Source organism: Leifsonia sp. 10L418, assembly GCF_056395445.1.
This window is the reverse complement of the sequence record NZ_JBFTJN010000004.1, coordinates 1-56,629: the sequence shown is the minus strand read 5'-3', so window position 1 is coordinate 56,629 and position 56,629 is coordinate 1. Positions and strand designations below refer to the sequence as shown.

Genomic DNA, 56,629 nt, shown 5'->3' with positions numbered 1-56,629 from the left:
AGCCGTGGCATCCGGAATCATCAGACCAAGCAGGATGCCTGTGAACCAGGCGATGCAGATCATCGCGACAGTCGAAGGCCGGGTGTTGCGCCCCAGTCGGGCCGTGCGGCTGATGGCGCGCCCGGCGAAGAAGTGAAGTGTCGCGACCAGGAATCCGATCGTGACGACGTAGATCGGGGTCAGTGAGCCGCCGATGCCGAAGAGGAATCGGCCGAAACAGATCCAAAGGGCGAGAACAAACCCGCCGAGGGTGACGACGTAGCCGAACGTCGCAGCGCGTGGCGTGAGCGGGGAAGCCGTCGATGTGTCCGGCAACGTGCCGTTGGCGTGTGTCATTGTGGCGTGCCCTCGCGTGAAGTTTGCTCGGCCGTGCTGCCGAGTCAGGCCGGCTCGCCGTGCGAACGAGGCCGATTCCAGGCTAGCGGAGCTCGAGGGACCGAAGAAAAACGCGAGGAGTCTGAGGGTCTACGGCGGGGTCGACTGCCGCTGGGCCAGCGGGATCGGCAGCGTCGACGGCTGCCGGAGCTGCAGCCTCGCGGAACGCGGTCCGCAGCACGCTGAAGCAGCCAAGCACTCCGAACAGCAACGCAAGCCCGAAGTCGGGCAGGTAACTACCGAGCACGTCCGGTTCCCCCAACACCGCGAAGAAGTCGCTCCAGAACAGTGGATTGGTGACGAGCGCCATCTGGGTTTCCCCGCTCGCCGCGCTGTATCCCTGAAGTGCGTCGAGCACGATCCCCGCGAAGAATGCGAGAGCGAGAGTCAGAATCGTGAGTACGGCAACTCGGATCGCACCTCCGCGCGTGACCTGACCCCCTGAGCCCATCCGATAGAGGAACACGGCGCCGAGCGCGACACCGAATCCGACGATCGACGCGATGAAACCGAAGTTCCAGAGTATGCACCAGGCGATGACTCCGAGGGGAACGATCGCGAGCGCGAAGATCGTGCCTCGAGTCTCGTCTACTGCGGGCGGTCTCGAACTCTGAGAGTTGTAGGTCATGACGGATGCCTCCCTCCAGGCTGGAGCCACACTATCGGTGCCGGCCGTTGAGCGGCGCTCCCCCAATCGGGGCGGATCGCGCGGTGCGGCCTCGCGGCGCGCGAGTCGTGACTCGACCTGGGCGTGGGGAATCCCCGCTGGCGTGCGCCATCTCGCACGCCCAGCGGGATTCCCCATGCCCAAGTTGTGGAGCGCGGCGCGCTAGTTTTCGGGCGACACAAATCCGACGACCACCCGCAGGCCACCGCTCGATCGCGGCTCCAACGTGAGCGTGCCGTGCAGTCGTTCGACGATCGCCGCCACAATCGACAGCCCGAGCCCGTGACCGCGGTTCGATGAGGTGGATGCCCGCCCCACGGCACGAGTGAACGGCTCAGTCCAGGCCGCAACCGTGCTCGCATCGAGCAGCGCCCCGCTATTGCTGACCTCGAGGGCGGCGCCACCGCCATCCGTTGATTTCGTGGTCACTGCGACGAAGCCGCTGTCTGTCACGTTGTGCCGGACGGCATTCTGCACGAGGTTGGTGAGCAGTTGGCGTACGAGAACCGGCTCAGCCTCGATCATCGCCGGTTCGAGAGCGAGGTCGATGCGCACATTCCGCTCCGCTGCTTCCCCCGCACAGGACTCCACGACCTCGGCCGCGGCTGTCGCCAGGTCGATCGGCTCCGGCTGAGCGGTCGACGACTGAATCTTCGCCAGATCGAGCAGCGCCTCGACCGTGTCGATGCTGCGTTCGTTCATCATGCGGAGCCGGTCGAACACGACCCGGTCTTCCGGCGCATCGGTTTGCGCCAGCGCCACGTCGAGCATCGCTCGCGTCGTAGCGAGCGGGGTGCGCAGCTCATGGGACGCGTTCAACGCGAACCGTTTCGACGTGGCGAACGACCTCTCCAGCTGGGCGAGCATGTCATCGAAGTTCGCGGCGAGTTCAGAGATCTCATCGCGCGGCCCGGCCAAGCGGATGCGCTGGCTCAGGTCGCCATGCGCGGCCCGGCGGGCAGCAGTGTTGATGTACTGCAACGGCTTCAGCATCCGTCCGGCGACCGCCCAGCCGACGGCGATACCGGCGATAGCCAGCACGACGAGCACCACGAGGGAAATGACGAGCAGCAGGTTGAGCATCTGATCAGTCGAGCTGATGGTCAGTTCGCTGGCCGGAGTCGTGAGCGCGGCGGGAGCGGGGGTGGAGAACACGTCAGGGGTTGGTTCGATCGACGAGGGCGACGCGCCGGGCGCCGTCGCCTCAGCAGGGACCGAAGCCACAAGGTCGTAGGTGGGCACAAACCGCATGACGACGTAGACGAGCGTGAGCATCACGACCCCGGCGCCCGTCAGCAGGGCCGAGTAGGTCAGCGCGAGCCGGGTGCGCACGGTCGCGCGATAGCGCCGAAACTCGGGCTGCACCGCGTCAGGTTCAGTTGTCGTCGCTGATGGCATAGCCGACTCCCGGGACGGTGGTGATGATGGTGGGATCGCCGAGCTTGCGGCGCAGCGTGCTGATCGTGACCTTGACCGTATGGCTGAACGGGTTGGCGTTCTCGTCCCAGGCCTTTTCCAGGATGGTCTCGGCGCTCAGGGTGCCGCCGTCGGCTTGCATCAGCAGTTCGAGCACGGCGAACTCCTTACGCGTGAGCGTCACAAATCGCCCGTTGCAGACGACTTCGCGTCGGAACGGATCGAGCCGCATCCCGCGGCGTTCGAGAACGGGCGGATGCGAAATGAACCGACGACGGTTCAGCGCACGCAGCCGGGCGATCAGCTCGGGAAACTCAAAAGGTTTGGCCAGGTAGTCGTCGGCACCAAGTTCCAGGCCGCCGACGCGGTCTTCGAGCTGCCCCGCGGCAGTCAGCATCAGGATCGCCGGGCTCTCCGGGTCGGCGGCGAGTGTGCGGCAGACGTCATCGCCGTGGGTGCCGGGAATGTCGCGATCGAGCAGCACGACGTCGTAGTCGTTGATTTCCACGGCCTCCAACGCCGCGTCGCCGTCGCCGACCACGTCGGCCGCGATCGCATCCATCGCCAGGCGTGTGCGAATGGCGTCGGCGAGAAACTCCTCGTCTTCAACGATCAGCACTCTCACGCGTTCACCTCTCGGGCGGTTCTTTGTCTTCATCTCGAAGTCAGGCAGACCTGAAGTCAACCAGACGCGTGGTTATCAAAAGGTAAGCCAGCCACTTTACGTTCTCGAAACCTCCCTCTTGCTGAACTGGTATCTGCCCAGTCACCCGACCAGGCATCTGACGAAAGACAAGGCCATGCACCCAACTCTCCCCACCCGCACCATCCGTCGTACTGTCGCCGGCTCCCTTGCGGCTGCGGCCGGCGCACTCCTCTTGCTCGGCCTGACCGCCTGCTCGCCCAGTGCCGACAAGGGCCAGGACTTGAAGACCGACGACTACGAAACCTCAATCGTCGACTGGCGCCAGCAGATGGACGACTGCATGAAGGAGGCCGGCTTTGACCTGACCGGCGGAGATAGCGGAGAGGGTGGATCGACGGGCTCGGTCGACACCTCACAGTTCGATATGGACGCCTTGGACAAGGCCTCCGCCGCGTGCACAGGGAAGATCGGCGAGCCTCCGGTCGACCCGAACCAGCCGACCGAAGACGAAATGTTCGACACGCAGCTCGCCTTCGCGAAATGCATGCGCGAGTCCGGCTACGACTACCCCGACCCGGTGAAGGGTTCCGGCGGCATGAGCGCGGCGTTCGGGTCCGACGTCGACCCGAATACCGTCGACGCCTGCTCGGCCAAGGCGGAGAAAGAAACCACCAAATGAGCGCCACCACTGACCCCACCGACGTCGCCGCCGGCAGCGACAGACCGGGCACCGTCGCCAAGCCGCGCCGCACCAAGCGCGCCCTGCTCCTCAGCGTCATCGGCCTCCTCGTGGTCGCGGCGGTCGCCGCAGCCATCGTGCTCGTTCAACCCCCGAACAAGGCCAGCTCCGACCCGAAGCCCGTGAACGTCGAGACGCTGAAGATCAGCCGCGGCGACCTCACCGAGCTGGTGCGCGCGTCGGGCACGCTGGGTTATTCGGCCCCCCGTGACCTCGGCACCTCGCTGTCCGGCATCGTCACCGGCTTCCCGCCCGCCGGCACCGTCGTCACAACCGGCCAGGAGCTTTTTCGTGTCGACAACATGCCCGTCATCCTGATGCACGGCGACCTGCCGGTCTGGCGGGCTTTCAGCACCGGTATGACGGATGGCGCCGACGTGCTGCAACTCGAGAAGAATCTGGCCACGCTCGGCTTCTTCACGCGGGAGCCCGACGAAGAATTCGCCGGGAGCACGGCCACCGCCATCGAAAAGTGGCAGAAGTCCCTGGGTCTTGAGCAGACGGGCACGATCGAAACCGGCCGGGTCATCTTCTCCCCCGCCGACGTGCGAATCCAAGCGCCGAAAGCCACAATCGGCGATGCGGCCGGGGCCGCGGTGATCTCGGTCACCGGTGCGAACAAAGAGGTGCAAACCTTCATCGATACTTCACAGCAGTCGCTCGCTCCTGTCGGCGCACAGGTGAAGATCGCGCTGCCCGGCGGCGCGGAGACCACCGGCACCGTGGTCGCCATCGGCACCCCCGTCGAAAAGGACGGCACCAACGGCAAGACCATGAAGATTCCGGTGACCCTCACCCTCGACGACGCGGCGGCCGCCGAGTCCCTCGACAACGTGTCGGTCAGCATCGTGCTCACGCAGACCAAGCAAGAAGACGCATTGCTTCTTCCGGTTGCCGCCCTGCTTGCCCAGCCCGGCCGCGGATTCGCCGTGGAGGTCACGCTGAAGGAACCCTCGACGTCCGGCAAGACCACGAAGCTGGTTCCGGTCGAGCTGGGCGCTTTCGCCGACGGATTCGTCGCGGTCACCGGAGGCAAGCTCGCCGAGGGCGACACCGTCGTGGTGGCGAAATGAGTCCCGCCATCGTCGAGCTCCACGGCGTGACTCGCAGCTACGGCTCGCCGCCCACTGTGGCACTGAATGGCGTCGATCTGACGATCGACGAGGGTGAGATGCTCGCAATCGTCGGCCCGAGCGGGTCGGGAAAGTCGACCATGCTCAACATCATCGGTTCACTCGACCGGGCCAGCTCCGGCGAGACGAAGATTGCCGGCAACGACGTGACCCGAATGACCGACGCTGAGTTGTCGGCGCTCCGCGCCTACACGATCGGCTTCATCTTTCAGCAGTTCCACCTCTCCGACGGTGTCACGGCTCTCGACAACGTGGCGACTGGCCTGCTCTACACCGGGATGCCGCCGCGCGAACGTCGCCGCCTCGCCGCCATCGCTCTCGAGCGCGTCGGCCTGGGCGACCGCCTCACGCACCACCCGCGCCAGCTCTCCGGCGGTGAACGCCAACGCGTCGCCATCGCGCGGGCCGTTGTCGGCGAACCGCGACTGCTTCTCGCCGATGAACCGACCGGAAGCCTCGACACCAAGTCAGGTGCAGGCGTGATGGAGATCTTGAACGAGTTGAACCGTTCGGGCACCACCGTCGTCGTGATCACCCACGACCAGGATCTGGCCGATCGGATGCCGCGCCAGGTGCGCATCCGCGACGGCGAGATCGTGGCGGATGCGCACGCGAGCGCGGGGGTTGCAGCATGAGCCGTCGCACGAGCGCCAGCACAACGCATTCCCTCCGCTCCCGGCTGCGTGCGGGCGACCTCTTTTCGCTCGGCTTTCACGGTCTGCGCGCCCGCCCGATGCGCGCGATCCTCTCCTCGCTCGGCATCGCCATCGGCATCGCCGCGATGATCTCGGTGATCGGCATCTCGACATCCAGTCAGGCGCTCATTAAAGAGAAGCTGGCCGACCTCGGCACCAATTTGCTCACGGTCAGTGGCGGAACCGATCTCCTTGGCCAGAACACCCCGCTCTCTCCCGAGGCGACCGCGCTCATCCGTCGAATTCCCGGCGTGCAGCACGCCAGTTCGATTGGCACCCTCGAGAAGATCTTCGTCTTCCGGAATGCCCAGATCGAGCCCTCTCGCACGGGCGGGTTGACCGTTGCCGCGGCCGATCTCGACCTGCTGGAAGCGACGGGATCGACCATCTTGACCGGCGCCTGGTTGAACGAGGCGACCGCGCAGTTCCCGACCGTCGTGCTGGGACGCACGGCGGCAGAGCGGCTCGGTGTCCAAAACGCCGGCGGACTGGTCTGGCTCGGCAACCACCAGTTCACGGTGGTCGGCATTCTTGACTCCTCTCCGCTCGTGCCGGAGCTTGACTCGACCGCGTTGATCGGCGAATCGATCGCCCAACAGCTTTTCGGTTACGCCGGCAGCCCCACCACGATCTACGAGCGCTCCGACGAGGCCCGTGTGATGGAGGTCAGAAAATTGCTGCCACCGACCGTCAACCCCGTTTCGCCGAGCGCGGTGAAGGTCAGCCGGCCGTCCGACGCTTTGGCTGCACAGAACACCGTCGACCAGGCATTCACCGGGTTGCTCGTCGGAGTCGGTTCGATCGCGCTGCTCGTCGGCGGCATCGGCGTGGCCAACACCATGGTGATCTCGGTGCTCGAACGGCGACGTGAGATCGGCCTGCGCCGGTCGCTCGGAGCCACGCGGAAGCACATCCGGGTGCAGTTCCTCTTCGAGGCCATGCTTCTCTCCGCCTACGGCGGACTCGCCGGTACCGCGCTCGGCTGGATCATCACCGCGGTAGCCGCCAAGACCAACGGGTGGGTCGTGGCCATCCCGCCCGAAGTGCTCGTCGCCGGTATCGCCGTGACGATCGCCGTCGGCGCCATCGCGGGAGTGCTGCCTGCCGTGCGGGCCGCGCGCACCTCGCCGACGGCGGCGCTGAGCGCCTAACGCAGCAACACCCCTCCCATTCGACGGAGATGTGCACGATTTGGACCGTTTCCCGCCACATCTGGCCGGATTCGCGACTTATCTCCGTCGAATGGGGGAAAGCGGCTCCCGTCTGAATCAGGGGAGCGGATGCCGGCACGTGAGCGCGACTCGACCCCGCTGCCAGGGCCTCCCCAGGTCGACTTCCGTACCGTTGTCGTGTCGCGAGTTTTGCTCAACATCCGCGATCACCTTGCGTCGATTGTTGAACAATCGTATGCTTTTCCAGCATCAGTGGCCATCGGCGCTGACGATGCCCCCAAGGAAGTGAGCACGATGTCCACGACGATTACCACCCCCACGACGCCTCCGAAGAAGCTCAAGAACAAACACCGCGGCGCCCTCGTCGGCGCGATGTTCCTCATGGCCACCAGCGCCGTCGGACCCGGCTTCATCGTGCAGACCACGAACTTCACGGTTCAGCTCGGTGCGGCATTCGCCTTCGCGATCGTCGTCTCGATCCTCGTTGACATCGCCGTTCAGCTGAACGTCTGGCGTGTCATCGGCGTCACCGGCAAGCGTGCCCAGGAACTCGCCAACACGGTGTTCCCCGGTGCCGGCTGGTTTCTCGCCGCACTCATCTGCCTCGGCGGACTCGTCTTCAACATCGGCAACATCGCCGGAGCCGGGCTGGGCGTCAACGCCATGCTCGGCATCGACCCGAAGATCGGCGGCGCGGTATCGGCTCTGATCGCCATCGGGATCTTCTTGAGCAAACGGGCCGGGGTCGCCCTCGACAAGATTGTCGTCGTGCTCGGCGCCCTGATGATCCTGCTCATCGGCTACGTCGCGATCGTGTCGCGCCCGCCGCTCGGTGAGGCACTGCGCAATGCGGTCATCCCCGACAACATCGATTTTCTCGTCATCACCACCTTGATCGGCGGCACGATCGGCGGGTACATCACCTACGCCGGCGCGCACCGGATGATTGACGCCGGCGTGTCCGGCAAGGAGAACGTCGGCGAGATCACACGCAGCTCGATTTTCGGAATCATCATCACCGGAGTCATCCGCGTGCTGCTGTTCCTGGCAATTCTCGGCGTCGTTGCCGGCGGCGTGACGCTCACCGGCGACAACCTCGCCGCCTCGGCGTTCCAGGCCGCGGCCGGAGACATCGGCCTGGTCCTGTTCGGTGTCATCCTCTGGGCGGCTTCGATCACCTCGGTGATCGGCGCGGCGTACACCTCGATCTCCTTCGTGACGAGCGCGAAGACGAAACCGCGCACCCGCAGCATTGCGACCTGCGTTTTCATCGCCGTGTCGACCGTGGTCTACCTGCTCCTCGGCCAGGCCCCCTCGACCCTGTTGATCATGGCCGGTGCCGTCAACGGCCTCATCCTGCCCGTCGGCTTCACCGTCATCCTCTGGGTCGCTTGGCGTCGCCGCGACCTGCTCGGCGGCTACGTCTACCCGAAGTGGCTGCTGCTGCTCGGTGTCGCCGCGTGGCTGCTCACGCTCTTCCTCGGCTACCAGTCGCTCGGCGGCCTCGCCAAGCTGTGGGTGTAGCCAGCGCATGAGTGCAACGTCCTCCCTCACTCCCGCCGCCGCCCGGGCGTTGTTCCGCGGCGGCCTGGTGGCTCCCACGGCCGGTTGGTCGCGAGGGTTCACCCAGGCGAACCTCATCATCGTGCCGCGGGAGCAGGCGGCGGACGTGGCGCTGTTCGCCGAGCGCAATCCGCAGGCCTGCCCCGTGCTCGGGGTGCTTGAGGCGGGCGAAACGAGCGGGCCGCTGCTCGCCGGGGGCGACATCCGCACCGATCTGGCCCGGTACACGGTCTACGAGCACGGCGTGCTCGTCGACTCGCCGACCGACCTCTCGGCCTGGTGGCGCTCCGACCTCGTGACGTTCATCGTGGGCTGCAGTTTCACCTTCGAGACGGCGTTGCAGGATGCCGGGGTGCCGATCGCGCACATCGACCAGGGCAAGAACGTGCCGATGTACCGCACGAACCGGCGCTGCGTGCCCGCTGGAACCCTCAGCGGGCCGCTCGTCGTCTCGATGCGCCCAATTCCGGCCGACCGGGTGGATGACGCGGTGCGGATCACCGGACGTTACCCCGCGGTGCATGGCGCGCCGGTGCATGTGGGCGACCCCGCCGAACTCGGAATCATTGATCTCGGCTCGCCCGACTTCGGTGACGCGGTCGAGTTGCACCCCGGGGACGTTCCGGTCTTCTGGGCCTGCGGGGTCACCCCGCAGGCGGCCGTGATGGAGTCGCGCCCGCCTCTGGCGATCGGGCACGCGCCGGGTCACATGCTGATCACGGATGCCCGAGACTCGGACTACCTGGTGGAGTAGCGTCGGTGGGCGTCGCCGCCCAACCCGGTGGTCGAGCTTGTCGAGACTTCCGCCGGCCGATCCTTGAGCCTCGGGTGCGTCCGAGGGGTCGGCTTACCGGGTCTCGACAAGCTCGACCAACGAAATGGTCCTAGACCGACTCGGCCACCATCGCATCGAGCAGCTGCGCCTCCGCGCGGCGCAGGTAGTCCCCCATCAGTTCCGCGGCCTGGGAGCGTTCCCCGGCGTCAACGAGTTCGGCGATGCGGGCATTCTCTTCGATGTACGGCTCGTGGAAGCCCGGGTCGGCCACCATCGAGTGGAAGACCAGCCGCATCTCGGCCAAGACCTGTTCCATCTGAATGTTCAGCCGTTCGCTTCCGGCGAGGGCGACGACCGCCTCATGGAAGCTCTGGTTCGCCCCCGCCATCTCTGACACCGAACTGCTCGCACGGGCCAGACGCGCACGGGCAACGGCTGCATGCATCGGCTGAGTGTTGCCGTGCGGAGCCCAGAGCAGCGCGGCCGGCTCCAGAAACCGGCGCACTCGGTAGATCTCGCGGATGTCGTCGGCGGTCGGCTGCGCGACGAAAACACCGCGGTTGGGAATCCGTGTCACCACATGCTCGGCGGCGAGGGTCGAGAACGCCTCCCGCAGGGTATTGCGGGAGACCCCGAGCACTTCGCCGAGCGCCTCCTCGGCCAGCTTCGCGCCCGGCGCAAGCTGCCCGGCCGCGATGCGTTCGCGCAGCACTGACGCCACCCAGGTTCCGGTCTCCGCATGGCGCACCTCGGCGCTCTGCTGTCGCAGATCGGTCAGGATGTCTTCGAGAGTCATACGCCCACGATAGGGGTGAGTCAGCCGACGATTGATGCGACAGCGGAGTTCACGCTCACCGTGTCCCCCGTCTGTACCAGCTGGTCCTGCAGAATGCCGGGCCGGTGGGCTCGAATGGTCGACTCCATTTTCATCGCCTCAATCACGAGAACTGGCTCACCGGCGGCGACGGATGCCCCCACCGGAACGAGCCATTTCACGACGGTTCCGCCCATCGCGGAGTGCAGTGTCTCCGGATCGGCGGCTGTCGCCGTTGCCGCAGCGAGAGCGGCGTTAGCGCCGATCGGAGCGCCTGCCTCCAGGCTTGCGAGCAGCGCGGCGGGCAGGCCGACCGCCATCCGTCGCCCGTCCAGCTCGATGCTGATCGTGCGGCGCGCGGCCTCGGGCGGCACCACACCGAGCGCCGGGTCTGGCAGGAGCTGCTCGGTGAACTCGGTTTCGATCCAGCCGGTGTACACCCCGAGCCGGTCGGGTGCGGTGAAGGCCGGCGACTCGACGACCGCCCGGTGGAAGGGAAGCACGGTCGCGAGACCCTGGATGTCGATCTCGGCGAGGGCCCGGCGCGCGCGGCGGAGTGCCTGCTGGCGATCGGCGCCGGTGACGATGAGTTTGGCGAAGAGCGAGTCGAACTGCCCGGGTACGAGACCGCCGGAGCGCAGCCCGGTGTCCACCCGGATTCCGGGCCCGGTCGGCGGAGCGAAGGCGGTCACCGTGCCGGGGGACGGCAGGAAGCCGCGCGCCGGGTCTTCGGCGTTCAGCCGGAACTCGAAGGAGTGCCCCCGCGCCTCGGGATCGCACTCGACTGGCAGGGCGCCGCCGGCCGCGATGGCGAGCTGCGCCTGCACAAGGTCGATTCCCGAGGTTTCTTCGGTGATCGGGTGCTCCACCTGCAGGCGCGTGTTGACCTCGAGAAACGAGATGGTGCCGTCTTGGGCGAGCAGGTACTCGACTGTGCCAGCGCCGCTGTAGCCGGCCTCCCGGCAGATGGCCTTCGCCGAGGTGTAGATCAAGTCGCGCTGGGCCGGGGTCAAGAAGGGGGCCGGCGCTTCTTCGACGAGTTTCTGATTGCGGCGCTGCAGCGAGCAGTCGCGGGTGCCGACGACGATGACGTTGCCCCGGCCGTCGGCGAGAATCTGGGCCTCGACGTGCCGCGGCTGGTGCAGAAAGCGTTCGACGAAGCACTCGCCGCGACCGAAGGCCGCCTGGGACTCACGCACGGCCGAGTCGAAGGACTCCTCGATCGCATCCATCTCCCAGACCACTTTGAGGCCGCGCCCGCCGCCGCCGAACGCCGCCTTGATCGCGATGGGGAGGCCGTGCTTCTCGGCGAAGGAGCGTACCTCTGCGGCGGTCTCGACGGTTCCTTCGCTGCCGGCGACAAGGGGCGCCCCGACGCGAATTGCGATCTCTCGCGCAGAGACCTTGTTACCGAGCAAGCGAATCGCTTCGGGGCTCGGGCCCACCCAGATCAGACCGGCGTCGCCGACGGCCTGCGCGAAGTCAGCGTTCTCCGAGAGAAAACCGTAACCGGGGTGCACGGCGTCGGCTCCGGAACGCTTCGCAATGGCAAGCAGCTTGTCGACGTTGAGGTAGGTGTCGGCCGGCGCATCCCCGCCGAGGGCGAAGGCTTCGGTCGCCACGCTCACATGCAAGGCGTCGGCGTCGACGTCGGCATAGACGGCAACGGACTCGAGCCCGGCATCGTCGCAGCCGCGGGCGATGCGCACGGCGATTTCACCGCGGTTGGCAATCAGTACTTTTCGCATGGGGAGCTCTTTCACTGCGGGGACAACACGGATGCAGCACGAGGGACTGCAAGGAAACGGATGTGGGCTCCGGTCGGCAATTGAGCCGCCCGGTCGAGGTCGCACTCAAGCACAACGCCGAGCACGGGGTAGCCGCCGGTCACCGGATGGTCGGCGAGAAACAAGACGGGGAGGCCGGAGGCCGGCAGCTGGATGGCTCCGCTGACGGTGCCCTCGCTGGCGAGCTCGCCTGTCTTCTCCCGACGCAGCGCCTCGCCGGCCAGTCGCAAACCGATGCGGTTCGACTGCGCGGTGACCGTCCAGCTCTGTCGGCTGAACTCGGCGAGGGTCTCGGCGCTGAACCAGTCGGCGCGGGGGCCGGGAACGTAGCGGAGTTCGGTGACGGTTTCCGCTGACGCCGGATCGGGCGCGCAGGCGGAGCCGGTCCCGGGGAGCGATGCCGAGCCGGTCTCCGGGGAACCGACGACACTCGTCGGGGGTGCCGGCAGCACCGCCAGGGCGCTCCCGGCCACCAGCACCGCCGGGCCGATACCCGACATCGTGTCGGTGGCCCGGCTTCCGAGCAACACCGGGGTGTCGAAACCGCCGCGCACGGCGACGTAGCTGCGCACACCGCTGGTCGGAGTTCCGATGGTGAGCGTCTCGCCCGCGAGCAGCGCGAACGGCGCGAATCCGGAGACCGAGCGCACGCATCCGTCGCCGTCGGTGACCTCGAGCGAAACCGTTGCTCCCGTCACCGCGAGCACTTCGTCTGACACAGCATGCAGCACCAGGCCGCCGAGCGCATTCTCGAGAACTGCCGCGGTGGCGGCGTTGCCGGCGAGCCGGTTCGCCTGGCGCACGGCGCCCCGGTCGAGGGCGCCGGAACCGGCGACACCGAGGCTCGCATAGCCCGGCCGGCCGAGGTCTTGCACGGTGGTCTGCAGTCCCGGATTGCGCACGATCAGGCCGGCGCTCGGCCGGACATCACGCTTTTCGGCGGGATCGAGAGAGAGCGGCGTTGCGGGGGCAGCAGGGGCAGCAGCAGTCAGCAGGCTCGCCCGCACCGCCCGAAACTGCACGCGGTTGCCCGGGCGCACGAGCGCCGGTTGCGGTCGGTCGAGGTCCCACATCGTGGCCGTCGTGTGTCCGATGAGCTGCCAGCCGCCCGGCGAGACCCGGGGATAGACGGCGGAATAGGTGTCGGCGAGTGCGACCGAACCAGCGGGAACACTTGGCCGGGGTGTGCTGCGGCGCGGCACCGCCAGAGCGCTGTTCTCCCCCACCAAGTAGGCGAAGCCGGGCGCGAAACCGCCGAACGCGGCGGTCCAGGTCTGGTCGCCGTGCGCGGCGATGACCGCCTCACGGCTCAATCCGGTGAGACCGGCGACGTCGTCGAGGTCGAGGCCGTCGTAGATCGTGTCAATCGTCACGAGCGTGTCGTCGGCGACGACCGCCTCGGTCAAGTCGAGGTGGCGGAGAGCCTCCGCGTAGCCGCGCGCCGCGCGAGCCGAGTCGGCGGTCACGAGAACCGTCGTGGCGGCCGCGACGACATCGACCTGGCCGGCGAGCGGATGCTGCTCCAGGTGCGCCTGCAGACTGAGGACTTCGGCGAGGGTGCCGAGTTCAACAAGTACCGCCCGGTCGCCCACGGGGCGCAGGATCGACACCGGCTTGGTCGCCGCCACGCTAAACGAAGCTCCGGATGCTCACGCCGCCACCGAGCAGGGCCGTGCGAATCGCACCGGCCAGGCTCACTGCCTCTGGAGTATCGCCGTGCAGGCACAGGCTGTCGACCGACACCTCGATCAGCGTACCGTCGATGGCACGCACCTGGCGGTCGATCGCGATGCGCAGCACCTGCTCGATCACGGCATCCACCGAGTGCAGCACGGCGCCCGGCAGAGTGCGGGAAACGAGGGAACCGTCGGCGTTGTAGGCGCGATCGGCGAAGGCCTCTGTGACAACCCGGAGGCCGGCGTCCGACGCCACCCGGGCGATCTCGGAGTTCGGCAGCACCATGAGCGGCAGGCTGGGGTCGATGGCCAGAATCGCCTCGGTCACCGCTCGCGCCTGCTCCGGATGCCGGGCGATGGTGTTGTAGAGGGCGCCGTGCGGTTTCACGTAGCGCACGGCAGTGCCGGCCGCGGCGGCGAGCGCCTGCACCGCACCGATCTGATAGATCACGTCGTCGGTGAGCTCGTTGGGCACCATGTCGATGAAGCGGCGGCCGAAGCCGGCGAGGTCGCGGTAGCCGGGATGCGCCCCCACCGTGACGCCGGCAGCGGCAGCGGCGGCGCAGGTGGCCCGGATGCCGCTGGGATCGCCGGCGTGGAAGCCGCCTGCGACATTGACGCTGGAGACCGAGGCGATGATGGCCTCGTCATTGCCGAAGGACCAGTTGCCGAAGGACTCGCCTACGTCGCTGTTGAGATCGATAGTGATAGTCGGCATCCGTTCTCCATTGAAAGAAAAGTTCTACTCACTAGCCTGCACCATTTCGACGGATTGTTCAACAATCCAAGCTGGCAACCCGCCGCGCACGACCGTGTCAGTTGCGTTGGCGAATGCGGAACACGTCGTAGAGCACCCGCAGCGTCAGAATTCCCGAGAGCACGACGAGCAGGTAGCCGAAGATCTGAAAGAGACTCAGCGTGGCCGTGACCTGGGGGCCCACGGTGCTTGTCAGCAGCATCACCGCCATAATGCCGAACGCTGCGGCAAGAAACGTGATGGCGATCAGGTTGACGAGGTCACGAATGAGTTCGCGGTCACGCCGGTCGGCGAAGGGTCGGATGTTGACGGTGAAACGGCCGTTGACGAGCGCCCCGGTGAGTCGGTCGATGCGCTCGGGAAAGCGGCGCACGAGGGGAAGCAGCGACATCACCTCATCGTTGATGCTTGTGAACAGCGCGCGCGGCTTGAATCCTGCGGCGACGCGGTCTGCCGCATAGCCGCTGGCCTCGGCAAGGATGTCGAAGTCGGGGCTGAGGTACCGCAGGGTTCCTTCCAGCGTGGCGACGGCGCGAAATGCCAGGGCGAGCTCTGACGGCACCGCGATGCGGTTTGCGGTCAGCATGCGCACCATCTCGGTGAAGACAGTCACATCGAGGGATGCCCCCGGGCCGAGCCGGGTCGCCACGAAGACACCGATCTGTCGCCGCAGACTGACCTCGTCGATGTCGTCGGGAAGTTCGATGAATGCCAGCAGTGCGTCGGTGAACGCCCCGGCGTCGCCGCGGTAGAAGGCCAGCAGGACGTCACCGATCTGCGCGCGCAGTTGCGAGTCGAGTCGGCCCACTGAGCCGAAGTCGAGCAGCACCAGCTCGCCGTCACCGCGCAGGATGATGTTGCCCGGGTGCAGGTCGGCATGGAACACCCCGTCGTCGATGATCTGAACGAGAGTCGAACGCAGCAACCGATTGGCCTGCACGGCGCGTTCGGCGGCCGAATGATCGCGGAGCGCGCTCACATCGCTGAGCGTGTCACCGTCGACCAGTTCCATCACCAAGACCTTGCTGGTGCTGATCTCGGGGTAATGGTGGGGAATCCCCACCCGCTCTGCCTCCGCGTGTTTGGCCTGCGCGAGTGCCATCGCCGTCATGTTGCGTGATTCGACGCCGTAGTCGAGTTCGTCACGCAGGCTGGCCGCGAAGTTGCGGGCCAGGTCGACCACCCCGAGTTCTTGTCCCCACGCCGTCGAGTTTTCCAGTTGGGCAGCAAGTCGCACGGTGATGTCGAGGTCGCGCTCGACCAGGCTCACGATCCCCGGACGCTGCACCTTGACGGCCACTGCCTCCCCGCCGATCAGGGTCGCTCGGTGCACCTGCCCGATCGAGGCTGCGGCCAGGGGCACCTCGTCGAACGAGGCGAACACCGTCTCGACCGGTTCGCCCAGTTCGGTTTCGAGCAGGCGGCGCACGTCGGTCCACTCCGCCGGCGGCACGCGCTGCTGAAGCAAGGTGAGTTCCGCGAGGAACTCCTTCGGGAGCAGATCGGTGCGGGTGGAGAGAACCTGCCCGAGCTTCACGAACGCGCCACCGGCATCCTCGAGGGCCCCGCGCAGCGCACGGGCTTGCTTGGTGCGCTCAGCGGCTCCGGCAGCGGTCGGCTCGGTGTTCAGCCGAAATGGAACGAGGCCGTGCCGCAACGCGATCCGGGAGATTTCGGCGTAGCGGCGCGTGCGGGCAAAGCGGGCCTTGATCGACGGCAGCCAGAGATCGGGTCGGGGAACGGTGCCGGACGGCACAATGATTTCGGCGATGACCAGGAATGCGACGGCGACGAAGAAGACGATCGCGATCTGCAACGGGAGCAAGGCCGGGGTGTACTCCGGCTGGTCCCAGACGAACCGGGACTCAAATCCGAGTTCGGCGCCGAGGCCGATCATGCCGGCGAGGAGAAGCCGGATGATCCCGATCCGCACGCCGAGGATGCGCCGCGAGAACGAGGCAAGCACGATCAGGAAGATCACCGTGAAGGCGGTCATCAGAAGAATGCTCAAGAGTGCTGTCGCCATGTGTATCCCCGTCGTTGGCCGCTGTCGTCATCAAAGTTAGCGTGTGCGGCCAGGCTGCGTCGGGAGGTTTCCCGGAGAGCGGCCATGATCCGACTTTTGGTTGATCGAAGGTTCAACCTCTTGCGCGATTCACACGGCGCGCGCGAGTGATGAACTGCCACTATGCCTCTTGCTCCTCGCCCATCCTCGCTCGCCTCGCGCCTGACTTCACGTCGGGGCGCCTGGATTTCCATCGTGTTGTCCCTGCTGGCCATCGTTGCCCTCTACGGAATGTTCGGTCGCGCCGAGGCGCCGGTCGGCAACGACGCCGCACCCCCGACATCCGAGTCGGCGCAGGTGAAAGCGCTGCTGGCCGAGTTCCCGGGCAGCGACGAGCAGTCGGTGCTTGTCGTCGCCACACGCGACGACGGTGGCGCGCTGACCGACGCCGACCAGACCGCGATCGCGGGCCTCGTTCCGGTGGTCAGCGAGCAGACCGGGCACGACGCACGTCCCCCTCTCGTCAGCGAAGACGGCCAGGCGGCCGTCATTCAGATACCACTCACCGTGTCCGCCGACACCGGCCAGACCTCGGACGACGTGAAGGCTCTGCGAGCCGCCATCGGCGAGCAGTCGCTCCCCGGAATCACCACGCAGGTCACCGGTGGACCCGCGTTCGGTGCCGACATCACCGCCTCGTTTGACGGCGCGAACATCTCCCTGCTGCTGGTCACGATCGGCATCGTCGCCCTCCTCCTCCTTCTGACCTACCGCTCCCCCGTGCTGTGGCTGATCCCACTCACCGTCGTCGCGTTCGCCGATCAGCTCGCCGGCAAGATGACATCCGCTCTCGGCACTGAGCTCGGTCTGCAGTTCGACACCGGCATCATCAGCGTGCTCGTCTTCGGCGCCGGCACCAACTATGCGCTGCTGCTGATCTCGAGGTACCGGGAGGAGCTGCTCGAGAACGAGAACCACCGCACCGCCCTCGCCATCGCCTGGCAGAAGACCGCACCCGCCATCCTGGCCTCCAATGTCACCGTGGTCCTGGCCCTGCTCACCCTCGTGTTCGCTGTGATCCCGGGAACCCGAGGACTCGGCATCGCCTCGGCCGTCGGCCTGCTCGTCGCCCTGGCCTTCGTGCTCCTGGTGCTTCCTCCCGTGCTCGCCGTGTGCGGGCGCCGCGTCTTCTGGCCGTTCGTTCCGCGCCCCGGCCAGAACAAGAAGGTCGGACGCGTCTGGGGCGCCGTCGCGCAGAAGGTCGTGCGCCGCCCGGTTCCCGCTTTCGTTGCCGGCATCGCCTTGCTCGCCGTCATGGCCACCGGCCTGATCGGCACCACCGTCGGGCTCACCCAGGTCGAGAAGTTCCGCGTCGCCTCCGAATCGGCCGAAGGCCTCACCACGTTCGGCGCGCACTTCGACGCCGGCGAAGCACAGCCGATGTTCATTGTGGCCAACACCAGCGAGGCGGATGCCGTGCAAGCGGCGGCCGAGGACGTTGCCGACGTGGTGCGAGTGAACCAGATCGGCACAACCACCGTCGACGGAACCGACCTCACGAAGCTGATGGTGACCGGCACCCCGGCACCTGGAACCGAGGAAAGCCTCAGCCTGGTCACCAACCTTCGTGACGCCGTTCACGCCGTTCCCGGTGCAGACGCGCAGGTCGGCGGCGCCGTCGCGATCGACGTCGATGCCCGTGCCGGCGCGCAGCATGACCTGTGGCTGATCGCCCCGCTCGTGCTCGCCGTCAGTTTCATCATCCTGCTGCTCCTGCTGCGTTCCTTCGTCGCTCCGCTGGTTCTGCTGACCATCAACCTGTTCAGCGCCGTCGCCGCGATCGGTGCGGGTGCATGGCTGAGTCGGGTGCTCTTCGACCAGCCGGCCCTCGACCTCCAGGTGCCGATCCTCGCGTTCCTCTTCCTTGTCGCCCTCGGCATCGACTACACGATCTTCCTGGTGCACCGGGCAAAGACCGAAGCTGTCGTCTACGGAACCAAGCAGGGCATGGCTCGGGCCGTCGCGTCGACGGGTGGAGTCATCACGAGTGCGGGAATCGTTCTCGCCGGTGTGTTCGCCGCCCTCGGCATCCTGCCGCTCGTCACCCTGGGCCAGCTCGGTCTGATCGTCGGACTCGGCGTGCTCGTGGACACTCTGGTGGTTCGCACGATCATTGTTCCCGCCGCGTTCAGCCTGCTCGGCGACAAGATCTGGTGGCCGGGAAAGGTTCCGGCAGGCCGGAGCGCGGCAGACCGGGCCACGCCGGAGCTGCTGACGACCGATGATGCCCCAGACCAGCCCGTCGACGCGGTTCCGTCCCGCTGACGCCGACGAGGCAACTGACAGGTAGCACCACAGTGGTGGTGTGCTCGGCACGAGCGCACCAGCACCGCGGTGCTACCGTCGTCACAGGCCGCCTGTGACACTCCGCGCGGCAGGCGCACCGGCCCTCAGGCCTCTCGCGCATCCCCCTCTTCACATCCACACTTTGGAAGGATCCAGCACCGACGATGACAGTTTCAGTGCTGCTGGTCGATGACCATCCGGTGGTGCGGTCGGGCGTTCGCGCCTTGCTCGCGTCCGAGGCCGACGTCGTCGTTGTCGGCGAGGCCTCCTCGGGTGAAGAAGCCGTGGAACTCAGCCGAACCCTCCACCCGGATGTCGTGCTGTGCGATCTGCGCCTCGGTGCGGGCCTCGACGGGGTGGCGACAACGACCCTCCTGCGCAAGCTGGACCCGGCCCCCGCGGTCATCATCCTCACCACCTACGGAACCGACCACGACATCCTGCGGGCTGTCGAGGCCGGGGCCGCCGGCTACCTCCTCAAAGACGTGGCCCCCGAGACGATCGTGTCGGCGCTGCACGATGCGGCCGTCGGCCGCATGGTGCTGGCGCCCGCGATGGCCCAGCGCGTGCTCTCGAGCATGCGCACCACCCGACCGACGTTGAGCAGTCGCGAAATCGAAGTGCTTCGTCACGCCGCCGCCGGGGAGTCCAACCGGGAGATCGCACAGACTTTGTTTGTCACCGCGGCCACGGTCAAATCCCACCTGGTGCACATCTACGCCAAGCTCGGGGTCGACAGCCGTACGAAAGCGATTGCACAGGCCCGCGAGTTGGGGATCATCGCGTAACGGCTGAACCACACACCCCGTCGGATACCCGCCCCGCTGGCGCGGACATCCGTCGTCGGGTAGGTATTTGTTTCCGTGAGCCGGGGTGCCGAATTCAGGAGCGGAGTGCGTGTCGCGGCAACGGATGCCCGTCAATCCGCGGGTGCACCCCGGCCGACACACCTCCACTCCTGATTTTGGTACCCCCACACACGCGCCTGTGGCTCTGACCGAGACTGGTTCACTCTGCTTTCCCCGTGACCCGAGCTAGGTGAGGGCCCGCAACAACAGCTCGGCCGTCGCTGCCGTAGCATCCTCGACGGTCACTCCGTCGAGGAGTCCGCCCGTCGCGAGGGACGCGACACCGTGCACGCCGGCAAATACAACGAGGGCGAAGCGCGCCGGGTCGCCGTCGACGACTTCCCCGGCGGCCTGCGCCTCGGCGATGATCGCGACGACGCTATCCATGCTGCTCCGGCCGGCAGCGAGCAGGGATTCACTCGCGCCCTCGGCATGCTTCACGGCATACATCAGCCCGAGGAGCGCCGCGTTGTCCACGGCAAACTGCACGTAGGCAGCGGCAAGTGCGTGGAACCGGGCTTCGAACGACGTGGCGACGGCCGGGATGTCGGCCAGTTCGTGATTCAGCCGTTCGAATCCAGCGAAAGCGAGCGCATCGAGCAAAGCCTGTCGGTCGCGGAAGTGTCGCGCCGGGGCGCCGTGGCTCACGCCGGCATCGCGCGCCAGCTGGCGCAGCGACAGCGACTCGACTCCGGTCGTGCGCACTGTCGTCTCGGCAAGCTCAAGCAGCGTCTCGCGCAGATTCTCACGGTGATAGCTGGGCATCGACATGCATCGAGTCTAGAGATCAATGTTGACATTGACAACATCGCTTGCGTGGCGCATGATGTTGTCATTGCCAACATCAATGGATCGGAAAACTGAAATGCCCTTGAACCACCGCGGCACGACCGCCATCATCACCGGCGCGAGCTCCGGGCTCGGCGCTGAGTTCGCCAGGACCTTCGCCGCACGCGGCGCCACCCTCGTGCTCGTTGCCCGCCGTGCCGAGCGCCTCGCCGAGCTCGCCACGGACATCCGCTCGAAGCATGGTGTTGAGGTGCACACGATCGTTCTCGACCTGACCGAACTCGGCGCAACCGACGCGCTCGTCGCCGCGGTCCGGGAGCGAGGACTCTCCATCGACACCGTGATCAACAATGCAGGTTTCGGCATGCGCGGCGCGGTTGTCGAGGCGAATGCTGCTCGCCTCGACGAGCAGGTGCGGCTGAACGTCGGCGCGGTTGTGTCGATCACCCGCGCGTTCCTGCCCGAGATGGTTGCCTCCGGTCGCGGTGCGCTCGTGAATGTGGCGAGCACCGCGGCATTCGTGCCCGTGCCGCTGATGGCGGTCTATGGCGCAACAAAGGCCTTCGTACTGAGCTTCACCGAAGCCGTGGCCTTCGAAACCCGCGATTCCTCACTGCGCGTCACCGCAATTTGTCCGGGCGCCACCCGCACGGAGTTCTTCGACGTCGTCGGCACCGAAGACGCCGCGGTCGGAAGCTTTCAGACTCCACCTCAGGTCGTTGCCACCGCCATGCGTGCGCTCGACGCCCGTCGCACTCCGGCGGCGATTGTGTCGGGTCGCGCGAATCGCGCCACCGCCGTTTTTGCGCGGATCATGCCGCGGGGAATCGTGGTGCCGCTGACTGCGCGAATGATGGAGCACTAGCGCCGCGGTTGAACATGTCACCGGTCAGAGCTGGAGTACCGCCCCCGGGAGAGGTAATCGCGCAGCAAGGGAAGAACGACGTCGCTGTGCATCGCACCCAGGTGGTCGAGCCCGGGCAGCACGTCGACGGTCCATCCGGCGGACTCCAGTTTGTCCCGGTCACGCACCAACGGCTCGGCGATGCGCACGGTGACGCCGCCCCATTTCGGGCTGTAGTCGATGGAATCGTCGCTGCCCGCGAAACAGAGCCGCGGCATCCGGAGGTCCGCCTGAATCGCGGCGTCGTCGAAACCGTCCAACGCCTCGTAGAGAGTGACGAACTGCCGGGTTTGCGCCTCATGGGTGTGGATGGCGGCGGAATCCCAGTCGCCGGGCGTGACCGCGCCGGCGTCCTCTCCCGTGCCGTCTCCCGCCGTCACCTCCTGGCTCGTCGACGCCCGATGTGCCGCGCGCGTCACCGCAAGCATCGCCGCATACGGGCCGTCGAGCGGCGGGAACCCGCCCATGACGAGCGCCCAGAGTCGGTCGGTTCGAATTGCGAGCTGCAAACCCGCGAGGGCCAGCCAGGAGTAACCGTAATAGGCAAACCGGTCGGCGCCCGCGGCATCCGCGATGGTGAGCAGGTCGGCCGCTAGATTCTGCGGGGTCAAGGTGTCAGCGGCGGGATGCTGCAGCCGATGGCCTTCGTAGTCGGCCGCGATCACCCGAAAGGATGTTGACAGCCCGGCAATCAGCCGCGGCCCCAGCTCCGGGTCGGCGCCCCACTGTCGCATTGTCTCGGCGGTGGCCGGATCGTGCGGGGTGGAGCGAACCGGCAGTAGCAGGTCGGTCCCCTCCCCCTCGACGTGGATCCGGATCGTCGAGCCATCGTGCAGAACGGCTTCGGTCTCGTTCACGAGCTCCTCCTTCGCGGTTCACCAGCGCATTCGGACCCTATCCCGATGTGGCGAACGAGGAGCGAGCACCGAATGTGGAGCCCCGCTCGCTGTCGCTTCCGGCGCGATTAGACTCAGCACAGGGGACACGGCGGTTGCTGTGCATTTCTACGCACAGCCAAGGAGAACCGTGACCGATCGGAACGCGCCCGCCGCGACCTCGAAGCGGATGCGCTCACTCGATGGGCTCCGCGGGGTCGCCGCGCTCGTCGTCGTTCTCGGGCACGCACAACTCGTCGTCCGACAGAACTTCGACAGTCCGCTGTTTCACCTGCCGGGCATCCGCCACGCCCTTGAGTTGCTTTCTCTCCTCGGCGCCCATTCGGTATGGCTTTTCTTTGTGCTGTCGGGCCTGGTCCTCTCGCGCATGATGCTCTCGACTCGCAACTTCGACTACGGCAACTACGTTCTCGGTCGGCTCGCGCGGCTCTACATTCCGGTCTGGGCCGCGGTCGCACTCACGGCTGTGTCGATGCTCCTTGTGCCTCGCGATTCGCCTGGGTTGGGCCCGTGGGTTGACGCCCACCCCGTCACGTACCTGCCCTCGGCGATCGTCAGTGACCTCCTACTCATCACTGGCACCACCGGCAACCTCTCGCCGTTGTGGTCGCTTCAGTGGGAAATCTTGTTCTCGGTTCTGCTGATTCTCTACACGGCAACCCTGCGCAAGGTGCCCCCGCTCATCGGGGTGCCCGTGACGATTGCGCTCTGCATCGTCGGTCAGCAAACCGGCAACCAGGCGCTCATGTACATGTCCATGTTCGCCGTCGGAACTGCGCTTGCCATCGCTTGGGATGAGCTGTCGGCAATTCGCGACCGAGTGGAGGAGCGGATGCGGAACGCGTGGATGCTCTACGTGGCGCTGCTCGTGGTCGCATGCGTTCTGATCGTTGTGTTGCAGATACTTCCGCGGCTGTTGGCGAGCTTCGGGGTTCCCGACCTCGTGATGAGCATCGGCAGCATGGTGAGCACCATGGTTGCCCTCGCCGGTGCGATCGTACTTGTGGGTCTCGCAACGCCACTCCGAGCAATCTTCGAACTCCGGGTCGTGCAGTGGCTCGGGCTGATCTCGTTCAGCCTGTATCTGGTGCACGAGCCGGTGCTGCTTGCCGCGGTGCATCTTTTCCGCGGCGATCCAACTGCCATGGTCGTCGGGCTGGTGCTGTGCTTCCCGATCGCACGGCTCTTCTACTGGGCGGTCGAGAAGCCGTCCCACCGGTTCTCGCAACGATTCAGCCGTTCGAAGACCCCCGCGGCACAGGTACCAACCGCAGCCTCGTGAGCATCTGAGCACCGATCCGCTCGTCGCAGCATCGGTTAGCCGTCCGAACCCGCACGGTCAGCGGTCCACGCCCGCGCCATGCCCATTGCCTGGGCGAGAGAATCGCCCACGCGTGGCTCGGCCACGAACACCCGGTCTGCTCCGATCTCGGCAAGCACGCCGGTGACGGCCAGCTGATCGCGCACCGTCCCGCTCACCCCGACGAGCATCAGCGCGGCACCGGCCGCGGCAAGGGTCGCGGCATACTGCGCGAGGATCTTGAGGAAGGTGCTGCCGAGTTCGTCCTTGCCCCGCAACCGGATGATCACCACCGTGCCTTCGCAGCGGTCGGGAACCTGCGGGAGCTGAGCCTCGAAGACCGGTGCCGCGGCGAAGAACAGGCTTCCGTAGGGCGCGAGCACCACCAGTTCGCCGGGCTCCAGGCTGGCCGGCGGGTCTGTCTCAATCGGAAGCGGGTGGCCCTCCTCGAACACCCACCGACGGATTGTGATCCGGTTCGACTGGCGAGCGATGTGCAGAATCACCGCGAGGCCGACGCCGATGAGCACGGCGTACTGCAGCGGGATGATCAGAGTGAGGATGAAGGTCACGGCGAGGATCGACGCCTGGACCGGGCCCGTGCGCCACACCATCAGAATGTCGTGCAGCTTGAAGGTGCGAATGCCGACGAGGATGAGCAGCCCGGCCAGCGCCGGCATGGCGATATAGCCGATCGCCGGGCCGAGGGCGAGGATCGTGACAGCCATGACAAGGCCGGCCGTCAGGTTCGCGAGGGCACTCTTCGCGCCTGCGGCCTTGACGAGAGCGGTAGCCGACATGGATCCGCCAACGGGCATGCCCTGGAATAGTCCCGTGGCGAGGTTGGCGATGCCCTGCCCTCGAAAGTCGTTCGAGGCATCCGGATAGGTGCCGTCGGGGTTCGGGACCGATCCGCTGATGGCGGCCCCCTGCACCAGGCCGACGAGAGCGAGCGAGAGGGCGGGGATGAGGAGCGTGGTCATCAGGCTGAGATCCGGCAGCACGAACCCGGGCAAACTGTTGGGGACAGTGGCAACGCTGGCCACCAGCTGAATCGGCTGGCCGGGAAACAGGAGGCCGAACAGGGCTGCCAGGCCGGATGCGACGACGATCGCCACCACCATCGCGAGAGCTCCCAGCTTGGTGCGCTCGAGCAGCAGAATCAGCCCGATGGTGACCGTTCCCACCGCGACGGTGGGCCAGCTGAACTGAAACAGGTGAAGCAGCGTGTCGAAGCCCTTCACGATGCGGTTCGCACCCTGACTCTCGTAGCCGGTGAAGTTGTCGAACTGCCCCAGCACGATGTTGATGGCGACGGCGTTGATGAACCCGACGAGAACGGCGGTGGGGATGAATCTCACCAGCGACCCGAGCCGGGCGATGCCGAGGATCAACATGATCACCCCGGCCATCAGGGCGAGCGTGGCCAGCGCTCCGCTCGCGTTGTCACCGGATTGAGTCTGCGGCACATCGGAGATCACCACGGCCATCGCGCCTGTGGCCTGCACCGTCATGAAGGCAGACCCGGTCGCGAGTGCGCCACCGATGGTGCCGGCAAGGTAGCCGTAGAGGCCATGCAGCGGGTTGACTCCGGCGAGGAGCCCAGCCGCGAGTCCATCCGGCACGCTCTCGACGCCGAGCACGAGCCCGGCCTTCAGGTCGGCGCCCACGGTGCGCCTGGTGCCGAACCTGCTCAGGTAGCTGCGCAGGGTGTGGCGCACGCGCCCCGCCCACGGCATCCGTTTCACCGCCACGCGACTTAGACCAGTACATTCTGGATCTGCATGATCAGGACCATAGCAAGGAGAACGGCGATAGGGGTGCTGTTTCGGTCCTGAGCGCAATTCAGGGAAGGTCGACTGATCCGGTGAGCAGCGCGCCCTCCGTCGTAGCTGCGGCTTCCGTGAGTGCCTTGACGTACTCGGGGGCCGAGGCCTTCCTGAACCTCGCCGTGGGGATGGCTGTCGTGTAGGCGGCGACGGGTTTTCCGGTGGCGTCCCGAATACAGACACCCAGGCCGGTCACTCCCTGTCTCGTCTCCTCCAGGCTTGCTGCGTAGCCGGCCTTGCGGACGGCCGCCAGTTGGCGCTTGAGCGCGGGCAGGGTGTGGATCCTGGCGGCGGGCCACGGCGTCAGGCCTTCGCGGTAGATCTGCTGCACTTCCACGGTGCGGAGCTCGGCCAAGATCGCCTTTCCCCCGGCAGAGCAGTAGGCCGGCATGAGATCCCCCATCCTGGCCCTGACGCTCAGCACCTCTTCGGACTCGATGCCGTCGATGAAGCGGATGTTGGGGCCGGTGAGCACCATGAGCTGGACCGTGTCGTTGACGTCTTCATAGAGTTTCAGCAAGGCCGGTCGGGCCACCTGCCGCAATTGGTTCACGGAGAAGTGGCTCTCACGGTGAGGGGCCAGCTGGGGTCCCGCGCGATACCGCCGCTCCCGGTCCTGCACCGCGAAGTCCCTGGCGACGAGCGCGCCGAGCAGCCTGTGGGCTGTCGACGGCGCCACTCCGAGGCGTTCCCCGGCTGATGTGACACTCATCACCTCCCCGTCGCGCAAGTGGAGGAGCAGCTGGAGGGCGCGGTCAACTGATTCGAGCTTCGGGACTGTTTCAAGATTTCGCACAGCAGAATCATCCCACACTGTGATCACCCAGTACCAGGGAAGCTGTTGGAAGTCTGCACAGAATTCTCGGGTTTCTGAGGAGTGAAATCACGCGAACCTAATTTCGCTGATCGAAACTTCACGCAGACTTGTGGACGGTTGTGCGCTGCTCTCACTACGATCGCGATGTTGCCAAAGACCTTTTAAGTTTCAGGAAAGAAGACATGGACGTCTTAACTCAGATCCGCCAGTCGCGGATGACCCGTTTCCAGGTGATGGCGATCGTGATCGCCCTGACACTCATCCTCATTGACGGGTTCGATGTCGCCGTGATGGCCTACGCGGCCCCGAGCCTCTCACGGGCCTGGGGACTGGACCCGGTCACCCTGGGATTCCTGCTCAGCGCCAGCCTCTTCGGCATGGCAGCCGGCTCCCTCTTCCTCACGCCGCTCGCTGACAAGATCGGGCGCCGGAAGCTCGCTCTGATTTCCCTGGTCATCATCAGCATCGGCATGATCTTCTCGGTCTTCGCCGCGGACGCGATGCAGCTGATGGCCTTCCGGATCATCACCGGCCTCGGCGTGGGCGGCATGATGGCCAACATGAACGTACTGGTCTCCGAGTACGCCTCGGACAAGCGGCGCGGCTCCATCATCGGTATCTATGCCGCAGGCTATCCGATCGGCGCCACCGTCGGCGGACTCGTGGCCGCGCCGCTGATCCCGTTGTACGGCTGGCACTCGGTCTTCATCGTGGGAGCAGCCCTGACGGTGCTGATGCTGCTCATCTCCTGGCGTTTTCTGCCCGAGTCCCTCGACTATCTGCTGACCCGTCGCCCGGCAGGTGCCCTGGCCAGGATCAACGGCATCCTGGCCAAGATCGGACGCCCGGCGCTGGATGACCTGCCCGCCCTCCCCGAGGCCGTCCGTCAGCAGAGCGCCGTTTCCGAGATCCTGAGCGGGTCTACCCGGTACCGCACCCTGGCATTGTGGATCGGCTACGCCTGCCTCGTTGCGGCCTACTACTTCGCGAACACCTGGACTCCGAAGATCGTTGCGGCGGCCTCCGGAAACGACTCCCTCGGGGTCAGCATCGGCGTGATCGCCAACGCCGGCGGCATCCTCGGCTGCTTCATCTTCAGCGCGCTGGCCATCAAATTCCGCAGCCGACCGCTGCTGGTCTGGGCGCTGGGCGCCGCGGCGGCGGCGTACCTGCTGTTCGGCCTGGTGTTCACCCACACCAGCGTCGCCCTCGTAGTGGCCCTGTTCCTAGGAATCCTGACCACGGCCGGGATCGCCGGCTTCTACGCCGTCGCACCCGAGGTCTACACCGCACGGGCACGTGCCACCGGCATCGGCTGGATGATCGGCCTCGGCCGCTTGGTGTCTATCATCGCGCCGATTCTCGTGGGCTATCTCGTCTCCGGAGGGTGGCGGCCTGAGAACATCTTCTTCCTCTTCGCCATTCCGCTGGCCGCCTCTGCGCTCTGCATCGTGGCCCTGGGCATTTCCATCAGGCGGTCCGGATCAGCAGCACCGGCACCCGTCGCGGGGTCTCCCGTCACCAGCGCGGCCTAGACCGCCAAGCTTTCACCTCGTCCAAGAATCGTTCAGAAGGAATCCCATGCGCTCTCTTGAAACCGGCACACTGCTCAAGGCAGCCCCCGCCAGGGAGGACTGGCCCCAGTTCCGGATGGGTGTCTTCCTGGCGGAAATTGAAGCGAGGACAGGACGGAGTTTTGCCAATTATGAGGACGCCTGGCGCTGGTCGGTGGACCACCTTGAGGAGTTCTGGGGTGCGGTCTGGGAGCACTTCGAGATCATCACCCACACCCCGTACGAGACGGTCCTGAAGGATCAGACGATGCCCGGCGCCGACTGGTTCCCCGGCGCAACGATCAACTACACCGAACACATTGTCCGCGCGGTCGCCGCCCGCCGTGACGATGTCATGGTCACGTCCCGCAGCCAGACCAACGGAAGCACGGAGTGGACGGGTGCCCAGTTGCTGGAGGAAATCGGCCGCATCCAGCAGGGGCTGATCCGTCACGGCATTGCCGCCGGGGACCGCGTGGCCGGGTATCTGCCCAACATTCCCCAGACCCTCGCGGCCTACCTCGCGACCGCCGCGCTGGGTGCTATCTGGTGCTCCGTCCCTCCGGAGATGGGCCCCAAGTCCGTCCTTGACCGGATCAGCCAGCTGGAACCATCCCTGATCCTCGCGATAGATGGGTACCGGTGGGGCAGAAAAGACCTGTCACGTGCCGACGATCTTGCCCGGATCCGCGAACAGCTCCCGCAGACACCGGTCGTGCTGCTCCCGTACCTGGATCAGGAGTGCGACATTCCTGCCGGCGCCACCGCCTACGCCGACTTCACGCGCGACCCGGGGGAAATCCGCTGTGAGCCGGTGCCCTTCTCTCACCCGCTCACGGTACTTTTTTCGTCCGGAACCACCGGCAAACCCAAGGCGATCGTGCACTCGCACGGTGGCCTGCTGCTGGAGCATTCCAAAGCCCTGTGCCTGCACAGCGACCTGGGCCCGAAAGACACAGCCTTTTGGTTCACGACCACCGGATGGATGGTGTGGACACTGGGGGTTTCCAGCCTGCTGACCGGCGCCGCCATGGTGCTCATGGATGGCGACCCGAACTGGCCTTCGCCGGGCGGTGAGTGGTCCCAATGGGCAGTGGCAGCCGACACTGAAGCCACCTATCTGGGCACCAGCTCCGCCTACCTCGCCGCGTGCGCGCACGCGGCCATGAAGCCCGGCGCGAGCTGGGACCTCAGCCGGCTGAGGGAAATCCAGTGCTCTGGCTCCCCGCTGTCGGCGGACGTCTCCGGCTGGGTTTACGACGCCGTCAGCCCGGATCTGCTGCTGGCCCCCACCTCCGGGGGTACCGACATTTGCGCAGCCTTCCTCGGCGCCAGCCCCCTGACCGGAGTCTCTGCGGGCGAGATGTCCTGCCGGCCGCTGGGCGTCGCGGTGGAGTCCTGGGACCCGGAAGGCCGGCCGCTGCACGGCGCCGCCGGAGAACTCGTGGCCACCAAGCCCATGCCGTCGATGCCAGTCTTCTTCTGGGGGGACGAGGACCAGGAACGCTACCGCGACAGCTACTTCGGTGCCTATGAGGGAATCTGGCGCCACGGGGACTGGCTCATCGAGACCGAGCGGGGCACCTGGGTGATCTCGGGCCGCTCCGATGCCACCCTGAACCGGGGAGGCGTCCGCCTGGGCACGGCTGAGTTCTACGCCGTGCTCGACGGCCTGGCCCAGGTCAACGACAGCATGGTCCTGCACTTTGAAGATCCCGACGGCGGCATGGGGCGGCTCGTTCTCCTGATCGAACCCCAGGACGGCGCCGACCGGGTGGAACTGGAGACTCTGCTGCGGCGGGCGCTGCGGACTGAACTCTCGCCCCGGCACCTCCCGGACAATGTCGTCTTCGTCCCCAGCGTCCCTCGCAACCCTTCCGGAAAGCGGCTGGAAATTCCCCTTAAGCGCGTCATCCAGGGCGCCGTCCTGGGCGATGTCCTGGACCCCGGAGTGCTCGTGAAGCCCGGCGATCTCGAAGAGACCGTCAGGATCATCACAGAGGCAATTGCCGCATGAACCGAATGTGAATGCCAATGATTGCGTCCCGACCAGTTCGGCGCTTTCCCCAGCCCTTTCCGCGGGGGCTACTCACAACGCAAAGTAGGAGATTTTGCGACTCGCCGCGCCCGACGGGCGGTTTCACGTGGCGTGTCGCAGATTCTCCTCCGTTAGGTTCCCCGTGGGCTGGGCCTCACCAGGCCGGCCGCGAACGGCCCGCCAGTAAACTGGTGAGCGGAAGCCGCAGGGGCGAATACGGTCCGCGTGACTGCGACAGCTGAGGAGCATCGTGACCACGACCGAAACGGCGCACTCCGACAAGCTCAGCGTCCCGGCTCTCACCGCCTTGGTCGTCGGTTCGATGGTCGGGGCCGGAGTCTTCACTCTGCCGCAGCGATTCGCGGCAGAAACCGGCGTCATCGGCGCGGTCATCGCGTGGGCGATCGCCGGGGCCGGCATGCTCACCCTCGCCTTCGTTTTCCAGAGCCTCGCCGTGCGCAAACCCCTGCTCGACAACGGCGTCTATGTTTATGCCAGCACGGGCTTCGGGAAATATCCCGGCTTCCTCTCGGCGATCGGCTACTGGGCCAGTTCGTGCGCGGGGAATGCGTTCTACTGGGTTCTGATCACCTCGACACTGAGTCCGTTGATCCCGGCCTTCGGCGACGGCAACACGGTGTCGGCGATCCTCGTCTCGTCGGTCTTCGTGTGGGGCTTCTACCTGTTGATTCTGCGCGGGGTCAAGGAGGCTGCCGGCCTCAACGCCATCATCACGGCGGCCAAGATCATCCCGCTGCTGCTGTTCGTCGTGGTGACGATCTTCGCTTTCAAACCCGACGTGTTCATCGCCAACCTCAGCGGAGGAGCCAGCGCCGGCGGCACCAGCCTGTTTGAACAGGTGAAAGGCACGATGCTCGTCACCGTTTTCGTGTTCCTGGGCATCGAAGGCGCCAGCGTGTACTCGCGCTACGCCCGCAAACGGAAGGATGTCGGGCGGGCGACCGTGCTGGGATTCGTCTCGGTACTCGCCCTCTTCGCAACCGTGTCGATCATCTCCTACGGCATCCTTCCCCAAGACGAGCTGGCCACGCTGCGCCAACCGTCCGTCGGCAGTGTGCTCGAGGCCGTCGTCGGCCCGTGGGGAGCCTGGTTCATCAGCGCCGGCCTGATCATCGCCGTGCTCGGCGCCTACCTTGCCTGGAGCCTGATGGCCGCTGAGGTGCTGTTCGCCGCGGCGAAAGACAGAGATCTGCCGCAGTTTCTGGCGAAGACCACGAAAAAGGATGTCCCCGGGAACGCCCTGCTCCTGAGCACGCTGTTCATCCAGCTCCTGCTGATTCTCGTGTACTTCGCCAGCGGAGCCCTCGACTTCATGCTGGATCTGACGGCAGCCCTGTCGCTGATCCCGTTCGTGCTCGTCGCCGGCTACGCCCTCAAGATCGCGATCGAGCGGGATGGCTATGCCGGCGTTCCGCAGCGCACACGCACTCGGGAGCTCGTCGTCGCCTCCATCGCCGTCGCCTACACACTGTTTCTCGTGTTCGCCGCGGGAACGCAATTCCTGCTGCTCTCGTGCATCTTGCTCGCCCCCGCGACGCTGTTGTACGCGATTGCACGCCGTGAACAGTCCGGAAAGCTTTTCACGACGCCCGGCTGGGTCGTCTTCATCGTCGTGTTGATCGGTGCGATCGCGGGAGTCGTCGGACTGGCGACGGGGTTCGTGAGCATCTAACCGGTAGGAACTTGCCCCGGTGCGTCTCCGGCCGCAACCCGCACGGACAACTTGTGATTGTCTGGAACTGCAACGACCGAGAGGAAGACCATGTCACGCATCGCAATTGTCGGCGGCCACGGGAAAGTGGCGCTGCACCTGACCCATGTGCTGGCCGAGGCGGGCCATTCCGTCAGCGCAATCATCCGCAACCCTCTGCAGAGTGACGACGTGATCCGGGCCGGCGCCACTCCGGTGGTCCTGGATGTTGAGCAGGCTTCGACCCAGGATTTCGCAGCCGCATTTGCCGGTCACGACGCCGTGGTGTGGTCGGCGGGCGCCGGCGGCGGCAATCCAGCACGCACCTGGGCGATTGACCGGGATGCAGCCATCCGTTCCATGGATGCCGCACGCGCCGCGGGAGTCGACCGGTACGTCATGGTGTCCTACTTCGGTGCGAGCCTCGACCACGGAGTTCCGTCAGTCAACCCCTTCTTCGTTTACGCCGAGGCCAAAGCCGCGGCGGATGAGTATCTGCGCAGCACCGCGCTGTCGTGGACCATTCTTGGCCCCGGCACGCTCACCCTCAAGCCCGGCACCGGCTTAATCGACGTGGGCGACGAAGCCGCGGGCGGGCGGGTCGGCCGAGAAGACGTGGCGCTGGTGGCCGCGTCGGTGCTGGAGCGGCCGGCCACTGCTGGAATGTTCATCCAGTTCAACAACGGGACGACGCCGATCGACGAGGCGTTGGACCTGCTGACCAATTGAAACTCAGGGGAGCTCAGGGCAGCTAAGGGGACCCCGTCGCTCGGGCTCCGCCCTCACTCCTCCTCGAAACACAGCGTTCATTAACGACGAAGAGCCCGACACTTCGTGCCGGACTCTTCATCGTTGGTGGAGCTAAGGGGATTCGAACCCCTGACCTTCTCATTGCGAACGAGACGCGCTACCAACTGCGCCATAGCCCCAAACTGCTTATGCAGAATATCACGCGCTCCGGAGTACTTTTCGCCAGATCGCCGTTCCCGGCCTACTTCGTGTCGGCAATTTCACCCCAGGAGTCCGATCACGCAGGCGGAGGGAGCGCTCCGCCGCACTTCGGGCACACCCCCACCGACGGATCGTCGACAGAGGCGCCGCACTCCGGGCACACATTCGCCAGCCAGCAGGCGGGATCCCCGCCCAGATCCTCAGAAGAATCGGCAGGCAGATTGGCCGGGTCTTCGCTATCCGGCTGCACGGCGACGACGCAGCACATCATCGAGGTCGCTCATGCCGGATTCGGTGTCGCCGACGATTCCCATCGAGGCGAACTTGCTTGATGCAGCGGGCGCAGCGGATGCGGCCGGCGCGGCCACGCGGGTCGGCTTGGTGATCGGGGTGACTGCCGCGGCAAACGCAATCTCACGTTCTGCGGCACGGCGGGCCAACTCGGCTTCTGTGGCTGCCTTGCGCAGCTCGGCGCCGGCATCCACCGAGGCCATGGCGGTCTGCAACACTGATCCGCGCGTGAGGTACATCGGGCGCGGAAGCGGCTTCGGAGTCCAGGTGGGGGCGGCAACCGGCGCCTCGTCGAAGTGCACCGGCTCGAACTGCTGAACGCGCTGGCGCGGAGCCGGCTGTTCGACAACGACGTGCTGCGAAGCAACTCGCTCGGCGCGGGCAACCCGGGCCAGACGCGATAGTCCGCCAAGCGCCCAGACCGAGGCGACGGCTCCGAGGCCGAACAGCAACCAGGTTCCGCTGACGACACCGACGACGATGCCGGCCACCACCGACACGGCGCCGACAAGGAGGAGGAGCGCACGACGCGCACGTTGGGCGCGCAGGCGMCGCTTCGAGGCCTGCGCGATGTCAGGGGTGAACTGGCGTGCAACGGAGCCGGCGGTTGCCGACACGGACGCCGACACCGTCGTAGCGGTCGGCAGTGCTGCGGCGGCCTTGACCACCGCGGCCCGACGCGCTGCGATTGCAGCGTTCGTCGACGCCTTCAACTCGGCACGGGCTTTCGCCTCGGCCTGAGCCAGCAGCTTCTGCTGACTCGACACCGTGCGAGCATTCGCTTCGAGCCTGACCTGCGTCGGGATCTCGGCCGTCTCGGCAAGAATTCGCAGGGTCTGCTGCAGGCGAACGGCGTTGCGTTCCATTGCGTTGTACTGCCTTCGGCGTGCCCACGTCGGCATGAAATAGGCAACCCACAAGAGGGCAGCCACCGCCACCATTACGCCCCCGCCCAGCACCTCACCGCTCATGTTCCTTACGGTATGAGTTCCCGGGCAGTGCGTGGCTGATTACCGGGGGTGTGTCATCGATCAATAATGGGCAATTGATGCGCCGCCGCGGCACGATCTTCGGCGGTCACCGTCGCCGCATGAGGCGGAACGACCCCGGCTCGCCACCGCTGCAGCACACCCTGCTGCAGCTCCTCAGCCACCAGCCCGAAACAGAAATGATCGCGCCAGTCACCATTGATGTGAATGTAGCGCCGCCGCAGACCCTCATAACGGAAGCCGAGCTTCTCGACGACGCGCAACGACGCTTCGTTCTCCGGGCGGATGCAAATCTCCATCCGGTGCAAACCGAGCTGGTAGAAGCAGTAGTCGGTGGCCAGGGCCACAGCGGTCGGCGTGATCGACTTGCCGGCGAACCGCTCCCCCACCCAGTAGCCGATCGTTGCGCTGGAGAGCGAGCCCCAGCTGATCGAGGAGACGTTCAGTTGACCGGCAAGCTGCCCTTCATACTCGACAATGAACGGCAGCCCGTGTCCCGAGCGAGAATGCGTGAGCAGGCTCCGGATGCTGGAGCGGGTGTCGAACGACATCGGCGCGTAGGGGTTCGTTGCTTCCCACTTGCGCAGCCAACTGCGGTTTGCCATCAGTTCGCTGTCCAGCGCCCGCGCGTCGCGCACCCGGATCGGTCGGAGGGTAATAGATCCGTCGCGGAGCGTCGGGATCGTGATCGCCATTGCTGGGTGCCTCTTTAGTCGTTAGTCGAGGGTCGCGGCGAATTCGCGCAGCCACGGACGCAGCTGTTCGCGCAGGTCGTCGCGGTCGACGGCGAGCTGCACGATTGCCTTGATGTAGTCGACGCGGTCGCCGGTGTCGTAGCGGCGCCCCCGGAAGATGACGCCGTAGACGCCGCCGGTGGTTTCCGGCGTGATCGCCATCTCCTGCAGCGCATCGGTCAGCTGAATCTCATTGCCCTTGCCGGGCTTGGTGTGCTCGAGCACGTCGAAGACCTCGGGGCGCAGCACGTAGCGGCCGATGATAGCGAGGTTGGAGGGAGCGTCCTCAGCCGACGGCTTCTCGACAAGGCCGGTCACCCGAACCACGTCGGGGTCGTCGGTCGGTTCGATGGCAGCCGCACCATACATATGGATCTGCGACGGATCGACTTCGAGCAGCGCGATGACACTGGTGTTGCGGTTCTCCTGCTCGGTCAACATCTTGTCGAGCAGCGGGTCGCGGGCGTCGATGATGTCGTCACCGAGCAGCACCGCGAACGGCTCGTTGCCGACGTGCATCTTTGCACGCAGAACGGCGTGGCCGAGCCCGAGGGGATCGCCCTGACGCACGTAGTGCATGTCGGCGAGGTCGGTCGAGGCGTTGACCTTGGCCAGGCGTTCCCGATCGCCCTTCTGCTCGAGCAATGCCTCCAGCTCGGTCACCCGGTCGAAGTGGTTCTCCAGGGAGTTCTTGTTGCGCCCGGTGACCATCAGCACATCGTGCAGCCCGGCGGCGACGGCCTCCTCGACGACGTATTGGATGGCCGGCTTGTCGACTACCGGCAGCATCTCCTTCGGCATCGCCTTCGTTGCCGGGAGGAATCGTGTACCGAGCCCCGCCGCCGGTATTACTGCCTTCGTGATCTTGGTTCCCATGGCCCCTACGTTATCGGCATCTAGGATGAAAGGCATGGTCTCTGACATCGGTCACCGAAAGAGGGCGCTCCGCGCGGAATTGCGGGAGCGCCGTTCTAACCTCACCTCGCGTGAACGCGATGCAGCGACCGCCGGATTCACCGAAAACCTTCAAAGTTTGGTGATCGACCTGTCCGCACGGTCAATTTCCTGCTACCTCTCAGCTCGCAATGAGCCGAACACGCGCCCGTTCCTCAACTGGGCCGAGGCAGAGGGCATCCGCATTCTGTTTCCGGTCTCCCGAGAAGACGGTCTGCTCGACTGGACGGTCGGCGAAGAACAAGAAGAAGTCGAAGGCATCCACGGGATGCCGGAGGCCGCCGGTCAGTTGCTCGGTCCGATCGCCATCAATGATGTCGACCTCATCATCGTGCCGGCCGCCGCCGTCGATGAGAAGGGTGTGCGCATGGGCTGGGGACGCGGCTATTACGACAAGACCCTCGGGTCGATGGAGAAAAGCCCACCGGTGTACGCCGTCGTCTACGACAATGAGTTCGTTGATGAGGTTCCTCACGAAATACACGATCAGGCGGTCAATGGCCTGATCACCCCGACGAGAATTCTCTCGTTCTAAACGTTCGACGCGCACCCGCCCGTCGAGACCCTCAGCTGGAGATTCAGTGCCCACCTATTCTTACCGTTGCACCGCGTGCGACACCGCCTTCGACATTCAGCAGGCATTCACCGACAACTCCCTCACCGTTTGCCCCACCTGTCAGGGCAAACTGCGCAAGGTCTTCTCGTCGATCGGCGTGACCTTCAACGGTTCGGGCTTCTACCGCAACGATTCACGCGACTCCGGCAAGTCGACAATCAAGGCGTCGTCGGGGAGCTCCTCTTCTGACTCGGCCTCGAAGTCGGCCGCCACGTCAACTACGGCTGCACCGAGCACCTCCGGTAGTGTCTCAAGCTCAACATCTGCATCAACGAGCACGAGCGCGGCGGCACCTTCAGCTTCTTAGGTCCCTCCCGCTCACCGGAGGAACGGCCATGATTCAAGGCTTCAAAGAATTCATCATGCGCGGCAACGTCATCGACCTTGCCGTCGCCGTGGTCATTGGTGCCGCGTTCACCGCCGTCGTCACAGCGCTCGTCAACGGGATTTTCAACCCGCTCATCGCGTCGATCTTCGATTCCAAAGACCTCGCGACGTCACTGGTCCTTCCGCTTCCGGGCGGCGGAGGACTGGCCTTCGGTCTCGTGCTTGCCGCAGTCATCAACTTCCTGTTGATCGCCGCAGTCGTCTACTTCGTCTTCGTCATGCCGATCAACAAGATGAAGGAAGCGCAGGAGCGTCGCCGCAACGGTGGCAAGCCGCCGGTGCCCGATGCCGCTCCTGCATCCGAGGTCGACCTGCTCGTCGAGATCCGTGACCTGCTGGCCGCCGGCGCGCCAAGCGGGTCGAAGCACACGCTGTAGAACCGGTGGTCGAGCCTGTCGAGACCACGCACGCCCGGTGGTCGAGCCTGTCGAGACCACGCGAGCTGATCTCGAGACTAGGTCACGGGATCTCGACAAGCTCGATCACCGAGGTGGCTCGATCACCGAGGTGGCTCGATCACCGAGGTGGCTCGATCACCGAGGTGGCTCGATCACCGAGGTGGCTCAATCGCCGAAGGTCTATCGGCCGTTGACCGCCGTGATGATCGCCGCCACGATGGCGATCACGACAAAGCCGCCCAGCGCGAGACGCCGCAGCAGCACGTCGGCGAGCGCATAGCGCGAGCGACGACGCTTCTTCGGCGCGGGCTGCGGAGCATCCGACGGATCGGTTGGGGCATCTGCCCTCGGCTCGTCCACGGTTGAATCCAATCTTTTGCCCACACTCAAGCCTAACCGTCTGCGACTGGGCCGAGGCCGGCATCAGGCTCACGGCGCTCAGGGCGCTCAGGGCTCAGCTGAGGGCTCAGCTCAGGCCCCGTATGACTCGATCACTTCACGCATTCGCGGCATCCCGAACTGGTCGGCGATCTGAACTCCCGTCGGGGTGCCGAGTGCCGGATTCGCGCCGGCATCGAGCAACGCCCGCAGGATCTCTTCATTGCCCCGGAACACGGCGCAAGCGATGGCGGTCTGGCCCATTCCGTTGACGACCGAGGCGTCGGCTCCGCGTCGCAGCAGCTCCGCGACGGTGTCGCCGTGCTGCTGGTAGGCGGCAACGATCAGCAGGGTGTCGCCACGACCGTTACGGATGCCGAGGGGCACGCCCGCATCGATCATCTCGCCGAGCTCGTTGGTTGCGCCCTGGCGCGCCAGGTCGAAGACGCCGTCCACGATCTGGGCGTTCAGGTCGACATCGGCAGGTTCAGAATTCTCGTCGCGCATGGTTTCTATTATTTCGTTCATTCGGCCGAGCGAACTCCGGCCGTTCGGCCGATGCCGCAACCGAGCGCTCCGGCGAGGCTCGAGCCATGACATCACGCACAGAAGCCTCGCCCGGTTCCTTCGTCTCGACGAAAAGGTCGGCGAAGACGACATCGACATCTCGCCGGCCCCAGTGGCTCGCTCCCACCGGACTGATCCTGCTCAGCCTGATCCCGGTGGTTGCCGGGGCGTCACGGCTGACCGAACTGACGAGCGGCGCCACCGTGACAGCGGACAACTCCCGCTTTTTCGACTCCCCGATCCCCGTCGTGCTGCACATCATCGGCGTCACGGTGTTCAGTCTGCTCGGCGCCTTCCAGTTCGTACCCTCCCTGCGAGAGCGCCGGTCCTGGCACCGGATTGCCGGACGCATTCTGGTGCCCGCCGGTCTGATCGCCGCCCTCTCGGGACTCTGGATGTCGGTGTTCTACCCGTTGCCGCCGAGCGACGGCCAGATTCTCCTCGTCCTGCGGCTGATCTTCGGCGGGGCGATGCTGGCGAGTCTCGTGCTCGGCCTCGTGGCAGTGCGTCGACACAAGTACGTGCGCCACAGCGAGTGGATGACCCGCGGCTACGCCATCGGCGTCGGCGCCGGAACCCAGGCGCTGATCATGCTTCCCTGGATGCTTCTGATCGGCGCGACCGATGCTACGACCAAGGCCGTGCTGATGGGATTGGCCTGGGCGATCAACCTGGCGGTCGCTGAGTACGTCATCCACCGCCGTCGCGCCGGGTCATCACGCGGGCTGTCTCGTACATCCGGCCGATCCGCACGGTCCGATGCGCTCGTATCATAAGAGCATGGTCGCTCCGCTGCGCTCGATCTGGCATGCGCCAGGCGCCACCCCACCACCGCCACGGCGTGTGTGGCGGGATTGGGCATTGGTCGCGGCTGTGACCGCTCTCGCGGTGATCGAGGGCATCCTTCGGCCAAACATTCCGGCGCCGGTGCTCTCGGTGATCGTGCTGATCGCGGTGGCCCCGACCCTGCTCTGGCGCCGCACGTATCCACTTGCCATGATCGCGATCGCCTTCATCACGACGGGCGTCGTGTCGGCTTTCCTCGGTGGGTCGATTCAGCTGTTCACGAGCGTTTTTCTCCTGCTACTGCCGTATTCACTCGTGCGGTGGGGCAACGGACGAGCCCTCGTCATCGGGCTCCCCCTGTTGCTGGCCAGCGCGGCCGTCCCGCTGCTCACCAGCACGAGCGTCGCGGATATCGTCGGCGGGTTGACCGTGCTTCTGGTCACGATCAGCCTCGGCCTGGCCTTCCGGTTTCGGGCGAGCTCGCGGCAACGTGAGCTGGAGAGCGCCCGGTTGATCGAGCGCGAGCAGCTGGCCCGTGATCTGCACGACACCGTCGCCCACCACGTGTCGGCCATCGCCATCCGCGCCCAGGCCGGACTGGCCATGGCGCCCGGATCCCCCGAAGCGGCGACCGACGCCCTGCGCGTGATCGAAGCGGAGGCATCCAAGACGCTGTCAGAGATGCGCTCGATGGTTCGCATCCTTCGCCAGGACGAGGCCGCAGCGTTGACGCCGAACCCGCGGGTGGCCGACCTCGCTCTGCTCGCTCAGCAGCCCGGACAGGGCAGCGGTGTCACGGATGGGCCCGCCGTCGATGTGCACATCACCGGCGACGTCGAGAGCATCCCTCCCACGGTCGCCGCCGCGATCTACCGGCTCGTGCAGGAATCCATCACCAACGCCCGCCGCCATGCTGTGCATGCGACGCGGATCGCGGTGCTGGTCGACGCCGACGAAGCCCGCGTCAGTCTGAGCGTGAGCGACGACGGCGAAGCCGGCCCGCCCGCTGTGCCGGGCTACGGCATCCGGGGCATGATCGAGCGCGCGACCCTGCTCGGCGGAACCTGCCAGGCTGGCCGCGCGCCGGGAAACGGATGGGTAGTCAGTGCGGTCCTGCCTCGGGCAGGCTGGTCGACATGACAATTCGTGTGCTCGTCGCCGACGATCAAGAGCTCGTGCGCACCGGACTGCGGATGATCCTGAACGCGCAGCCCGACATCGAGGTGGTCGGCGAAGCGGTCGACGGGATTGAAGCCGTGCAGCTCGCCCGTGAGTTGCGCCCCGATGTCTGCTTGTTCGACATCCGGATGCCCGGTCAAGACGGCATCGAGGCGACCTGGGCGCTCGCTGGGCCCGGCGTTCCCGATCCGCTCGCGGTGGTGGTGATCACGACCTTCGATCTCGACGAATACGTCTTCACCGCGCTGCGTGCCGGTGCCCGCGGATTCCTGTTGAAGGATGCCGGTACGGCGCTGCTGGCCCAGGCAGTACGTGCGGCCGCGGCCGGCGACGCGCTGATCGCGCCGAACGTCACGGTACGGCTGCTGGAGGCTTTTGCCGGTGCCACCCCGACCGCAACTCGCGCGCAGCCGATCGAACCGCTCACCGACCGCGAAGAGCAGGTGCTCGGCACTGTCGCACGTGGGTTGAGCAACGGTGAGATTGCGAGCGAACTCTTCATCACACTCAGCACGGTCAAGACGCACCTGGCCAGCCTGATGGCCAAGATCGGTGCCCGCAATCGGGTCGAGGTCGCCATCTGGGCGTTTCAGACCGATCGCGTCGACAAGCGCTCCTGATCCCTACCCGTGCTTTGCGAGCAGCGCGGCGACCGGTGCGGCTGCCAGAGCGGCTACCAGTGCGGCGGGCGGTCTAGTCGGAGGCGGTCGTCGTTCTCGCCCTTCGCCGCGGGCTTGTCCCCGCTGACGGATGCGACGCCACCCTCTTCACGCTCGACCGGAACGTCGGGGCTGGGGTCGGTGTTCGGTGCCGGTTCGAGCCGCGCGCGCCGTGAGCGGCCGCCGGCTTTCACGATCGCCTGACGCGGTACGTCCAGCCGCGGGATGCCGGGCGTCGGGTCGTCGGTGCTCATAGTTTCAAGGGTACCGGGCCGGGAACCGCAACCTCGTTGGTCGAGGAGCAGCCGACGGAGTCGGCCGCGTCTCGAGACCTCGCGAGCCAATCTACGAAATTTGGTTGCGTTCGAGCGTCGGCTCACGAGGCCACTTCGACAAGCTCAGTACATCGCTCGAGACACGGGCTCGCTGCGCTCGCGCGCTCCTCGACCAACGAGATTCCGACGTCTGCGCAACAGCGAGGAGGGGACCTCTTTTCGCTAATGAACTTCAGGCTCATATGACCCTGAAGTTCATTAGCGAAAACATGGAGCCCGTCGGTCGGCCGAAACACCGCGTCGCGGGTCGAACGCCGCATGCTGGTCTCAACGCGCGCAACGGCTACTCCGGACGCACCCCAACCAGCGCCGCCACCCGCGCCGCCACGGCATCCGGGTTCGTGAACAGATCGAAACTGTGCACCCGCAGGTAGTGCCAGCCGAGACGGCGCAGTACTTCGGGGCGGAGGCGCAGCGATTCGCGCAGGCTGCTGCGACCGACGACCGCATCGGTTTCGACGGCCACCGCCCGCCCGTTGTACGACGCCGCGAGCGCGAGCTTGCCGCGGTGCCCGAGCGAGACGCGCAGCCCGAGCCCCTCGAGCCGTGACGCCAGGTCGACCAGCAGCGCCTCACGCGCATCCGGTGCCGATACCTCGCTGGCTGCTGTTTCGGTCTCGCTGAGCACCTGCGCCAGCGCGAGAATCCCGTAGCGCTGGCGGTCGATTTCGATATCCGACGGCCGGAAGCACGACACGATATCCATCGAGCGGCGCGCCCGCGTCATGCCGATGGCCAGCAGGCGTTCTCCCCCGGGCTCGCCGAGCGAGCCGAAGTTCGAGAGCATCCGCCCGTGCGGCGTGCGCCCGTAGCCGATCGAGAAGATCACCCGATCGCGGCTCTGCGCGACCGCCTGCTCGAGGGTGAGCACGGTGAAGGGTTCGGCCCGGTCTTTCAGTATGAAGTCAGACAGGTCAGTGCGCTTGGCAAACGCCGCGAGCACGGCCTGGTGCACCCGCACCGCATGGCGCGCGCTGGCCGTGATCACCATGAGCGACTCGCGTGGGCGCTTCATCGCGTGCTCCATCACGAGAGCGACGACCTGCGTCACTTCGGCGTCAACACTCTCGACGGCGCCACTGTCGGGGTCGGGCATACCGTGGCCGCCGGCGACGTAGTTGAGGGTGAGGCTGCCGTGGCCGAGGAAGCTTCCGGCCCACGGATGCGAGTCGATGCGACCGCCGTAGAAGCGGTGGTTGACGAGCTCGGCGAGGTCTTCGCCGCCGGCCCGGTAGCTGCGCGTCAGCGTGAGCGTCGGCAGCAGTTCGCCCAGCCGGGCCAGCGCCGAGTCGGCGTGCAGCGCGTCGACGTTCGTCTCCTGCGCGGGCGGGGCCGACTGAATGAGGTTTGAGTCCGCGGCATCCGTCAGTGCCGTCGTGAACGGCGACGGCGTCTGCGTGACCGGGTCACCGAAGGCGACGATCTGCTTGCCGCGGCGAATCGCACCGAGGTTCTCGGCCAGGGTCGTCGCGCCGGCGTCGACCAGCAGCACCGAGTCGAACTGGGCCGCGTCGGTCAGGCTGGCGACTTCGTAGGGTGAGGCAAGCCAGACGGGGGCAAGCACGCGTCCGAGGTGCGGTGCCTCGGACTGCAGTAGTTCGGGGGTCGCCCGGTCGGCTCGCAGCATCCGGCGCAACGAATTCGCCTCGTCGGGCCAGTCGACGACACCGATTTTCCAGGTTTCGCCGAGCATCCAGGCGAGCAGCTGACCGGTGGTGGATGCGTGCGCCTCGTCCACGAGTTTGAAGTCGGCTTCGAGACGGTCGAGCACCTGAGTGTTCGCGTTCAACAGTGCCTTGTCGGCCGAGAGCATCGTCTCCAGCACCGACTGCCACCAGGCGAGTTCCAGCTCGGCGGCGACATCCTGTTCGGACACGTGACGGCGCGACAGGTCGGTCATCAGCGGGTCAAGGTTGCTCTCGCGCAGTGTCGAGAGCAGTGCGGTGCGCTCATGCAGATTGGCGAGCACCTCGCTCTCGGCGGCGAGACCGGCGATCGTGTGCACGAGCTCCTTGACCGGGCGGTTGGCGAGCTGCCGGGGCGTGCCGGCAATGCCGAGCGGGCCGTCCAGTTTCGCCAGGTCTTCGGCCACCCGGGCGTAGGCGACGTGCACATCGGCGATGCCGACCGGCACCTCGGGTGTCGACCCGGCCACGACGTAGCGCTGCCAGAGCGTGCGCTGCTGCTGAATGCGACGCAGGCTCTCGTTCATGTCGCTGACATGAACGCCGGCCCGCAGGTACTCCTCCGCCAGCTTGCGCAGGCGTCGACGGCTGGCGCCCGACATCTCGGGTGCATCGCGCCGGGCCGCCGTCGCGGCGATCAGCTCGGTCAGCGGACGGTCGAAAACGGCCGGTTGAAAACGGTCAAGCGTTTCACGGATGTCGAGCAGCAGACGCAGGTAGATGCCCAGCTCCGTGATCGTCTCGAAGGGGCGCAGCTTGGTCTGCCCGACGAGTCCGTTGGCGCGTTCGAGTAGACGCGGCAGCTCATGCTGGTTGATGCGCTTGGCCAGCTCGTGCGAGGTCGACGCCTCGTTCGTGTTCGCGAATGCTGCGCCGTACCAGGGTGAGTCGCCGGGTCCGTAGCGGAACTCGCCCAAGGCAGCGGCCTTGATCAGCGTCTCTGCGGCGGTGGCCCGGTCGTGGGCGAGAAGCTCGAGAGCCCGACGGTCGAGGCGTGCAGTGGTGGCCGGCGGCGAGGGAAGCTGGGCCAGACGAGCCAGCTCGCCCAGGGCGTCGAGCACGGAGACGCCGAGCGTCGGGTCACGGCGGGTCAGGGCGCCGCGGTAGTCGAGCAGCACCTTGCGCAGACGCACAAGCGCGTCGTCGACATCGCCGACCTGCGGCTGGGTGACCTTCTCGTTGCGGGTGATCGACTGAATCAGGTCGCGGCGGAGCGTCCGCGGGCTCACCGCGACACCCTGCAGACCGACCTGCTGCAACCGGTGCGCAATGCCGTCGAGGCTCGACCGACGCGCGCTGACCACGAGCACACGCTTGTGCTGCGCGATGAGCGCGCCGATGGCGTTGACGATAGTCTGGGTTCCGCCGGTGCCCGGCAGGGTCTTCACCACGAGCGAGTTGCCGGCCGCGATCTGGCTGACCACGTTCTCTTGCTCTGCGTCGGCGTCGAGCAGCAGCGTGTCGGTGGCCGGCGGGCGGGCATCCTGACCCACCGGGGCTACCGGCTGGTAGGCCGACTCCACGACGCCGCGAGCACGTGGGTTGCCGGCGACCGCGTCGAGCAGCGGGTGCTCGAGGTTGGCCGCATCGGCGGCGAGCGCCCGGCCGACGTCGGCGAACGACGACACGACCAAACGGGGAACCACGTTGAACCAGGGCAGGTGCGAGGTGAGTCCGCGCAGGCGGTCGATCACCGGCTGCGGTTTGAACGCACCGTTCGTGATCGCCAGGGCCACGAATGCGTCGGCGTCGAGAGTGATCTGGAACTGGTCGTGCAGAGCACGCGCCAGCTCCGGGTTGAGGTAGGGGGCGCCGTTGAGTTTGAGCTCGAAGTCACGGCCGTAGCGACGGATGGCCATGGGCCGCAGCAAGACGGGGGCATTGAAATCGACGTTGCCGTGTCGCCACTCGGCCAGTCCGATCGCCAGGTGCACCGATTCGATGCCGCGCATCGAGCGCAACTCGATGCCCTTCTGAGTGATCTCTCCGGCGGCGAGGCGGGCGTTGCGAAGGGCGAGCTCGTCACGGATCAGGTTCGACAGCAGTGTGGTCTTGCCGGTGATGAATTGGGGCAGACCGCCCGGATGCGAGGCGCTCAGTTCGATGCGTGTGCGCGGGCTGTCGGAGAAGTGCAGCAGCGGCGAGCGCCCGCCGACCTGAGCCAGTTCGTCGCGCCAACGCTGCCAGACCGGTTCAGCGATATTGCCGGCGAGCAGGGTCGGATCGCCCAGGCTGATCGCGTGCGGCGACGTCTTGCCGTTCGGATCGGGTGCAGGCGCGCCCGAGTACTCGGACAGATTGTCGTCGTCTTCTGGTTTTCTATCGAGGCGCCACACAGGCCTACCCTAATTCGCCGAAGCGGCATTTGCCGTGAGGCGGTGCGGGTTTCGCGGTTTCTCGCCCGCATTTACTGGTCGGGCGTGTTCGTTGGGGTCTCGTGAGGTGCCGCCAGGCGCGACCTCTCGGGGGCCGCCGAACCGGCAGAATGGAATGATGGCACTCCCCCTGGTTGAACTGCACCTGCACATCGAAGGCACCCTCGAGCCGGAACTCATCTTTGAGCTCGCCGCCCGCAACAACGTGACCCTCCCCTGGGCGTCGCTTGACGAGCTGCGCGCCCAGTACGAGTTCAGCGACCTCGGCTCTTTTCTCGACCTGTACTACCGCAATCTCGATGTGGTGCGCGAGCGTATCGACTTCGCCGAGCTGACCCGCGCCTACCTGAAACGCGCCGCAGCGGGCGGGGTGCGTCACGCCGAGATTTTCTTCGACCCGCAAGCGCACACCAGCCGCGGCATCCCGTTGGCGACCGCGCTCGGCGGCGTGCATGATGCGCTGGCGAACTCGGCGGCCGAGTTCGGGGTCAGCACCAAGCTGATCGTCACCTTTTTGCGCGATCGCCCGGCAGCCGAGGCGCTCGAGATTCTGCGGCAGATTCTCGCCGGCGACGTGGCCGATGGTGTGACCATCGACGGGATCGGACTCGATTCGGCCGAAGTCGGCTACCCGCCGTCGCTGTTCACCGAGGTGTTCGAGTTGGCCCGCGCGAACGGCCTGCACGTGGTCGCGCATGCCGGCGAGGAGGGCCCGCCCGCCTACGTCTGGGAATCCCTCGACCTCTTGAAGGTCGAACGCATCGATCACGGCATCCGCAGTCTCGAAGATGACGCGCTGGTCGAGCGCCTCGTTGCCGAGCGCATTCCGCTCACCGTCTGCCCCCTCTCGAACGTGCGCCTGCGCGTCATCGACACCCTGGCCGACCACCCGCTGCTCGGCATGCTCGAGCGGGGACTTCTCGTCACGGTCAATTCCGACGACCCGGCTTACTTCGGCGGCTATGTCGACGAGAACATGGCGGCGTTGACCGCCGAGTTCGATCTGGATGCCGTACAGCTGGCCCTCCTGGCCCGCAACGGAATCGAGGCCTCGTTTCTCACGGCCGCCGAGAAGGCTGCGCTGACCGCGGAGGTCGACATTTGGTTGCAGGCGCAGGCCTAGAGCCAACCGCGCTTCTTGAACACGAAGTAGAGCCCGAACCCCATTCCCACCATCAGCGCGAGGGCGAACGGATAGCCGTACTGCCACTCCAGCTCAGGCATCACCCGAAAGTTCATGCCGTAGATCGTTCCGACCAACGTCGGTGCGAAAAGGATCGCCGCCCAGCTTGAGATCTTCTTGACCTCCTCGCTCTGCGCAAGGCTCGTCTCCGACAGGCGGCGCATTTCGTCGTTCTGTCGCTGCCCGACGAGGGTCGAGTGGGTGGTGAGGGCGTTCTGCAAGAGCTGCCGGAACGAGTCGCCGCGGTCGACGAGCCGTATGGTGTGGTCGAGCACGTCGCGCAGTCTTCGCTGCAGTTCCAGGTCGACGGCATATTTGTCGAAGCCGCGTTGCAGAGCTTCGAACATCCCGACCATGGGCTGGGTCGCACGCTGAAGCTCGATGACCTCGCGAGACAGCGCGTAGATGCGCCGGGCGACGGCCGGATCGCCGTCGAAGAGCTGATCTTCAATCTCGTCGATATCGTTTTGCAGGCCCGCCATCACCGGCGCATACTCGTCGACCACCTGGTCGAGAATCGCGTAGAGCACGGCCTCGGCGCCCAAGGCGAGCAGCCCTTCTTCGGCCTCGAGCCGATGGCGAACCTTCGCGAGATCCGGCGACTCCGCATGACGAATTGTCACCACGAAGTCGGGGCCGACGAACACATGAAGCTCGCCGAATTCCACGCGCTCATCGACATCCATGTACCGGGCGGGGCGCAGCACGATGAACAGCACGTCGCCGTACCGTTCGAGTTTCGACCGCTGGTGACCCTTCAGCGTGTCTTCGACGGCCAGGTGGTGCAGGCTGAACTCCTCGGCCACCGACCACACTTCGTCGTCGGTCGGCCGGTACAGTCCGATCCAGGCGAAGCCGTTGTGGGCCTTCATCACCTCGTAGGTTTCGTCGAGGGTGGCCGGCGTTGCAACACGCTTGCCTCCCACATAGATCGCGTTGTCAATCAGCGCCATCGGGTCTCCTCACTCGCGGTACCAGTGTGTCAGGCGGATGACGTTGTGCCGCACAGCGGCTTTGCCGACCGTGCCTCAGCAACTACCCTGAATCCATGGCCGACGGGGGATGGACGCGCACTGCGCTCGTCGTCGAGGACCAACCGTTCATGCGTGCGCTCATCGCCGATGCGCTGCGTCATGCCGGATTCATCGTGCACGACCGGGACTCGGCGAGCACGGCACTGGCCGACCTCGACGATCTCGACCCCGATGTGCTGATCACCGACATCGATCTCGGATCACGCCCGAACGGCATCGAACTGGCCGTGATCGTGAATGCGAAGGCCCCGCACATGGCAATCGTCTTTCTCACCAACTACCCGCGAGCCGGCACCGCCCCGGGCGCGGCCAACGCGCCCGTTGGATCGGTGTTCGTGAACAAGGCGGCGATCGAGTCGGTTGATGCCCTCATCCAGGCAGTGAATGCGGCGCTCTCCGCGACGCCGACATCACCCTCGTCGGCGCCGTCGATCGAGGCTCCGATCGATCGGATTGCCCGTCTCACCCACACCCAACTCGATACCCTGCGGCTCGTGGCTCTCGGTTCGTCGAACGCGGAGATCGCCCGCCGGCGCGGAACGAGCCTGCGCGCGCTGGAGAAAACGCTCACCCGCACCTTCGACGCTCTGGGTTTGACGCACGACGCATCGATCACACCGCGGGTCGCTGCGACAAATCTCTACCTGCGGGTCTTCGGCTTTCCGCTTCCGGTGGCCGCCGACGTCGCATCGTCAGAGTCGCCCGGATGACCCGCCGCTTTCGGTGGCTCGACCGGGCGTTCGGTTCCAACGTTCTGACGATCTGGTCGTGGTTGCTCACCTTCCCGTTCGCCGTGACCGTGATGGGCGGGTCAGAGTACGTCGACACGACTCCGGTGCGCGGAGCCGAGTTCGCCGTTGCAGCGATCGTGCACGTGCTCACGGGGGCGGGAATGTTCGCCGCCCGCTACACCGTGCTGCGGCCCGGCCAACGACGCCATCGTCGAGCACGGGCGCTCATCGTGTTCGCCGTTCTCGGCGCCTCTCGACCGTTTCTTTTGATCGTGGTGTCGGATGCCATCGGGCTGCAGATGCAACCCGGCGCCGTGTTCACCCGCGTGGCGATCAATGTCGTGTGCACGATCACGATGCTGACCCTCATCGCGTTGCTGATCGATGTGCTCCGGCGGCACCAAGCGGTGCAACGGCGTTTGCGCTCAGCCCTGACCACGCTGAATCTGCAGCGCGAGTTCGATGAGCAACAGTTGGAGGGACTGCGACGTCAGTACGTCGACGATGTCACGGTGCGCATCGACTAACGTCAGCGTGACTTTCACCGTGATTCAGCTGGTGCTGGGCGCCGGGCTCTATCTGTCGGGCAGCGCCCTGACAGCGGCGCTCACGCGCAGGGTGCAAAACTCCGGCGTGCGGATCGCCGTGCTTTCGCTCGGCTACACCTCCACTGCGATTCTGGCCACCCTCGTCATGCATTGGTCGGCGCACACCGCCGGGTACTCGCCCACCATGAACTGGTCACCCGCTTTCATCTATCCGAGTTTCGCGCTCGCTCTCAGCATCATCGCCGCCACCGCCGCGGAACTCGCCGGCGACGAGCAACGACTTGCCGAGCTGCTGGCGGAAGAAGTACAGCACACCGCACACACTCATAGTCGGCTGCGGCTGGCACGCAAGCGCACGGCACACCTTTTGCACACGGCGGTGCAGGGCGAGTTGGTCGCCGCTGCGCTCTCACTTCAACGCCGATCCTCGGCAACGACCGACCCGCTGTCCACCAACGTGTGGGGCGACGTGATGACCACCATCGCGCGGATCAAGCACGAGGTCGCGCAAGACGACGTCGTGGATCCCACACCGGCAGCAGAACAAGTCAAGGCGCTCATCACCATGTGGGGCAGTGCGCTGCGCATCACGGCGCGGTACGACGACGAGGTCTGGCCGGTACTCGCAGCCGACGCGGCGCGCACCGAGATGGCGGTGGATGCCCTCTCCGAAGGGTTCACAAACGCCGTGCGTCACGGAAACGGACAGCGTGTCGACGTGCACCTGGGCGTTGCCGGCCCCCTCCCCCGTGCGATCATCACGGTCAGGTCGGCTGGCGTGATCTCGTCGGGGCCGACGAATGGTCTCGGACTGCGCTCCCTCCAGAGCTCCGCGAGCGCCGTGACACTGAGCGAATCGCGCGGCGAGGTGTCGCTCGTCGTCGAGTTGGCCTGATCGACCACTTCGTTGGTCGAGGAGGCCGCCCGCGGCCGTCTCGAGCGATGTACTGAGCCTGTCGAAGTGACCTCGTAAGTCGACCCCCGTACGCAACCAGGTTCAGAGATCGGCTCGCCTGATCTCGAGACGCGGCCTCCTCCGTCGGCTGCTCCTCGATCACCGACGATGAAAAGGTCGCGTTAACCGAACACCCTCGAAGTCTGCGCATGCCACTGTCGTAGTCTGCACAGGAGGGGGGACTTGTGGAATCTACGCACAGCATCGGAGTAGTCGCCGACACCGAATTCGGTGCCGTTCGCGGAACGCTCGACGGCTCCACCAACGTGTGGAGGGGCATCCGCTACGCCGCGCCGCCTCTCGGAGAGCTTCGTTTTCGCGCACCGCAGCCACCACCGCTCGCCGGTGCCATCGTCGATGCGACCGCATTCGGGTCGCAGTCACCCCAACCCCGCTCGTCGGTGTTTTCCCGCCCGGCCGCCGGACGCATGCATGAGGACTGCCTGACCGTCAACGTGTGGTCGCCGTCGGGTGGCACCTCCCGCAAGCCGGTCCTGTTCTGGATTCACGGCGGCGACAACCTGCAGGGCGCCGCGAACGTGCGCCCGTTCTCCGGTCGATCACTGGCCGAGAATGGCGACGTTGTCGTGGTGAGCGTCACCTACCGACTGGGGATCCCCGGTTTTATCGACTTCTCGTCATTTGCGACGCGTCAGCAACCGTTCGACTCGAATCTCGCCGTGCGCGACGTGATCGCCGCGCTTGAGTGGGTGCAGAGCAACATCGCCCAGTTCGGCGGCGACCCGAGCCGGGTCACCATCGGCGGGGAATCCTCCGGTGGTTCCATTGTCACCACCCTTCTCGGGGTGCCGACGGCCGCGGGTCTCTTTCACCGAGCGATCGCCCAGAGCCCACCGGCCGTCACAGCGCACAGCGCCGCCGACGCCGCGAACACCGCACGCACAGTCTTGGCGATGCTTCGTGTGCACCCCACCGACATCCACCTGTTGCGCGAGAAGCGGTCAGACGCCCTGGTTGCTGCGGCGGCCCGGCTTGTCGCGGCGACCCGTCTTTCTGAGGCCACCCGCCCTTCTGAAGCGCGCACACTGTTGGCAGATGCCGGCACGCCGTTCGCCGCAGTCGTCGACGGAACGCTGGTGCCCGAGCATCCGCTCACCGCACTGGAGAACGGCCGGGCTCACCGCATACCCCTCGTGATCGGTTCGAACCACGACGTGGCAACGGGGCTGGCCGCAGTGCTGTCGAGCAAGCACGACGGTCACGCGACGACGACGGAAACCGACCCCCGGTTGGCGGCCCTCGCGATCGCCGACGCCCATAGCCGGTTCGCACCGGTATGGCTCTATCGATTCGATTACACGCCATTATCTCGACGAGCGTTCGGCAGCCGAGCCCCGCGTTCCTCTGAGCTCCCCTACCTCTGGGGCGCCCTCCCCCGCGGCCCGATCGCACGGCTCGAAGCACTCGCCTCCGATTCGACCGCACAGCGGCTCTCGGCGCGGTTCCAGCACCGCTGGTTGTCGTTCGCGAAGCTCGGCATCCCCACGCACGCGGGCGGCGAACCGGTCTGGACGTCATTCGACGAGCATCGCGCGACGATGATCTTCGACGGCCAGGATGCGCTGGTCGACGATCTCGACGCCGAGTTGCGGCTGCAGAACGACACCGCGCGACAGTCCGCGGGAGCACCGCGACACTGACCTAAGCTGACCCCATGGCTCTCGCTGACGATGCTCACCCATTCGCTGAACGCGTTTTTCTCGGGACCGTGCTCACCCTGGATCCCGAACATGCGGTCGCCGAGGCCGTCGCCGTGCTCGGCGAGCGCATCGTTTACGTGGGCGATCGGGCCGGTGCCGACGCGCTGATCGGCGCACACACTCAGGTGAGCGAGCTGGGCGACACGGTGCTGTTGCCGGGATTCGTCGAAGCGCACGGGCATCCGCTTTCTGAGGCGGTGTTCATCAGTCCGCGGATGGTCGACATCCGACCGGTTGTCGCCGCGACGGCCGCGCAGGCGCTTGCGATTCTGCACGCCGCGATCGACGTCGCCGGCCCCGGCGGCGTCTACGCGAACGGCTGGGATCCCCTCCTGCAGGTCGGCTTGCCGACGCCGACCCTCGACTGGATGAATGAGCTCTGCCCCGACAAGCCGTTCGCCATCTTGCACAATTCGGGCCATTCGGCGTGGTTCAACTCCGCCGCCGCCACCTTCAGCGGGGTCACCCGTGAGACGCCGGACCCGGTGGGCGCCTCCTTCGGGCGAGACGAAGCCGGCGACCTCGACGGCAGCCTGCAGGAGGTCGGCGCCGCCGAGCTCATCTTCGGCCCGGCACTGGCCATCGAGCCCGACGAGTTCGTCGCCCTTCTCGCCGCCGAATCCCGCCGGTTGAACGCAGCGGGAATCACGACCATCGGCGAACTCGGTTTCGACCCCAGCAGTCGCGCCCGGCTCGACGCGGCGCGGCAGGCCGGCGCACTGACCGTGAGACTGCGGCTCTACGAGATGTCGACGGCGGCGAAGACGAGTGCCGCGCAGCCCGGCGACGGCAACGACATGGTGCGGCAGATCGGCATCAAACTCTGGGCGGATGGTTCACCCTGGGTCGGCAACATCGCCACTTCGTTCCCCTACCTCGACACCGCGGCCACCCGCGCGCTCGGACTCGAACCGCACCACCACGGTCACGCGAACTACACCGAGGCCGAGATCGAAGAGATCAGCGAGGCCTACTTTGCCGCCGGCTGGCAGCTCGCCTGCCATGCGCACGGCGACCTCGCCATCGACGCGGTTCTGGATGCCTGGGAGCGGCTGCTCACACGGCACCCGCGAGCCGATCACCGGTTGCGCCTTGAGCACGTCGGTGCAATGACTCCGGAGCAGTTCGACCGGGCCGCACGCCTCGGCGTCACAACGAGCCTGTTCATCGATCACCTCTACTACTGGGGTGACGTCTTGGTCGAGGGTCTGTTCGGACTCGAGCACGGTGCCGTCTGGGTGCGTGCCGGGTCCGCTCTGGCCGCCGGGGTGCGGATCTCCTTTCACAACGACGGCCAGGTGACTCCGCCGGAGCCGCTGCGCAATATCGAGATCGCGGCGACCCGCCGCAGCCGGTCGGGGCGGGTGTTGGCACCAGCAGAGCGCATCAGCGTCGCGCAGGCGCTGCGGGCGCAGACCCTCGACAGCGCGTATCAGCTGTTCTCTGAGCACGAGGTCGGCTCGATCGCGGTCGGAAAACTCGCCGATTTTGTGGTTCTCGGTTCGTCGCCGCTCGCGACGGATGCCGTCACCTCGCCCGCGGGAAGCATCGCGAACATCCCGGTGCTGGAAACCGTTCTCGGAGGAAAGACGGTTTTTGACGCGTCGTTGGTCGAGCCGATTTCGTAGCCGAGCCGATTTCGTAGCCCGAGCCGATTCCGTAGCCCGAGCCGATTCCGTAGCCCGAGCCGATTCCGTAGCCCGAGCCGATTCCGCTGGTCGAGCCTGTCGAGACCTCGTGAGCCGATCCGCAGACCGGGTTACCGGATCTCGACAAGCTCGATCACCGAGCCCGCTCGATCACCAATGCCCTTACGCCCCCGAATGAGACCTGAACGACCGCAACCGCAAGCTGTTGCTCACCACGAAGACGCTCGAGAACGCCATCGCCGCGCCCGCCAGCATGGGGTTGAGCAGCCCGGTTGCTGCCAGCGGAATCGCCGCCACGTTGTAGGCGAACGCCCAGAACAGGTTCACCTTGATCGTGCCGAGCGTGCTGCGGGACAGCCGGATCGCATCCGCTGCCGCACGCAGATCACCCCGCACCAGCGTGAGATCGGCGGCCGCGATGGCGGCATCGGTGCCGGTTCCCATCGCCAGACCGAGATCGGCCTGGGCGAGCGCCGCGGCATCATTGACGCCGTCGCCGACCATCGCCACGACCTTGCCCTCGGCCTGCAGCCGCCTGATCACGTCGAGTTTCTGCTGCGGCATGACCTCGGCGATCACCTGGTCGATCCCGACCTCTGCGGCAACCTGCTCAGCCACAGCGGCATTGTCACCGGTGAGCAGCACCGGAGTCAGGCCGAGCGACTTGAGCTGGCGAATCGCCTCGGCGCTCGTTGCTTTGACGGCGTCAGCGACCACGAGCACCCCGCGTGCTTCGCCGTCCCAAGCGACCACGACCGCGGTCTTACCTTCGGATTCGGCGCGTGACTTCGCGAGCGCCAACTCTTCGCCCAGCGTGATCGACCAGTCGGCCAGCAGCGACTCACGGCCAACGAGAACGGTGTGCCCGTCGACGACGCCCTGCACGCCCTTACCCTCGACATTGACGAAGGATTCGGGCACCGGCAGCGCTCCGACCCGTTGCGTGGCACCCTTCGCGATGGCCCGGGCAATCGGATGCTCAGACGCGTCTTCGAGGGCACCGGCGAGACGCAGCAGCTCGGCCTCGGTTGTGGCGGCGGACGTCGACGCGGCAGTGATCACCGCGAGCAGGGTCATCGTGCCGGTGGTGACGGTTCCGGTCTTGTCGAGGACGATGGTGTCGACCGTGCGGGTCGATTCCAGAACTTCTGGCCCCTTAATCAAAATGCCGAGCTGCGCGCCGCGGCCGGTTCCGACAAGGAGGGCTGTCGGGGTGGCCAGCCCGAGCGCACACGGGCAGGCGATGATGAGCACGGCCACCGCCGCGGTGAACCCCATCGAGAGCGGAAAGCCGGCACCGATCCAGACACCGAGCGTGGCCACCGCGATCGCGAAGACAATCGGTACGAACACGCCGGACACCCGGTCGGCGAGACGCTGCACCTCGGCTTTGCCCGACTGCGCCTCTTCGACAAGCCGGGCCATCTGAGCCAGTTGGGTGTCGGAGCCGACCCGCGTCGCACGGATGACCAGGCGACCACCCACGTTCACCGTTGCGCCGGTCACGGGGTCACCGATTGCGACCTCGACCGGAACTGATTCGCCGGAGAGCATGCTCGCATCGACGGCCGACCGTCCGTCGACGACCACGCCATCCGCCGCGATCTTCTCACCGGGGCGGATCACGAACTCGTCGCCGACGGCCAACTGCTCGGTCGGGATGCGGGCCTCGACGCCGCCGTGCAGCACCGCGACATCTTTCGCACCGAGCTCCATCAGCGCGCGCAACGCGGCCCCCGCCTGACGCTTGGAGCGTTTCTCGAAATAGCGCCCGGCGAGCACGAACATGGTCACACCGGCGGCGACCTCGAGGTAGATGTTGGCTGCGCCGTCCGAGCGGGTGAGCGCGAAGTCGAAACCGTGGGTCATGCCGGGCACGCCCGCGGTTCCGAGGAACAGAGCGTAGAGCGACCAGAGGTAGGCGGCGATCGTGCCGACCGACACGAGGGTGTCCATGGTGGCGGCGCCGTGGCGCAGGTTCATCCAGGCCGCTTTGTGGAACGGCCAGGCCGCCCAGACGATCACCGGTGAGGCCAGGGCCAGCGACGCCCACTGCCAGTAGGTGAATTGCAGCGCCGGCACCATCGCGAGAACGATCACAGGAACCGAGAGAATGATGCTGCCGATTAGCCGCTGGCGGAGTGACGTCAACTCGGGGTCGGCCGGGGCGCTGTCGCCGTCGGAGCCGGTACCGCTCCCCGCGGCATCCGCCTTCGTCGCCGGGAGCGCTGCGGTGTAGCCGGTCTTCTCGACTTCGGCGATGACAGCGGATGCGTCGACCCCGGCGGGCACGAAGACGCGCGCCTTCTCGGTGGCATAGTTGACCGTCGCGGTCACCCCGTCGAGTTTGTTGAGCTTCTTCTCGATGCGCATCGCGCAGGAGGCGCAGGTCATTCCGCCGATCTCGAGTTCGATGCGGGTGCCGATCGGTGTCTCGAGCGAGGTCTCACTCATCTGATATTCCTCTAGTGATTCACGTCGTCGTTGTGCTCGGGCTGAATGGTCGGGGCGATGCTCGGGCCGACGTTCGAACCGACGCTCGACTCCGCATCCGGCCCGATGACAGGGGCCAAGGCTTGGCCGACGAGCAGGCTACCGGCGAAGATCGCAGCCAGCCCTGCGCCGAACAAACCCAATGTGGCGGGTGCGCGCATGGTTAGGCCCGCACCGCCTGGTAACCCGCCTCGTCGACGGCCGTGATCACGGCAGCGTCGTCGAGCGGCGCGGCGCTGGTGACCACGAGTTTTCCCGTTGCCGAGCTGACGTCGACCGCGGTGACGCCGTCGAGCTGGGTGACCTCGGCGGTGACCGAACGCTCGCAGTGTGAGCAGGTCATCCCCGTTACGGCGAATTCAGTGGTCGTCATCTGTTGTCTCCTTCGTGCACACGTTGTCGATAAAGTACCCCTAGGGGGTATCACCTGGATCAACCTTAGACCCATGCGGGCTATTCCCCGCAAGTCCTGCACACTCAAGTGCAGCGTTGATCGCGCAACAGCGACCAAGCCCATTAGTGATTGAGTCGCGATTGAGCTTGCCGACGCTTCTCGGAGGGATCCTGTATTCCGGTCTCACAACCGTCAGAACGGTGGAATTCCGACCTCAGCCGGGAGCGATTCAGAGCGCTCTTCGGGCGGCGTGCTGGGCCCGATCCGGTGTTCGGGTTCGGTCGTGTACCGGTGCCCAGTCGGGGAGGTCCAGGTGATCGTGCCGGTGTCGTCTTGCACGTAGGACCAGCCGATTTCGTGTTTGTCGCGGTGGTTCTTCGGGCAGAGTGAGGCCAGGTTGGTCAGGTTCGTTTCGCCGCGGTGGCCGTTCTCCCAAAACGGGATGCTGTGGTCGATGTCGCAGTCCGCGGCGGCCCGGCTGCACCCCGGCGACCGGCAGGTCGCGTCCCGGAGCCGCAGTGCCGCCCGCAGGTCGGCCGGCGGGGTGTAGCGGTCGCGGCCGACGGAGAGGAACGCCCCGGTTTCCGGGTTGGTGAGCACCCGCAGCCAGCCGGGTGAGCTGCCGGCGAGTTCCCGGGCGGTGTCGAGGTCGATCGGCCCGTACCCTTCGAGCACCGGGGGTTCGTCGCTGCGGCCGAGCAGGGTCAACGCCGGGACCAGGATCACGACGTCCGCCTTGATCCCGCGGCGACGCTTCCGGCGGCTCCGGCCGGTGCCGGTCGCCGCCCCACCGTCGCCGTCGGTTTCGTCCGCGTCGTCGTCGTCCGCGTCGTCATCGCCGGTCGTGTCCCGGTCGAGGATCAGGTCGGCGAGCACATCCGCCTTCAACTGGGTCAGGGTGCGCGGCTCGTCGGCCCGTTGCAAGCCGCGCGCGGTGCTCGTCAGTCGGGTGCAGATCGCCTGCGCCTGGGCGGCGGGCAGGAACGCGCTGAGGTACGCCATGCCGTCGGCGGCCGGTTCGAAGAACACCGCCCGGTCCGCGACACTTTTCTGATGCCGGGCGGTGATCGATTCCGGGTCCAACCGCTCCCGGGCCTTGCGGGTCTTCTGCGCGAACCGGGACACGATCAGGTTCCCGGCACCGGGCAACACCGCCTTCTCCAGCGCGGCCCGGTCCGCCGGACTGAGCGTGAACGTCTGGTCGGCCAGCACGGTGGCGTGCCGGTAGCTGATCTGCCCGGCCTGCAACGCCGCGAACGTATCCGGCAGCGAGTGAATGAGCGCCTGGCCGATCGCGATCTGCGTCTCCATCGTGCGTTCCGGCACCCGCAACGCGCAGGCGAGTTCGGTCACGAGTACTCGCCGGTTCGCCCAGCGCTGCCGCAG

At 66.3% G+C, this 56,629-nt stretch carries 51 protein-coding genes, 1 tRNA gene and 1 pseudogene (1 of these 53 cut by a window edge); 26 read left to right on the top strand and 27 right to left on the bottom strand.

Annotated features, from left to right (window positions below; translation table 11 throughout):
- The 4 genes from AC1DCF_RS10530 to AC1DCF_RS10515 form a co-directional block, all read right to left on the bottom strand.
- Positions 1-336: the 5' portion of a hypothetical protein gene (locus AC1DCF_RS10530; protein WP_477210971.1), read on the bottom strand. The gene continues 162 nt to the left of window position 1, outside the view; 336 of the gene's 498 nt are visible here — the first part of the coding sequence; the start codon lies at positions 334-336; its stop codon lies off the left edge, out of view.
- Between the two features lie 82 nt (positions 337-418).
- A complete protein-coding gene (locus AC1DCF_RS10525; RefSeq protein ID WP_477210970.1) occupies positions 419-1,003 on the bottom strand; it encodes a hypothetical protein in 585 nt (194 codons plus the stop codon).
- A gap of 201 nt (positions 1,004-1,204) precedes the next feature.
- Complete coding sequence (locus tag AC1DCF_RS10520; RefSeq protein WP_477210969.1) at positions 1,205-2,440, bottom strand: sensor histidine kinase; 1,236 nt, start codon at positions 2,438-2,440, stop codon at positions 1,205-1,207.
- Positions 2,418-3,083, bottom strand: coding sequence for a response regulator transcription factor (locus AC1DCF_RS10515; RefSeq protein ID WP_477210968.1), 666 nt, complete (start codon positions 3,081-3,083; stop codon positions 2,418-2,420). Before AC1DCF_RS10515 ends, AC1DCF_RS10520 begins: the two co-directional genes overlap by 23 nt.
- A gap of 175 nt (positions 3,084-3,258) precedes the next feature.
- Between AC1DCF_RS10515 and AC1DCF_RS10510 the strand changes: the two genes are divergently transcribed.
- The 6 genes from AC1DCF_RS10510 to AC1DCF_RS10485 all read left to right on the top strand — a co-directional run bounded on the left by AC1DCF_RS10510 (position 3,259) and on the right by AC1DCF_RS10485 (position 9,160).
- Positions 3,259-3,783: a hypothetical protein gene (locus AC1DCF_RS10510; protein ID WP_477210967.1), complete on the top strand. Its 525-nt coding sequence runs from the start codon at positions 3,259-3,261 to the stop codon at positions 3,781-3,783.
- Positions 3,780-4,916 carry a peptidoglycan-binding protein gene (locus tag AC1DCF_RS10505; RefSeq protein WP_477210966.1) on the top strand — a complete coding sequence of 379 codons (1,137 nt, stop codon included), beginning with the start codon at positions 3,780-3,782 and terminating at the stop codon, positions 4,914-4,916. The genes AC1DCF_RS10510 and AC1DCF_RS10505 overlap by 4 nt, the downstream gene beginning before the upstream one ends.
- Positions 4,913-5,611: an ABC transporter ATP-binding protein gene (locus AC1DCF_RS10500; RefSeq protein ID WP_477210965.1), complete on the top strand. Its 699-nt coding sequence runs from the start codon at positions 4,913-4,915 to the stop codon at positions 5,609-5,611. Before AC1DCF_RS10505 ends, AC1DCF_RS10500 begins: the two co-directional genes overlap by 4 nt.
- On the top strand, positions 5,608-6,822 hold the full coding sequence (locus AC1DCF_RS10495) for an ABC transporter permease (RefSeq protein WP_477210964.1): 1,215 nt from the start codon (positions 5,608-5,610) through the stop codon (positions 6,820-6,822). The genes AC1DCF_RS10500 and AC1DCF_RS10495 overlap by 4 nt, the downstream gene beginning before the upstream one ends.
- A 315-nt stretch (positions 6,823-7,137) precedes the next feature.
- Positions 7,138-8,367, top strand: a complete 1,230-nt coding sequence (locus tag AC1DCF_RS10490) for an NRAMP family divalent metal transporter (protein WP_477210963.1) — start codon at positions 7,138-7,140, stop codon at positions 8,365-8,367.
- Between the two features lie 7 nt (positions 8,368-8,374).
- The gene (locus AC1DCF_RS10485; protein WP_477210962.1) at positions 8,375-9,160 is read left to right on the top strand and encodes a putative hydro-lyase; all 786 of its coding nucleotides are present in this window, start codon (positions 8,375-8,377) and stop codon (positions 9,158-9,160) included.
- A gap of 130 nt (positions 9,161-9,290) precedes the next feature.
- Here the strand turns inward: AC1DCF_RS10485 and AC1DCF_RS10480 are convergent, their stop codons facing one another.
- The 5 genes from AC1DCF_RS10480 to AC1DCF_RS10460 form a co-directional block, all read right to left on the bottom strand.
- Positions 9,291-9,977, bottom strand: a complete 687-nt coding sequence (locus AC1DCF_RS10480; protein ID WP_477210961.1) for a GntR family transcriptional regulator — start codon at positions 9,975-9,977, stop codon at positions 9,291-9,293.
- Between the two features lie 20 nt (positions 9,978-9,997).
- Positions 9,998-11,743: an acetyl/propionyl/methylcrotonyl-CoA carboxylase subunit alpha gene (locus AC1DCF_RS10475; protein WP_477210960.1), complete on the bottom strand. Its 1,746-nt coding sequence runs from the start codon at positions 11,741-11,743 to the stop codon at positions 9,998-10,000.
- Positions 11,744-11,754: 11 nt separating this feature from the next.
- Positions 11,755-13,410, bottom strand: a complete 1,656-nt coding sequence (locus AC1DCF_RS10470) for a 5-oxoprolinase subunit B/C family protein (protein WP_477210959.1) — start codon at positions 13,408-13,410, stop codon at positions 11,755-11,757.
- Between the two features lies 1 nt (position 13,411).
- Complete coding sequence (locus tag AC1DCF_RS10465; protein ID WP_477210958.1) at positions 13,412-14,176, bottom strand: LamB/YcsF family protein; 765 nt, start codon at positions 14,174-14,176, stop codon at positions 13,412-13,414.
- A gap of 97 nt (positions 14,177-14,273) precedes the next feature.
- Complete coding sequence (locus AC1DCF_RS10460; protein ID WP_477210957.1) at positions 14,274-16,241, bottom strand: ABC1 kinase family protein; 1,968 nt, start codon at positions 16,239-16,241, stop codon at positions 14,274-14,276.
- A 162-nt stretch (positions 16,242-16,403) separates the two neighbouring features.
- Between AC1DCF_RS10460 and AC1DCF_RS10455 the strand changes: the two genes are divergently transcribed.
- Complete coding sequence (locus AC1DCF_RS10455) at positions 16,404-18,545, top strand: MMPL family transporter (protein WP_477210956.1); 2,142 nt, start codon at positions 16,404-16,406, stop codon at positions 18,543-18,545.
- A 185-nt stretch (positions 18,546-18,730) separates the two neighbouring features.
- Entirely contained in the window at positions 18,731-19,354 is a 624-nt protein-coding gene (locus AC1DCF_RS10450; protein ID WP_477210955.1) for a response regulator, read from the top strand.
- 246 nt (positions 19,355-19,600) lie between these two features.
- On the opposite strand, the gene AC1DCF_RS10445 is transcribed toward AC1DCF_RS10450, so the two are convergent.
- Positions 19,601-20,185 carry a TetR/AcrR family transcriptional regulator gene (locus tag AC1DCF_RS10445; protein ID WP_477210954.1) on the bottom strand — a complete coding sequence of 195 codons (585 nt, stop codon included), beginning with the start codon at positions 20,183-20,185 and terminating at the stop codon, positions 19,601-19,603.
- A 94-nt stretch (positions 20,186-20,279) separates the two neighbouring features.
- On the opposite strand from AC1DCF_RS10445, the gene AC1DCF_RS10440 reads away from it, so the two are divergent.
- Positions 20,280-21,068 (top strand): SDR family NAD(P)-dependent oxidoreductase, encoded by a 789-nt coding sequence (locus AC1DCF_RS10440; RefSeq protein WP_477210953.1) that lies wholly within the window; start codon positions 20,280-20,282, stop codon positions 21,066-21,068.
- 17 nt (positions 21,069-21,085) lie between these two features.
- On the opposite strand, the gene AC1DCF_RS10435 is transcribed toward AC1DCF_RS10440, so the two are convergent.
- On the bottom strand, positions 21,086-21,964 hold the full coding sequence (locus tag AC1DCF_RS10435) for an alpha/beta fold hydrolase (RefSeq protein WP_477210952.1): 879 nt from the start codon (positions 21,962-21,964) through the stop codon (positions 21,086-21,088).
- A 169-nt stretch (positions 21,965-22,133) separates the two neighbouring features.
- Here AC1DCF_RS10435 and AC1DCF_RS10430 point away from each other — a divergent pair, with 169 nt between their 5' ends.
- Positions 22,134-23,285 carry an acyltransferase family protein gene (locus AC1DCF_RS10430; RefSeq protein ID WP_477210951.1) on the top strand — a complete coding sequence of 384 codons (1,152 nt, stop codon included), beginning with the start codon at positions 22,134-22,136 and terminating at the stop codon, positions 23,283-23,285.
- A 35-nt stretch (positions 23,286-23,320) separates the two neighbouring features.
- On the opposite strand, the gene AC1DCF_RS10425 is transcribed toward AC1DCF_RS10430, so the two are convergent.
- Complete coding sequence (locus AC1DCF_RS10425) at positions 23,321-25,057, bottom strand: SulP family inorganic anion transporter (RefSeq protein ID WP_477210950.1); 1,737 nt, start codon at positions 25,055-25,057, stop codon at positions 23,321-23,323.
- A 91-nt stretch (positions 25,058-25,148) separates the two neighbouring features.
- Entirely contained in the window at positions 25,149-25,928 is a 780-nt protein-coding gene (locus AC1DCF_RS10420; protein WP_477210949.1) for an IclR family transcriptional regulator, read from the bottom strand.
- 203 nt (positions 25,929-26,131) lie between these two features.
- Between AC1DCF_RS10420 and AC1DCF_RS10415 the strand changes: the two genes are divergently transcribed.
- From AC1DCF_RS10415 to AC1DCF_RS10400, 4 genes are all read left to right on the top strand, one after another.
- A complete protein-coding gene (locus AC1DCF_RS10415) occupies positions 26,132-27,484 on the top strand; it encodes an MFS transporter (RefSeq protein WP_477210948.1) in 1,353 nt (450 codons plus the stop codon).
- Positions 27,485-27,530: 46 nt separating this feature from the next.
- Positions 27,531-29,519 (top strand): acetoacetate--CoA ligase, encoded by a 1,989-nt coding sequence (locus AC1DCF_RS10410; protein WP_477210947.1) that lies wholly within the window; start codon positions 27,531-27,533, stop codon positions 29,517-29,519.
- Between the two features lie 271 nt (positions 29,520-29,790).
- Positions 29,791-31,233, top strand: a complete 1,443-nt coding sequence (locus AC1DCF_RS10405; protein WP_477210946.1) for a basic amino acid/polyamine antiporter — start codon at positions 29,791-29,793, stop codon at positions 31,231-31,233.
- A 90-nt stretch (positions 31,234-31,323) separates the two neighbouring features.
- Positions 31,324-31,980: an SDR family oxidoreductase gene (locus tag AC1DCF_RS10400; protein WP_477210945.1), complete on the top strand. Its 657-nt coding sequence runs from the start codon at positions 31,324-31,326 to the stop codon at positions 31,978-31,980.
- 124 nt (positions 31,981-32,104) lie between these two features.
- Here the strand turns inward: AC1DCF_RS10400 and AC1DCF_RS10395 are convergent.
- The 4 genes from AC1DCF_RS10395 to galU all read right to left on the bottom strand — a co-directional run bounded on the left by AC1DCF_RS10395 (position 32,105) and on the right by galU (position 35,092).
- Positions 32,105-32,180 (bottom strand) — tRNA-Ala (locus AC1DCF_RS10395).
- 258 nt (positions 32,181-32,438) lie between these two features.
- Entirely contained in the window at positions 32,439-33,464 is a 1,026-nt protein-coding gene (locus AC1DCF_RS10390; protein WP_477210944.1) for a hypothetical protein, read from the bottom strand.
- Positions 33,465-33,517: 53 nt separating this feature from the next.
- Entirely contained in the window at positions 33,518-34,177 is a 660-nt protein-coding gene (locus AC1DCF_RS10385; RefSeq protein WP_441792492.1) for a GNAT family N-acetyltransferase, read from the bottom strand.
- A 21-nt stretch (positions 34,178-34,198) separates the two neighbouring features.
- Positions 34,199-35,092 (bottom strand): UTP--glucose-1-phosphate uridylyltransferase GalU, encoded by an 894-nt coding sequence (gene galU, locus AC1DCF_RS10380; protein WP_477210943.1) that lies wholly within the window; start codon positions 35,090-35,092, stop codon positions 34,199-34,201.
- Between the two features lie 34 nt (positions 35,093-35,126).
- On the opposite strand from galU, the gene AC1DCF_RS10375 reads away from it, so the two are divergent.
- Together AC1DCF_RS10375 and AC1DCF_RS10370 are read left to right on the top strand one after the other, a co-directional pair.
- Complete coding sequence (locus tag AC1DCF_RS10375) at positions 35,127-35,705, top strand: 5-formyltetrahydrofolate cyclo-ligase (RefSeq protein WP_441792490.1); 579 nt, start codon at positions 35,127-35,129, stop codon at positions 35,703-35,705.
- A gap of 46 nt (positions 35,706-35,751) precedes the next feature.
- Positions 35,752-35,892: pseudogene (locus AC1DCF_RS10370) on the top strand (FmdB family zinc ribbon protein); the annotation flags it as partial.
- A gap of 14 nt (positions 35,893-35,906) precedes the next feature.
- On the opposite strand, the gene AC1DCF_RS10365 reads toward AC1DCF_RS10370, so the two are convergent.
- The gene (locus tag AC1DCF_RS10365) at positions 35,907-36,065 is read right to left on the bottom strand and encodes a hypothetical protein (RefSeq protein ID WP_477211162.1); all 159 of its coding nucleotides are present in this window, start codon (positions 36,063-36,065) and stop codon (positions 35,907-35,909) included.
- Positions 36,066-36,121: 56 nt separating this feature from the next.
- Between AC1DCF_RS10365 and mscL the strand changes: the two genes are divergently transcribed.
- Positions 36,122-36,550, top strand: coding sequence for a large conductance mechanosensitive channel protein MscL (gene mscL, locus AC1DCF_RS10360; protein WP_477210942.1), 429 nt, complete (start codon positions 36,122-36,124; stop codon positions 36,548-36,550).
- A gap of 201 nt (positions 36,551-36,751) precedes the next feature.
- Here mscL and AC1DCF_RS10355 read toward each other — a convergent pair whose 3' ends face one another.
- The gene (locus tag AC1DCF_RS10355) at positions 36,752-36,931 is read right to left on the bottom strand and encodes a hypothetical protein (protein ID WP_441792488.1); all 180 of its coding nucleotides are present in this window, start codon (positions 36,929-36,931) and stop codon (positions 36,752-36,754) included.
- A gap of 111 nt (positions 36,932-37,042) precedes the next feature.
- Positions 37,043-37,456: an ankyrin repeat domain-containing protein gene (locus AC1DCF_RS10350; protein ID WP_477210941.1), complete on the bottom strand. Its 414-nt coding sequence runs from the start codon at positions 37,454-37,456 to the stop codon at positions 37,043-37,045.
- Positions 37,457-37,542: 86 nt separating this feature from the next.
- On the opposite strand from AC1DCF_RS10350, the gene AC1DCF_RS10345 reads away from it, so the two are divergent.
- Genes AC1DCF_RS10345 through AC1DCF_RS10335 form a run of 3 tightly spaced genes read left to right on the top strand, consistent with a single transcriptional unit; the run spans position 37,543 to position 40,101 of the window.
- A complete protein-coding gene (locus AC1DCF_RS10345) occupies positions 37,543-38,292 on the top strand; it encodes a DUF2306 domain-containing protein (RefSeq protein ID WP_477210940.1) in 750 nt (249 codons plus the stop codon).
- Positions 38,293-38,296: 4 nt separating this feature from the next.
- Positions 38,297-39,442, top strand: a complete 1,146-nt coding sequence (locus AC1DCF_RS10340) for a sensor histidine kinase (protein WP_477210939.1) — start codon at positions 38,297-38,299, stop codon at positions 39,440-39,442.
- A complete protein-coding gene (locus tag AC1DCF_RS10335) occupies positions 39,439-40,101 on the top strand; it encodes a response regulator (RefSeq protein ID WP_477210938.1) in 663 nt (220 codons plus the stop codon). The genes AC1DCF_RS10340 and AC1DCF_RS10335 overlap by 4 nt, the downstream gene beginning before the upstream one ends.
- Before the next feature lie 53 nt (positions 40,102-40,154).
- On the opposite strand, the gene AC1DCF_RS10330 is transcribed toward AC1DCF_RS10335, so the two are convergent.
- Together AC1DCF_RS10330 and AC1DCF_RS10325 are read right to left on the bottom strand one after the other, a co-directional pair.
- Positions 40,155-40,394 (bottom strand): hypothetical protein, encoded by a 240-nt coding sequence (locus tag AC1DCF_RS10330; RefSeq protein WP_477210937.1) that lies wholly within the window; start codon positions 40,392-40,394, stop codon positions 40,155-40,157.
- Positions 40,395-40,758: 364 nt separating this feature from the next.
- Positions 40,759-44,496 carry an AAA family ATPase gene (locus AC1DCF_RS10325; RefSeq protein ID WP_477210936.1) on the bottom strand — a complete coding sequence of 1,246 codons (3,738 nt, stop codon included), beginning with the start codon at positions 44,494-44,496 and terminating at the stop codon, positions 40,759-40,761.
- A gap of 154 nt (positions 44,497-44,650) precedes the next feature.
- Between AC1DCF_RS10325 and AC1DCF_RS10320 the strand changes: the two genes are divergently transcribed.
- Positions 44,651-45,658, top strand: a complete 1,008-nt coding sequence (locus tag AC1DCF_RS10320; RefSeq protein WP_477210935.1) for an adenosine deaminase — start codon at positions 44,651-44,653, stop codon at positions 45,656-45,658.
- Here AC1DCF_RS10320 and AC1DCF_RS10315 read toward each other — a convergent pair.
- Positions 45,655-46,671: a magnesium and cobalt transport protein CorA gene (locus AC1DCF_RS10315; protein ID WP_441792480.1), complete on the bottom strand. Its 1,017-nt coding sequence runs from the start codon at positions 46,669-46,671 to the stop codon at positions 45,655-45,657. The genes AC1DCF_RS10320 and AC1DCF_RS10315 overlap by 4 nt on opposite strands.
- Positions 46,672-46,766: 95 nt before the next feature.
- Here AC1DCF_RS10315 and AC1DCF_RS10310 point away from each other — a divergent pair, with 95 nt between their 5' ends.
- The 5 genes from AC1DCF_RS10310 to AC1DCF_RS10290 all read left to right on the top strand — a co-directional run bounded on the left by AC1DCF_RS10310 (position 46,767) and on the right by AC1DCF_RS10290 (position 52,335).
- Positions 46,767-47,462, top strand: coding sequence for a response regulator (locus tag AC1DCF_RS10310; RefSeq protein WP_477210934.1), 696 nt, complete (start codon positions 46,767-46,769; stop codon positions 47,460-47,462).
- Entirely contained in the window at positions 47,459-48,010 is a 552-nt protein-coding gene (locus AC1DCF_RS10305) for a hypothetical protein (RefSeq protein WP_477210933.1), read from the top strand. The genes AC1DCF_RS10310 and AC1DCF_RS10305 overlap by 4 nt, the downstream gene beginning before the upstream one ends.
- A 7-nt stretch (positions 48,011-48,017) precedes the next feature.
- The gene (locus AC1DCF_RS10300) at positions 48,018-48,926 is read left to right on the top strand and encodes a sensor histidine kinase (protein ID WP_477210932.1); all 909 of its coding nucleotides are present in this window, start codon (positions 48,018-48,020) and stop codon (positions 48,924-48,926) included.
- 245 nt (positions 48,927-49,171) lie between these two features.
- Complete coding sequence (locus tag AC1DCF_RS10295; protein ID WP_477210931.1) at positions 49,172-50,647, top strand: carboxylesterase/lipase family protein; 1,476 nt, start codon at positions 49,172-49,174, stop codon at positions 50,645-50,647.
- Between the two features lie 14 nt (positions 50,648-50,661).
- Positions 50,662-52,335 carry an amidohydrolase gene (locus AC1DCF_RS10290; RefSeq protein ID WP_477210930.1) on the top strand — a complete coding sequence of 558 codons (1,674 nt, stop codon included), beginning with the start codon at positions 50,662-50,664 and terminating at the stop codon, positions 52,333-52,335.
- Positions 52,336-52,518: 183 nt separating this feature from the next.
- On the opposite strand, the gene AC1DCF_RS10285 is transcribed toward AC1DCF_RS10290, so the two are convergent.
- From AC1DCF_RS10285 to AC1DCF_RS10270, 4 genes are all read right to left on the bottom strand, one after another.
- Positions 52,519-54,810, bottom strand: a complete 2,292-nt coding sequence (locus tag AC1DCF_RS10285; RefSeq protein WP_477210929.1) for a heavy metal translocating P-type ATPase — start codon at positions 54,808-54,810, stop codon at positions 52,519-52,521.
- Positions 54,811-54,821: 11 nt separating this feature from the next.
- Positions 54,822-55,010: a hypothetical protein gene (locus AC1DCF_RS10280; protein WP_441792474.1), complete on the bottom strand. Its 189-nt coding sequence runs from the start codon at positions 55,008-55,010 to the stop codon at positions 54,822-54,824.
- 2 nt (positions 55,011-55,012) lie between these two features.
- A complete protein-coding gene (locus AC1DCF_RS10275) occupies positions 55,013-55,222 on the bottom strand; it encodes a heavy-metal-associated domain-containing protein (protein WP_477210928.1) in 210 nt (69 codons plus the stop codon).
- 213 nt (positions 55,223-55,435) lie between these two features.
- On the bottom strand, positions 55,436-56,629 hold a 1,194-nt coding region (locus AC1DCF_RS10270), incomplete at its 5' end, for an HNH endonuclease signature motif containing protein (RefSeq protein WP_477210927.1).

Excerpts from the sequence above, each read along its gene's own strand:
- AC1DCF_RS10525 (WP_477210970.1), bottom strand. The coding sequence starts at position 1,003 with ATGACCTACAACTCTCAGAGTTCGAGACCGCCCGCAGTAGACGAGACT.
- AC1DCF_RS10520 (WP_477210969.1), bottom strand. The coding sequence starts at position 2,440 with ATGCCATCAGCGACGACAACTGAACCTGACGCGGTGCAGCCCGAGTTT.
- AC1DCF_RS10510 (WP_477210967.1), top strand. The coding sequence starts at position 3,259 with ATGCACCCAACTCTCCCCACCCGCACCATCCGTCGTACTGTCGCCGGC.
- AC1DCF_RS10505 (WP_477210966.1), top strand. The coding sequence starts at position 3,780 with ATGAGCGCCACCACTGACCCCACCGACGTCGCCGCCGGCAGCGACAGA.
- AC1DCF_RS10500 (WP_477210965.1), top strand. The coding sequence starts at position 4,913 with ATGAGTCCCGCCATCGTCGAGCTCCACGGCGTGACTCGCAGCTACGGC.
- AC1DCF_RS10495 (WP_477210964.1), top strand. The coding sequence starts at position 5,608 with ATGAGCCGTCGCACGAGCGCCAGCACAACGCATTCCCTCCGCTCCCGG.
- AC1DCF_RS10490 (WP_477210963.1), top strand. The coding sequence starts at position 7,138 with ATGTCCACGACGATTACCACCCCCACGACGCCTCCGAAGAAGCTCAAG.
- AC1DCF_RS10485 (WP_477210962.1), top strand. The coding sequence starts at position 8,375 with ATGAGTGCAACGTCCTCCCTCACTCCCGCCGCCGCCCGGGCGTTGTTC.
- AC1DCF_RS10480 (WP_477210961.1), bottom strand. The coding sequence starts at position 9,977 with ATGACTCTCGAAGACATCCTGACCGATCTGCGACAGCAGAGCGCCGAG.
- AC1DCF_RS10475 (WP_477210960.1), bottom strand. The coding sequence starts at position 11,743 with ATGCGAAAAGTACTGATTGCCAACCGCGGTGAAATCGCCGTGCGCATC.
- AC1DCF_RS10465 (WP_477210958.1), bottom strand. The coding sequence starts at position 14,176 with ATGCCGACTATCACTATCGATCTCAACAGCGACGTAGGCGAGTCCTTC.
- AC1DCF_RS10460 (WP_477210957.1), bottom strand. The coding sequence starts at position 16,241 with ATGGCGACAGCACTCTTGAGCATTCTTCTGATGACCGCCTTCACGGTG.
- AC1DCF_RS10455 (WP_477210956.1), top strand. The coding sequence starts at position 16,404 with ATGCCTCTTGCTCCTCGCCCATCCTCGCTCGCCTCGCGCCTGACTTCA.
- AC1DCF_RS10450 (WP_477210955.1), top strand. The coding sequence starts at position 18,731 with ATGACAGTTTCAGTGCTGCTGGTCGATGACCATCCGGTGGTGCGGTCG.
- AC1DCF_RS10445 (WP_477210954.1), bottom strand. The coding sequence starts at position 20,185 with ATGTCGATGCCCAGCTATCACCGTGAGAATCTGCGCGAGACGCTGCTT.
- AC1DCF_RS10440 (WP_477210953.1), top strand. The coding sequence starts at position 20,280 with ATGCCCTTGAACCACCGCGGCACGACCGCCATCATCACCGGCGCGAGC.
- AC1DCF_RS10415 (WP_477210948.1), top strand. The coding sequence starts at position 26,132 with ATGGACGTCTTAACTCAGATCCGCCAGTCGCGGATGACCCGTTTCCAG.
- AC1DCF_RS10410 (WP_477210947.1), top strand. The coding sequence starts at position 27,531 with ATGCGCTCTCTTGAAACCGGCACACTGCTCAAGGCAGCCCCCGCCAGG.
- AC1DCF_RS10400 (WP_477210945.1), top strand. The coding sequence starts at position 31,324 with ATGTCACGCATCGCAATTGTCGGCGGCCACGGGAAAGTGGCGCTGCAC.
- AC1DCF_RS10385 (WP_441792492.1), bottom strand. The coding sequence starts at position 34,177 with ATGGCGATCACGATCCCGACGCTCCGCGACGGATCTATTACCCTCCGA.
- galU (WP_477210943.1), bottom strand. The coding sequence starts at position 35,092 with ATGGGAACCAAGATCACGAAGGCAGTAATACCGGCGGCGGGGCTCGGT.
- AC1DCF_RS10375 (WP_441792490.1), top strand. The coding sequence starts at position 35,127 with ATGGTCTCTGACATCGGTCACCGAAAGAGGGCGCTCCGCGCGGAATTG.
- mscL (WP_477210942.1), top strand. The coding sequence starts at position 36,122 with ATGATTCAAGGCTTCAAAGAATTCATCATGCGCGGCAACGTCATCGAC.
- AC1DCF_RS10350 (WP_477210941.1), bottom strand. The coding sequence starts at position 37,456 with ATGCGCGACGAGAATTCTGAACCTGCCGATGTCGACCTGAACGCCCAG.
- AC1DCF_RS10345 (WP_477210940.1), top strand. The coding sequence starts at position 37,543 with ATGACATCACGCACAGAAGCCTCGCCCGGTTCCTTCGTCTCGACGAAA.
- AC1DCF_RS10340 (WP_477210939.1), top strand. The coding sequence starts at position 38,297 with ATGGTCGCTCCGCTGCGCTCGATCTGGCATGCGCCAGGCGCCACCCCA.
- AC1DCF_RS10335 (WP_477210938.1), top strand. The coding sequence starts at position 39,439 with ATGACAATTCGTGTGCTCGTCGCCGACGATCAAGAGCTCGTGCGCACC.
- AC1DCF_RS10330 (WP_477210937.1), bottom strand. The coding sequence starts at position 40,394 with ATGAGCACCGACGACCCGACGCCCGGCATCCCGCGGCTGGACGTACCG.
- AC1DCF_RS10320 (WP_477210935.1), top strand. The coding sequence starts at position 44,651 with ATGATGGCACTCCCCCTGGTTGAACTGCACCTGCACATCGAAGGCACC.
- AC1DCF_RS10315 (WP_441792480.1), bottom strand. The coding sequence starts at position 46,671 with ATGGCGCTGATTGACAACGCGATCTATGTGGGAGGCAAGCGTGTTGCA.
- AC1DCF_RS10310 (WP_477210934.1), top strand. The coding sequence starts at position 46,767 with ATGGCCGACGGGGGATGGACGCGCACTGCGCTCGTCGTCGAGGACCAA.
- AC1DCF_RS10305 (WP_477210933.1), top strand. The coding sequence starts at position 47,459 with ATGACCCGCCGCTTTCGGTGGCTCGACCGGGCGTTCGGTTCCAACGTT.
- AC1DCF_RS10290 (WP_477210930.1), top strand. The coding sequence starts at position 50,662 with ATGGCTCTCGCTGACGATGCTCACCCATTCGCTGAACGCGTTTTTCTC.
- AC1DCF_RS10285 (WP_477210929.1), bottom strand. The coding sequence starts at position 54,810 with ATGAGTGAGACCTCGCTCGAGACACCGATCGGCACCCGCATCGAACTC.
- AC1DCF_RS10280 (WP_441792474.1), bottom strand. The coding sequence starts at position 55,010 with ATGCGCGCACCCGCCACATTGGGTTTGTTCGGCGCAGGGCTGGCTGCG.
- AC1DCF_RS10275 (WP_477210928.1), bottom strand. The coding sequence starts at position 55,222 with ATGACGACCACTGAATTCGCCGTAACGGGGATGACCTGCTCACACTGC.